Genomic DNA, 57,671 nt, shown 5'->3' on the forward strand with positions numbered 1-57,671 from the left:
AGGTCATCAAAGCTTTTCATGCTACCAGCCATTTGCTCAGCCAGTTTTTTAAGGTCAGATTGAGTAGTCATTGCTTATTCTCCGGTTAGTGGATTATAAGCAGTTACACAAAGTTTGGGAAACTCTCATCAATTTACCCCTCATTATACTTAACTTTCAAAACCGCAATTGCCTTCACAATCTGCTCGCGATTTTTGGCGGCTTTAAGCCACTTGGGTAAACGACTGGCTAGTGAGCTATTCATCCAAGTATCTACATTTGGATTACGTTGCCTGTGTTTGGCCGATACAAAGTCTTCCAAGTATTCTAAATGACGCCTATTGAACGCCCATAAACTCTCACCAACACAATCGGTTTGCAGCCATAAATTAGCGCCAAAATAACTGTCCGTTGGATTTTCTGCGTCCCAATAAAATGTTCTTTCTTCTACTATTTTCGCTAGATTATAGCCACAACTTGGACAACTTAACCTCACCTCGTCGTTGCCACCGTCATTATGTAAAGTAACAGCAGCTCTCGATTGACACTTTGGACAAACAACTAGCGTAGGGTCATCATTAGTAGGAGTGCTAATAGAAAATCTATCTTCATTATTTTCTTGAAATCGCTTTTCAGTCATAAAGTCTTATCCAAGTGCTAACACAGGCTTGAAAACCAATTAAATAAAAAGATGAATATAGTGCCTCGTTATTAATTGTACTAATTACTTCGAACAATGCAAAACGAGAACGAAACATGACTTCAATAGAAGAAAAACTAAATCAGGTTGAACGTATTTTTCATAAGTGGGACTTAGCTACATCTGTCTCGGTCAGTCGGCACCAACGCTATCAGGTGGTGAAGCGCAACGAGTCAAACTAGCCCGTGAGCTGGCCAAACGTGATACGGGACAGACGCTGTATATCTTGGATGAGCCTACCACTGGTCTGCATTTCCATGATATCGATAAACTGCTCAATATCTTGCATGCGCTGCGTGATAAAGGCAATACTATCGTGGTCATCGAGCATAATCTTGACGTTATCAAAACCGCGGATTGGGTGATCGATCTTGGCCCTGAAGGTGGTAAAGGTGGTGGTATGATTATCGCTGAAGGTACGCCTGAGGAAGTGGCTGAGAATAAAAACTCGCATACGGGTGAGTTCTTAAAACCGATGCTTGAGTTGCAAAAAGCTAGCTAGTTAGGTTATTGTTAAATAAATGTATTGAGGCTATCCTTTTGGGGGTGGCCTTTTTTTTGAGTGGAGTTTGAGTTTATCAAGCGTAGGGTGCATTCCATGCACTGATAACTAAATAGAACCTTCACCTTTAACACTAACCAAATTAATTTTTCAATAAATAAAAACCTAGGTAATTATAATCTAGCAAATATGTAAACTTGACATTTGTTGCTGAAATATTGCTAACAAGTTATACTCCTTATGTCATTGAAAAATGACCAAAGCTACTCATCTTTGCATAAAACTTCTTTAGAACATTATTTATGAAATTGAAATTATTACTCTTACTTATTTCAATTTTTTCTTTAGTTGCTTGTTTATCTTCTGATGAAAAAGCTGTTTATGGGGATAGCTTAACAATCACACATGAAGCACCAGCTCCTGACTCTTACTCAGTAGAAAAAAACAATATGTACAGTCTTGTGTAGAGACATCTGATAAGGACTTTTGTAGTTGTCAGTTTGATGTCATGGATCCAATACTTTCTAGTTCAGCAGGTAATAAATGGAGCACAAAAAAATATGGAAAAGAGAGATTTTGAAACGTATTTATCAGCTATTGAGTCAGCAGTAAGCCAATGCAGTTAATCTAATAAAGTATTTATTTTAGAGAAGAAAAAATATGGCTTTAATCAACTGCCCTGAATGCTCTAAAAGCATCAGCGATCAAAGTACTGCTTGCCCCAGTTGCGGCTTCCCTACTACTAGCGTTGTTCCTCATCCTTTACCACAAGCAGATTCTGATAATAATGATTCACTAGCAGGTAATCGTCAAAGACAGAAAAATAGCGGCTGTTTTGGTGCAACTATTTTCCTACTTATTATTATAGTTGCTATCGGCTATTGGCTTGTGAATGCTTATGATAGCTATACAGAAAAAGCTAGACCATACAGTGAAGAGCAGTCAGAGCCTGATGACGAACCACCAAAAGTCCAAGAATCAGTATTTGATTCTCCATTGACACAGATACCAATGTTACTTTCCGGTTCAAGTGAAGATGGCCGTTATTTCCTTATTTCTCAATTTACATCTTATGGCATTGAAAACGTTAAGTATGCACGCAGAGGGAATGAAAGCGACTCTTTTGGGGAGATGCAAATTGACTGCAAAAACGATAAGATCAGAAAAACCTCATCAGATAATCTTGAGGCCTTAATCTCAGCAGATCTTGGAGGTTGGTATACGCCAACACCAGATTGGACAGATCAAGATATTGTTAATTTCATATGCCCAATCAAAAGAGTAGTGTCAAAAAAGATAGAACATCATGAAGTAGTTGAGAAAGTAGTAACGCTAGAAGCTCCCAATAACGAAGTAGTTGAAAGAGCAACATTGGAGCAATTCAAGCCAGAGCCAGTGATATCAGTAGAAGCAAGACCGAGGGAAGTTTTATTATCGAATCCCCCTTCAGGTAGTGAGAAAGAATATAAAGTACGGGAAACACCAATAAAAACAAAAGAACCTTACAACGAAAAAGTAGTTAATAAAGCAGCGGACGATAAAAAAGAGAGGGACATAGCACGCAGAAAAAGTGATGATCGAGCAATATGTGAACAAGCTATAAAAGTAAACAGTGCTTACCTAGGGAAGGACGATCCGGAATATAGTCAGTGGAAGGCAATTAAGCGTGCCAACTGTATGCAAGATAAACTATATGAGTGAAATTAGTGGATACAAATCGGTGTTATTTGTGAGTAATGTATCAAAATGAGCCCATAAGCGAATTAGACAAAACAGATACAGTGAGTTTTGACTATGGGAATAAGCCATCAATTATCTGAATATAGGAATAAATATGGCAATTATTGATTGTCCTGAATGCACACATAAAATTAGCGACCAAAGCGTTTCTTGTACTAACTGTGGATTACCAACTTCTAAAATGAAGTTTTCGATTAAATGTCCTGAATGCTCTGAGTCTATTAGTAATCAAAGCGCGTCTTGTACTAATTGTGGCTTTCCGATTGTGAAACCTGCACCGTTTAAAGCTGTCCCACCTCCTTTACCAACTCAAAATCATACTACTATCGTACAGGTGAATAGTAGTAGAAAAAGCAAAGGTGTTGCAATATTGCTAGCTTTATTCTTAGGAGGTTTTGGCATACATAAATTTTATTTGAATCAGGTTTTTTGGGGTATTTTATATTTATTATTTTGTTGGACATTTATACCAGCAATAATTTCTCTTTTCGAAATAATAATACTATTGTTTATGAGCGAATCTGAGTTCAATAGACGTTTTGGATAGGTAGCCCTTAAGTTGGGCGGAGCTTGATATATTAACTTAGATTATTGGTTGTATTGGTAAGGATAAATAAGTAGCGGTAAATCTGTTTTGTTATAGCTTTTGCCTCGTGAAGAAGCTGTAGGTCTGAACCACTAAATACCTAAAGATGTGTTATTTTCTATCGATTGGGGCGGTTAAAGGTTTTTACTGTTGAACATATTTGTTGGGGGTCGCAAGCTCCGCCAAACCTACGAATTGTCTAAGCTTATTCAAAATCTCCTACTTTTATCTTCTGCACTCATAATTTCACCTACCTAAAAAAACACTGCAAATTATGCTATCGTAACCTTGGTTTATTATGACCTTGATAAGTCGCTCACCACCCTAATAATAGAGCTACCCAGTATTAACAGACATTGCATCAACAGACATCAAATAAAGAGACTTAACCATGACCAAACATTATGATTATATCGCCATTGGTGGCGGTAGCGGCGGTATTGCCTCAATCAACCGTGCGGCAAGCTATGGCAAAAAGTGCGCGATTATCGAAGCCGAGCAATTAGGCGGCACTTGTGTCAATTGGGGCTGCGTGCCCAAAAAGGTAATGTGGTATGGCGCGCATGTTGCTGAGACTATTCATAAGTTCGCGCCAGACTATGGTTTTGACGTTGAGGTCAAAGGCTTTGACTTTCAAAAGTTAGTGCAAAGTCGCCAACAATATATCGAGAATATCCACCGCGCTTATGATAATAACCTCGCCAAAAACGGTGTTGAAGTGATAAAAGGCTTTGCTAAGTTTGTCGATACCAATACCGTCGAGGTTAATGGCGAACATATTACCGCTGACCATATCTTAATCGCTACAGGTGGTCATCCTATCAAGCCCAATATCAAAGGCGCAGAGCATGGTATCGACTCTGATGGGTTTTTTAAATTAAACCATTTACCAAAGCGCGTAGCTATCGTTGGTGCAGGCTATATCGCGGTTGAGATTGCAGGCGTGCTCAATAGTCTCGGTTCTGAAGTGCATCTCTATGTACGCAAACACTCACCACTACGTACCTTTGACCATACCATTATCGAGACTTTATTGATCGAGATGGAGCAAGCGGGCATTCATTTGCATACCAATAGTGTAATAGACGAGGTTAATAAAAATACCGATGATAGCCTGAGCTTATCTATCAATGATGATAGCGAAGGCCATATCGACACCGTTGATTGCTTGATTTGGGCAATAGGTCGTGCGCCCTCTATCGATAATATTAACCTGCAAGTCACTGGCGTTGCGACGACTGATGACGATAAAATCAAAGTCGATAAGTTCCAAAATACTAACGTTGATGGTATTTATGCGGTCGGTGATATTATTGAGGACAGCGTTGATTTGACCCCAGTCGCGGTTGCCGCAGGTCGTCGATTATCGGAGCGCCTATTCAATGACAAACCTGATGAGCATCTAAGCTACGATTTGATACCGACGGTTATTTTTACCCATCCTCCTATCGGTACTATTGGCTTGTCTGAGATTGAGGCTGTCAATCAATTTGGTAAAGAGGCTATTAAATGCTATAGCTCAAGCTTTACCGATATGTTTAGTGCAGTGACCCAGCATCGACAAAAGTGCACGATGAAGTTAGTATGCTTAGGTGAGGATGAAAAGGTGATTGGCCTACATGGTATTGGCTTTGGCGTCGATGAGATGATTCAAGGCTTTGCCGTGGCGATAAAAATGGGCGCAACGAAGGCGGACTTTGATAATACTGTCGCTATTCATCCAACGGGTTCAGAAGAGTTTGTGACTATGCGTTAAAGGCTATGCGTTAACAGCTATGCATCAGGCGCAGGAATTGTGCTTGATGCTGGGGGCGTAGCTTGTGATATCTAATTTATCGAACAGATAATTAAAAATTTATTACTTTCTATAGATTGGAGCCGTTAAAAGTTTCCATTGTCTAATATCACTATTGGGGGTCACAGGCTGCGCCCAGCCTACTTATTAACTATTATATTTTTGAAATTTGGGGAGGGCTCACAAGCTTGGTCCAACCCATAAACTATTATATTTTCGCAATAACCATTTAAAAAGTATTTTAGCCCTAATTGTAGCTATTGATAACCACAACCCCTCTCTAACCCTTCTAAATAACACTGCTATCAGATCACGGTCTACAGATCCAATAGCCATTTATTATTTGCCTTATAAACTTTGAAATTGCCCTGATTGATACTAGTATGACCGTTCATAGTTTGGGTAATATCAGCGCTACACAGATAAGCATCAACGCTATCAGTAGCTACGCAATCGATATTATCTACACTATCAAGAGTGGGCATGGCCTTTTCAATAACGCTGTTAAAAGCCTCGTGATCTTGCTCATTACCAGCTAAAGTCGTTGTCTTATCAGCCATAGTATCGGTTTGTTTATAGTGCTTTTTAACTAAGCCTTTAACCGTGCGATTAGAAGGATCATCAGAGCAAGCCGTTAGGAATGCTATCAATACAGTGCTAATGGCTAAGATTTTAAAGCTATTCATAACTGTCTCAATTTAAGGTAAACATAAACTTTAACTTCCTTATTTAACGGTCACATTAGTATACTGGGCCAGACTATCGAGACTTCCCTGTACGCTTATCGGTCGTGACTTTAATAACTTGCTGCTGTGAGGCAGCTTTACAGTAATGCCTTGCTTGTTAACTTGATAGAGGACGGGTTTATTAGTGAAGCTCAGAGTTTTTTGCTTAGTATCATAAATAAACGGCCCATCATAATACAGCTCAACTCTGCCCTCTTTATTAGCAAACACATAGTACAGTTGCTCGCTGTCTCCAACAAAATAGCTAGCCAAGACCATTATCTTTTCGTTGTCTAAATGAAACGTATAGATATAAGGCGATTTGCCGTCTGTTTTAGGATCATACACAGCTAAAGCTTGATAGTTATCTACCCGCATTTTGCCATTAACTCTTGTGCTTTGAGTAATAAAAAGCAAACCTTTCGCTTGGTATTCTTCCTCCACAATGCGTATGGCCACGGGTTTATTATTAATTACTTTATAAGTTGAATACTTATGCCATGCTGCGCCACTCTTGGTCATAGTACTTAAAGTCTGCCTATCATAATCGATATCAAAAAATCCACAGTTACCCTGCGCCAGCTCAGTGAATTCTTCACTATGCACGAAGCTATGGCCTTTTTTTAGATAGACTTGATAAGAAGGACCGCCATAACAACCGTAGCGGCCATCCTTTAGGGCTAAGTCGTTTTTATTATCAAAATTAAAGTCATCATAGATCAGCACGCTACTGTCACCGTAGGGAATATTGACAATATTCGCACTGAGTTTTCCGCCCAGCTGCAATGATGCACTGTCCTGTAGTTCATAATCCATAGCAAGACTAGAAGGCTGAGCTATTAGAGTTTTTTTAGTTTTAGCGTCTATGATTTCGATAATATAGTTTAATTCACTAAATTGTTTATCAGTATAGTCTTTAATGGTGGCGTAGTAGTCGTCAGAGAAATCTTCAATCTGGTACTGGTTTGACGCCTGAGCCAAAGCGGAGTATGGCAAGGAGAGAATAGGCAAAGCCAGAAGCGTTATAGCCGCTTGAAAGATTTGATTAGATACGACTTTAGGCAAGGCATTGAATGTTTTAACCTTAGACATAACCTACTCCTTATTGGCTAGCCGCTACTAGCAAAATAGTTATTACTGCATAATCAATAAGGTAGCATAAAATAGCTCATTGACTAACTATTAAACATTGGTGTTAAGTCCTAAATATTAATGTTAAGCCCTAAACATTGGCATTAATTATTAAGCACAAAAAAAGGCTAGCACTTACGCAGCCTTTTTCCATTATCATCGTCCTACCAGCTATTTCGATTGCTATTGGGTTAGTACCCAAGTGCCGTTAACATCATTGACCTTGAACACGCCACTATCAGTACGGCTAGTGCCGCCGATAGTTTGGGTAACGTCAGCCGTGCACAAATAAGCATTATCACCATCGGTATTGTCACAGCTCACGTTTTCTACCTTTTCGAGGGTCGGCATCATCCCCTCCATCATGCCACTCATAGCTTTTGCCGTCTCGTCATCATCAGCTTGTGCCATCGCATCATTCATCAGGCTATTGGCTTTATCATACTGAGTTTGAATAAGTTCTTCCACGTCGCTTTCAGAAGGCTTATTAGAGCAAGCGATAAGTATCGGGGTCAACAGCAATACAGCACCTAGCTTTATTAAATAATTCATAACTACCTCAGCGATTAATTAATGATTAATAAGCAAAATTTTATAGACCTTTAGGCCATCTTAAACAATATTTAAACTATACCTAATTAGCTATTAAAAATCAGCAACATTTATTAATATTTCTTTACTGCTCTTATGACTGAAAAATAACCACTAAGGCTAACAGTAGAATTACGATACTGCTATGATGCTCGTAATGAAATTGGTTGCGAGATGACTGTGTGGCAAGTATATTTATTTATTGTTCCTATTGGCTTAGGTATTATGACTTTGGTAGGCAGCCTAATGTGCTTATTTGCTTACCTGATGTCCGATGATAATGCCACGCGCTTACCGGCTTTTACTTGGTTTAAGCGCTTACTTATTGTGGCATTCATACTGATAAGTATTGGGCTGTTTATGACTTTTAAGCATTTTTGGGGCTAGCTGGTGTTAAGTTTACACCGCTTTGCTTTGATTATGGTGTGCACTGACAAAAGCTGGTAGAACAGGATAGTTAAAGGGGCTGAGCTCAAGATTTTAAGCACTATTGCTTTGGGTTTAAAGATAACTTTAAAGCGCATTAGCCGCATCATAAGCTGTTTTTGTAGCATACGAGATATCAGCTACTGTACAACAATCTCCCACTTTTACTACCTCTATCCCCGCAGCGATTAACGCCTCTGCATCAAATAAAACCGGACGCGCGCCACTAGCGATTACTACGTAGTCGTGAGCAATATAGATATCATTACCATAATGATCTTCACAGCGTATCTCATCTGCAACAATATCCATTACTCTATGGTTAGTGTATATTTTTACCCCATACTGCTCATAGTTCGCAAGCATAGAGGGTAGGATGGTCACACTTATATGATCAGTAATTTTATCCGCTATCTCTACTATCGTTACTTGGCAACCCCGTTCAGCTAGATATTCAGCAGTCTCACAGCCGACTACCCCGCCACCAACTATGGTCACTCGACCAGATACTAGTTGCTCACCGGCCAACACTTTCCAAGAGTCATAAATATTATGGCCTTCTATACCAGCAATGGGTGGCATAAAGCTAATCGCCCCTACCGCTACTATCACCGCATCAGGCTTTAGGGCCATTATACTTTGAGTAGTCGCCGTTTCGCCTAAACGCAATGCCACCCCTTCTCTATGTACTGCCCGTATCAAGTCTTCTGTAGCCCGATGTAGCTCTGCTTTACGTGGTGGCACATCAGCGATATTTAACTGCCCACCTAACTGTGCTTGCTGTTCAAACAGTGTCACGCTATGGCCTTTATTAGCAGCGACCCTTGCCGCTTCAAGTCCAGCAGGCCCGCCGCCAATCACTACTATATTTTTCTTGACCTTTGCTGCAGTAATAACCCTACTCTCTTCAAAGCCATTCTCTGGATTGACAGTACAGATAACAAAAGATCTGTTCATAATAGAGTCAACGCAGAAATTGCAGCTGATACAACGCACAATATCTTTTTGCTGACCTAAGGCGGCCTTATTTGGCCATTCAGGGTCAGCCAGTAGCGCTCGGCCAATGCCAATCATATCGGCTTTACCAGTTTGCAGCATAGTTTCAGCCATGTCAGGATCAATGATGCGTCCTGAAGTACTCACAGGGATAGAAACAGCTTGTCTAATAGCGCCAGCGATATCTGCAAAGAAGCCATAAGGCTGCACACCCATTGGCGGTATAGTATCTGCCAAGTTGACGGTATGGTTAGCCTGACCTACGTGCAACATATTCACGCCTGCATCCTCAAGCCATTTTGCGAACTGCGGGGCATCGACTTCATCAACGCCGCCTTTGCCGCGCACAGGAGTGACTACTGATAACTTATAATCAATGATCATATTCGGCACAGCCTGTTTTAAGGCGCGAACTAGTAGCAAGGCAAAACGGGTGCGGTTTTTTAATGAGCCACCAAACTTATCGGTTCGGCTATTCATTTTGGTGCTACATAACACCCCTACTAGCCTATCGCCATGTACTTGAATAACGTCAATACCGGCCTGTTGCGCCCGCAGCGCACAAGCACACATCTTATCGATGATCGCCATTAAAGCCGTTTCACTCACCTCATTAACGAAGTGCTCCATGTCATAATGCAAGCGCTCACGTACCTCATTTTTTTGGCCATTAATAAACATCTCATTGATGGCATCGACATCGTATTCCGGATGAAATATCTGTACCCCAATTTTGGCGCCATAGCTATGAACACTATCAGCAAGCCGACGGAAACTGTCAATTTGACTATCATCAAACAGTTTTGGCGTGGGCGCAAAGCTACGAATGGGCGCAACGTCGCCTAGCACAATATACCCTACGCCCCCTTTGGCAAGACGAGTATAAAAAGCATAGCTTTGTGAGCTGATGCTCCCATTCTTAGCTTCATAACCAGTAGTAAGCGGTGGTAACATCAAACGATTTTTAAAAGTCACACCACCAATAGTAATAGGTTGTAGTATTTTCATTATTCTTCTCTTCTGCAATAGCCTATAAATAAACTTATTTTACTTTTGTAATAATACAAACACCTAATACAAGGTGCTTGTTAGTTAGGATTTACTGTCTCTAGTAAACCAACTGATGCGTCTAGCCTTGATTAGCCTTAGTGAGAGTGGTTGCTAAGACTAATCAGCACTATTGATTACTAGTGCTAATTAGAGCTAAAAACCTAGGACAAAACCCTATTTAATCAAAGCTCTGCTAAAGGAAGACTTAGCTTTTCTAATTCTAATAGCTGTAAATCTTTGCGCTTTGGCTCGCCATTATTGCCGTCTTCTGGAAACGGCATAGAGACCCCTGTAAGCTTGTAGCCACGGCGCTCATAGTAAGCCAATAGTTCAGGACGATGACTCAATATACTCATAGTCAAACGGCTAGTCTGCGCAGCTGACTGACGCTTATTACCTTGTAAATGCCGACTAGCAAAAGTCTCTGCTGCTTGTAGTATCACGTTGCCAACTCCCTCACCTTGCAGCTCAGGATGGACGGCAAACATACCTATATAGGCATTATCGCCAGATGGTACGTTGCTATTAATATCCACAGCAATACAGCCTAGCAACTCGCCAGTCTCTTGCCCCTCTCGATCGCCAGTATTGGTTTTTGGGTAGACGAAAATATAATGCTTAGGGTCAGCAATGACCACAGCCAGCTCAGCCTTAGTAGTGCGAATACCAGCGACTAAATCTGCCTCATTAGTCCAGCCTTCTGCCTGCCGATAACAACGGTCAAGTAGCTGCTTAAGAGCGTCAAGGTCTTTTGACTGCGCTTGGCGTAAAAACACGGTATCTTTATTCATATGACGGTCACACTTTTTATAGATAAATGGTAAAAAAGACTGCCAGCGTAGAATGGCAGCCTTTATCGTAACTTTATCAGTGCCAAATAAGCGCTAAGATTTACTGTTGCTTAGCACTTAAACGCTTAAGCACTTAAACGCTTAAGCACTTAACACTAACGCGACAAAGCATGCGCTTGCTCGATAATATTGAAGCCGGCATTAATCTGTGCTCGTGTTGGCGCATGACCACGGCGTAATAGTTCACTAAAAGCCACTAACTCTTTATCACGGCCTAAAGTACTAGCAGCGCTGGCACGCGTATCCTCGCCTTTATCATCAAAATAATATTCGATATAGTTGAGCGTATCAGGCGAACCCAGCAATATATTATGATCAGGGGTAGCTGCATGACCACTATAGCGTAAGCTTTTGCCATACTGCATAGTCCAAAAGAAGGGAATTCGCTCATCTAAAGAAGGTACAGTATCGTCTCCTAAGATAGCCGCTGCGGTAACTAAACCATGTTGCAATGCTACCCGCCAATGCTCAATACGCATACGTCCCATCTGTCCAGATGCCTTGGCAATATCGCCTAGCGCATAGACCCCATCACGTAGCTGCAAATGACTATCGACTTGCACACCATCGGGGTCATTGACCTCTTTAAGCAAGTCAGTAAGCGGCGATACACCTGTACCTAAAATTATAATATCTGCGTCTAACTTAGTGCCATTTGCCAGAGTAACGCCACTAACCTGCTGACCGTTGCCATTGATTTCATTAACCGTAGCATCTAGTACAAAGTTAATGCCATTGTCTTCATGCAATTTAATTAAAGCGTTGCTCACTGTTTCGGAGATGATAGTCTCCATTACTCGTGCGCTCTGACCGATCACCGTAATAGAGGCCGTATTGCCCGCTTGCGACAAGGCTGCGGCTACTTCCATCCCGATAAAGCCAGTACCGACGATCACTACGTGCTGATCTTGACTAGCCTCTTTGATAGTTTTGGCATCATCCATGCTGCGTAAAGTATAGACTCCTTCTAACTGGGCGCCTGTAATAGGAGGAACGATAGGCTTAGCACCGGTTGCTACTACTAAGAAATCAGCCGTTATATTATATTCAGCATGGTGCTCATCTTTAATAATAACCGTACGCTCATTAGCGATAACGGCACTGACCGTTTGCTTTAGGCGTAATTCTATATTGTTTTTCTCTGCCCAATCCGCGCCGCCAAGTAGTAGCTTTTCTTCAGGCAGGTTACCTGCTAAAAAGGCTTTAGATAACAGCGGACGATTATACGGTGCTTTGTCCTCTTGGCTTAGTAAGGTGATTTTGCCACCATAACCTGTATTACGTAATTGATGGGCAGTCATAAAGCCTGCTGCCCCGCCACCAACGACAACCGTATGCGTGCCAGTGAGCTGATCATTTTTAACAGCCCTATCTATTTTGGCGGCAGTATTAACGATCAGATTATCCCCATCATCCGTCAACTGATACTGGGTGAGCCCTTCAGTAGCTACTGGCTCTAACAAAGTGCCGTCACGACTATCAAAAGTCGCATGATGCCAAGGGCAGACTACCCGATTGCCACACCGTAGACCTGTGCCTAAATCTGCCCCAGCATGCGGACACTTGCCATCGAACGCCTGAAAGGTAGTGTCATCGCGGGTGATTAAAATGATACTATCATCCGCTTGCTTATATGACTTCATACCGCCATCTTCAATATCGGCTTTATTAATAGTGACTGTGGTAATAGTGGCCTGAGACATAAGTTATCCTTAACGGTGGCGATTGCTACCTGATGGGTTATGATTGATTGCTATTGATTAGATGGTAAAATATCGACTAGCCTTACTATAAAATAAATATTTCACTCAGCAGCAACTTATTAAACATTATGTTATGCGTTGATAATATGTTATTCATTGATCGCATGTTATGCATTGATAGTAACAAGACCCCTTAGCATTCGATGTGTATTTGTATATCTGCCACGTTGCAAAACGTAACTTCTGCATTCAACGACTTAGTTCCACTATAGAAAACCTACTTTTTAAGCCTTCTATTTGCTTATAGGCTGCTTTGCCCTTAACCCTATCATAGACGATCATTTTATGACTTCTCAAGATCCTAATATTATTGAGCCTGTATCTACTCCTATTACTAGTAATCAGCCTTCTGATTCACAACATTTTGACCGCTCAAGCTCAAATGACTTAAGTTCAAATGATTTGAGCTTAGCCATTGCAAACTTCGACAGCTTAAGTTTAGAGGTTGCGACATTGGTAGATACGGCGCTACTAGCGCAACCAACATTGCCACCTATTAAACTAGCGTACTATAAATCGTCTAATGAAGACTTTATAGTCAATGAAATAATGGCTGTAGACTTTAGCGATGAAGGCGAGCACTTGTGGCTACATATCCAAAAATCAGGCATGAATACCGCCTATATTGCCAAACTACTAGCTGAGTGGGCAGACATCCCCTTACGCGACGTCGGCTATTCAGGACTAAAAGATCGGCATGCACTAACAACACAATGGTTCAGCTTACGCATTCCCAAAAAGCAGTTGCCAGCAACCGATTTTGCCCCAAGCGACTTAGGTGATAATGAGACGGTAGAAATTATTGACCAACGTTGGCATAACAAAAAACTCAACCGTGGCGCACATCGGGCTAATGAGTTTGTTATTACCCTGCGTGATATAGAATTCGCTAATGATCTACAAGTGACGGCTAACCATCAACTTGTCGAGCAGCAGCTAAAAACCATAATGAGTACTGGCGTGCCCAACTATTTCGGTCCACAGCGCTTCGGGCGTCATGCCAGTAATATCAGAGAGGCGCTTAGACTGTTTGCTCAGCCTATTGAAAAAGACAAGCCCAGCGGCAAAAAGAGTAAACGTAAACGTGTGCCACGCGAGCAACATACTATGGCACTATCTGCAGCGCGCAGTGTTATTTTTAATGAAATTTTGAACGCCCGAGTGGTTGATGGCAGCTGGAACACGGGACTGGCAGGAGAAGTATTCAATCTTGACGGCTCAGGGTCGATCTTTAGTAGTGAGCAATTGGACGATACTTTACAAGCACGTCTCGATAGCGGAGATATTCATCCGACCGCAGTAATGTGGGGTGTAAATAACGATAAAGTGGCAGGCCCAGCGGCTCAGTTAGAGACTGAGGTAGTACAGAAAAGCGCTTTATTGACTGTGCTGGCTACAGGTCTAGAGCATCATGAGATCAAAGCACAGCGTCGAGCTTTGCGGCTGCCAATAGAAGCATTGTCATGGCAGTGGCTAGATGAGCAATCACTAGTATTGCGCTTTAGCCTAACTACCGGTAGCTTTGCTACTAGTGTATTGGCCAGCTTGACTCAAGTATTAAAGACAGCTTAGGGCCTAGTTTACATAAACGCTTAGCTGCTGTTTCAGTGACTGTTTCAGTAGCTGTTTCAGTAGCTGTTTCAATATCTAGGTCGGGTATTTAAGTACCATAAATCGACTCAGCTACAGGGGGCTCTAAAAGTCCTTCTGCTTGCAAATTATTGGCACTCACTACTTGATTACGGCCACGATCTTTAGCTTTATATAAAGCTTTATCAGCGGTACTAATTAAGTGTTGACAGAGATCTGCAGGCAGCTTTACTTTTGCAAGAGCTAATGCTGCCTTTGATTGACTATGTTCGGCTGATCTAAGAAAGCTCAACTTACTCTTGCCAAGTTTTCGCCTTGCTGCTGGGATGTTGCGATTCGCACATTCTTCTTTAATAAGTCTCAATTTATTATGAGTCAAAGTATAAAGACCAAGGCTAACTGTAACCATCAAGTCAATGTCCTTAGTAACTCGTATAATATGCTGAGCGATATTTACACGCAGTTGCTCAGCGATTGCTAGCGCTTCATCATGAGAAGTATCCGGCAAAGCCATCAAAAACTCTTCACCACCATAACGGCTAATAATGGCTCGATCCGGTACAGTAGTAGAAAAAATATGCGCCACTTCACGCAGCGTTTGGTCTCCCACTTCATGCCCATAACTATCATTAATATTTTTGAAAAAATCTAAATCCAATAACACCACACTATAATCTTTTTCCGAACACTGCATAAGTGTTTGCTGCATCTGTTTAAGACCATGGCGGCGATTATTCAATAAAGTCAATTCGTCTTGGTTAGCGTGTTGCAAGATTTCGTTTTTACTATTGTCTAATACTACTAATAAGGTTCGAAAGGCATAAACTATAAAAATAGCTTTGGGCAATGCCAGATATATATGAGTTAAGCGCCAGAAAAAAGCTGATGAGAGCTGTACTTCATTGACGCTATTCCAGCCTAGTGCATCATTTTTGAAGATTGAGGCCGCAATAGCGTTCTCGATAGCCATGACCTCATTATAAGTAAGATAACTATAAGCATCGAACACAGGGTAAGTTATGGTGAGCTGACGTAGATTGGGTAAATTAATGCCGAAATAAGGAGTAGCAATTGCCAATAAAATCAACACTACTTGTAACAAAAACACGCGCCAGACATACAGACGTTTCATTAGCATCATACCCAGCATCGAGCCACCAACTAGTGACACGCCAGCATATAAACTGCTATAGCCCATCATCACTATGACGGTAGCTATATAGAGGGTATAAGGTAAGATAAGACCGATTTGCCATCTATTTAAAGCATTATCGTCATTTTTGATACCAGATAAGCGTCCTATCATCCACCAAAAAAACAACCCTGAGAGGGTGATACCTAGCCACAACGGATACAAAAAATGGATATCAACGTAACCACTAAGTTCGTCTTGTCGTATCCATACCATCAGACACCATAGCCAATGTAAAGCTACCTCCATCGTTATAAATAATGCTAATAGCGATGCTCGGTCTGCGGCTGGCAAATCAAAGATAATGTGAGTGAGTTTTTTATAGCTTGGTTTATAAATCGAAACTGCCATCAATAACTGCCGCATAAAAATAAATGAGGTTAAACAACTTTATATTGGCAAGCTTTAAATCAATTAGCAATACCTCACTCATAAAGGGCGCTAATTAAAGATGGACGGTCGATATTGCTATCAGAACTGCTGATTAACCTGTAAAAACATGGGCTTTTTCGATGCACACACTAACATTAACGTCGAATAATAAGTTAGGCTAAACTGGCAAAGGCCTGCCAGATGCCTTGCTGATCAGCATTGACAGTAGGTACGTCACCGATGCGTCGCCAAGGCATATTACTACCATGAAAATCGCTGCCAACAGAAACCGCCAACTTATGCTCAGCAATACTCCGATCTACCATTCTACGGGTACTTAATGGCTCACTGTCAGCCGGCAGCTCACAGCCATCGCCGCCAAGCGCAGCAAATTCTTCAATAAGCTTACGTACTCGAGTTGCCGATAGTTGATAGCGAGTCGCATGGGCCAATACTGCCTTGCCACCACAAGCTTGAATCAATTCAATCCCCTTTTGCATACTCAGGGCTTCAATGGCAACATAAGCTGGCTTGTTATCAGCTAAGTATTTATCAAAAGCTTTTTGTACCGTTTTAACTTCGCCACGCTCGAACAATACTTGTCCAATATGAGCGCGCCCAACTGCTTTAGCGTTGCCGCCAGCTTTAGTCAGAATCTGTTGCCAAAGCTCGTCATAATCAATACCTAACAGTGCGCTAAGTTTTTCAGTAATACGTTGACCACGAGTAGCACGACTGTCTTGTAGTTGTTGTAGAGTGGCATGCATACGCGCGCGATCCGAAAAATCCAAGCCTAGCACGTGGATAATTTTGTTGGTTGATTTGTTCTTACCATAACCACCACTTAGCGTATGCTCACAACTGATCTCTACGCCGTTAATAAGCTGCATACCATGAGAATCGGCGGCTACGCGTGCCTCATCAATGCCTAACAAGGTGTCATGATCGGTTAATGCCAGCACCGTAACCCCAGCGGCGTGGGCCCGTTCTATTACCTCTGTAGGCGCATAAGTACCATCGGAGCAGGTACTATGACAATGTAAATCGACTTTCATGGTTTTGGCCTTATCCTAGCTTTAGATGTTTTAGAGCTAGAGAAATTAGAGGGATAAATAGTCGTTACTTTAAATAAAATAACAGTTCTAAATAAAACTAACGATTCAGAATAAGTTGTGCTAACTCATTCGCTTATGCTTATTATAGCGGTATATTATAATAGATAACGAATATAGACTGTGTTTGCTTTTTTTTAGCCCAGTAGAGGTGTAAACTATCCTCTACGTTTTTGTAGGATATTCCACCTGATATGAAAGCCTTATTAGACTTCATTCCGCTGATTGCTTTTTTTATAGCTGCTCGTACTCACGGTATTTTGGCAGCCGCGGGCGCTTTACTTGTTGCCACCCTGATCATCTATGCTATCCACTTTATCCGTCAAAAAGGTAAATTTGAGAAGCAACAATGGGTAGTTTTATTACTGACTATTGTCTTTTGTGGCGGGACCTTATTACTACGTGATGATATTTACTTACGTTGGAAGTCCCCTATTATCAATGGTATCTTCGCTTTAACCTTAGTAGTCAGTGTGGCTATCAATAAACCGTTGATGCAATTGGCTATGAAGGATGTCTTCAGTCTCTCAATGAGGGGTTGGAAAAAGCTAACTTTGGTATGGGCAGTATTCTTCGCTATGATGGCGGTACTACATTATATCACGGCATTTACTATGTCAGATGAGGCTTGGATTAACTTTAAAACTTATGGCTGGATTCCGATTATGCTAGTGTTTGTAATCGCTCAGTTTGCTGTTTTAAAGAATCATCTCAATCCAGCATTGACTGATAAAACCGCTAAATAAGTTACTAAATCCATATAGTTTTTCCTATTATTTAAGCCTTATTGAGGAGTCCTAATGCCCTTATTTGCGATCATTGGTCATGATGTTGCTAACAGTGCTGAGCAACGCAAACTTACTCGTGACGAGCATTTAGCACGCCTACAAACTCTCGATAGTGAGCAACGTCTACTCGTTGCTGGGCCTACTCCTATTGCACACCACCAAAGCGGCGATACAATACAGATGTCTGGCAGTATTGTCATCGCTGACTTTGTATCCCTTGAGGCGGCACAAGCTTGGGCAAGTGCTGAGCCTTACTTACGTGATGGTGTATATAGCCATGTCGATATTAAACCTTTTATCCACGTTTTACCTAAACCTATATAAAAGGTCCGCCATCGTGAGTGCATTGTTTACCTCAAAATACTCAACACCTACTAATAAGCTAGTGTCCGTTATTTATCAGCGCTCTAGTTATCAATTTATAGCTGTTTGGCTGAGCTTATTTATAGCTTTTTCAGCGCAAGCATTACCAGTAGCAGCTGGTGCTCCTTCAGCTCAGCCTGCTATAGCTACTGATATAGCTACTGAGGCTAATACCGACCAGCCGACAGCTGAAGCTGCGACTATAGATAACACTTTAGCCGCGCAATTAAAGCCGTCAAATCAGGCACTTTCTGCTGCCAATCAAAAGTTGCTTAGCCAAAATGCGCAATTACAAAGACAAGTCAATGACCTGCAAACGCAGACTAATGTCTTAGTATATGAGAGTAAAGGCCAGCTGTTTTTATACGGTGCTTTTACTGTACTAATAAGTCTCTTAGTAGGTATCTTTGTCTCTTGGTTAGTGTTTGTGCGGCGGGAACGTTGGTAGTAGTATGCTAGTAGCTGGTTTTTTATTAGTGCTGGTTTTTTATAAAAATTGTGCTAACTATTTTCATAATACTAACTATTTTTATAATGCTAATCCTCTAAAACAAATACTCTAAGACCTCTAGCTGTGAATGACGCTACTCTTATAACTGATGGTGTTTATGACCAATAATGCTAATGACCATTCCAATGCCACTAACAGTGCCAGTAACAGTGCCAGTAAAAATGCCAGTAAAAATGTCGCCAAAACAGACTCCATAGTACTTAGCGCTCCGAACCCTTCAATAAATGAGCAAGTTATTACCCCTGCAAAAATCGAATGGCAAAGGGACGATAGCGGCAATAAAGTGCCAGTATCAGGGGAGTTCGGTGATGTCTACTTCTCTCATGCCGATGGCTTAGCAGAGTCGCGCTATGTATTTATCAATGGTAATCAACTGACTGAACGTTTGGCAAATCTAACTGGGCAGCAGAGCTTTACTATCGTTGAGTTGGGTTTTGGTACTGCCCTTAATCTATTAGCAGTATGGCAGTTATGGCGACAACTGCGTATCACTCAGCCACAGTTAGCTGACGCTCGCTTGCATTTTATTACTACTGAAATGCACCCCTTATCCCTCGATGACTTAACTAAGATACTGAGCTTATGGGCACAGCGTGCGCCTGAACTCGCTGATCTCATCGAGCAGCTACTAGCGACTTATCCAATGCTTGTTGCTGGCGCGCATCGGCTGACCTTCCCTGCTGATAACTTAACCGTCGATATCTGGCTGGGTGATGCAGCCACTAGCTTAGCCAAATTACAGAATCGCACTGCTAGTAATCGAGCGGCGCACGTCGATGCTTGGCTATTAGATGGTTTTGCCCCTTCTTGCAATGAGTCATTATGGGCCGATGCGGTGTTTGCGCAAATACAGCGCTTGTCACAGCTGGGTACTAGTGTCGCTACTTATAGCTGTGCTGGGGTAGTCAAACGTGGTCTACAAAATAACGGTTTTGCCCTAAAAAAGATCAAAGGCTTTGGCCGTAAAAATGAGATGCTTACGGCGGTGATGACGGCAGAATCGTTATCAGCGAATGGCGCTAGCGGCAAGATAATGTCGTCTACTTTAGAGCAAAGTACAACAACTGCTATAGAGTCAACTGTAGAAAAAACCAACGGCCATCAAACTGCCTTGGGTAACCCTTATCATAGTTTAGTCATTGGTTCTGGAGTTTCTGGCTTATCAACAGCATGGTCATTAGCCAATCGTGGTATTAAAGTGACTTTACTAGATAAAACAGCTCCATTAGCAGGAGCCTCCGGCAATCCACGTGCCCTACTAGCTCCTAAAATGACTCCTATCCATCATGTTGATGAGCATCTGCATACTCTGGGCTATCTGTACAGCTGTCGTTTTTATCAGCAGCTCAATGAGCAAGCCGTTCAATCCAGTACAGCCTTAGTATTAGAGCCAACGGGCGCGCTCGATTTGCTAATCAAAGCCAATGTCAACGTTGAACAAATCTCAGCATATCCTCCTAAGATGGCTACTACCTTGTCAGTCGCACAAGCGCAAGATGCTACAAACTTAGGGCTGCAAGCACTAGCCGAAAACTTATATCTACCACAGTCAGGCTTAGTCAATCCGCAAGCGCTAAAAACCTTGATACTTAACCATCCGTTGATTACCTATCAGCAATTAACGGTGACTGCTATTAATGAAACTGCCCTGCAGGTTTGTATTACGGGTCATAGTGCTGATACAGACTATTGCAAAAATGCATGTAGTGACGCTGCTGAAAAGACTATTAAAAAAACTATCACCGCAGATAATGTGATCATTTGTGCTGCTTTTGAAAGTCATGAATTAGATAGGCGTGTTTTTGATTGTCGTAAAATTCGCGGGCAATTATCTTGGTTTACCCCGACAGCAGCACAATGGGCAAAGCTACCTAAACTGCCGCTTAAATATAGCGGTTATTGTGCCCCATTTACGCCGCAAAGGGGCGATAGCAGCATCAATAATGTGGATGAAGGACGCCAGCAACTATTATTAGGTGCCAGCTTTGTACGTAATGATATATCTACAGAGATACGGGCTGCTGAACACCAAGTCAGTCGTGATAAACTAATAGCGGCTATCCCTGAGTTAGCAGCAGTAATACCTACGGATACTAGTGGCTGGCAAGCTCGTGCTGGGGTACGCACTCAAACCCCTGACTATCACCCGATACTAGGTCAGTTAGGGTCAGGGCAAAGTCGTATTTGGACCTTAAGTGCGATGGGGGCCAAAGGCTATGCTTATGCCCCACTGTGCGCCGAAATATTAGCAGATATCATGCTGGGTAACTTCGTTCCTGTATCTGCTGCTATGCTCGCCAGACTATCACCACAGCGTAGCCTGTTGCGGACGCCGTTGGTTTAGTGGTAGCGAAATATAAAACAGATCGGCTAAAGTTGCTATAACATAGCCACTCTATCGAGCAAAAAACCCAGTTATCCAAATGATTATTGACCACAGTCCCCATACTAGCGCTATCAGCACAATCATCCCCAAAAAATCAGGTATGTGCAGATAAAGCCAAGCCACAATAGGATTGCGCCAAAAGCGACTGTGCTGCTGCTTATCTTCTAACTGCTGATGCAAAAACGGCCGATCCATATGAATAGTATCCGTAATACCGTACTCTTCATGAATATGCTTATGGACGATGCTAAGCGTTTTACGGCTAGGTCGAATAAAAATATCCAATAATGTGCCGACTCCAGGCACGATACCCACCACCATATCAATCAAGGCTAAACGTACTGCTGGAGACATCTTACTAGCAGGAACACCCAATTGCCGACCCAACATAAAGGCATAGCTAGTTAATGCTAATCCTGCTATATCGCCAGCTAATGGTATCGTCGATAACGCAGCATCTGCGCCAACGCCTTGCTTAGTAAAAGGCACTCGTACTAGCGAATCCATAGTATTAGCGAATTTTGCCAATTTACGCTCAGTGGCAATCACTTGCTCACGAGTCAGCCTCTGCTCTGCAAGCCTTAGCTGATAGTCGATTTTAGGTGCTGTACTAGGAGTAGATTTAGTTAGATTTGCAGCTAAACCTTTAGTTTTTAGTAACTTTGACCGCTTAGATTCGGGCGGTAAATTTGAGTTATCCATTAAAGCTCGTCCATATACAAGAGGCTGCTATCAGCAAGAACAAGTAACGTCCAACCCAAATATTAGCCAAAAAGGCTTGGAAACAAGCAGCGGCTTGCCGACTGGCGCAAGCGCTATTTTGTTTAGCGAACATCATCGCTACTAATGCTAAGCCAAATACGGGAATAAACCCTAAATGGGTCACTGAGAAATAATGCCACAAAACTATGCCCATTAATAATAAAAACAGAGTTTGCAGTAGCGAGATAATAACTACGTCATAACGTCCAAATAAAATAGCCGTTGATTTGATTCCGATTTTTAGATCATCTTCGCGGTCAGCCATCGCATACTGCGTATCATAAGCCACAGTCCAGCACATATAAGCTAAGAATAACAGCCAACACCAAATATCAGGAGCGCCGACTATCGCCACATAAGCCATAGGTATCGCCCAGCCAAAGGCCGCTGCTAAGAACAGTTGCGGTAACTGGGTAAAGCGCTTCATAAAAGGATAAATAAAAGCCAATACCACGGCGCCAAGAGACCAGTAAAACACTTGCACCGGTAAAAAGAATAGTAAGCTGGCACTCAATGCTACTAATACTAAGAACGCTGCAATAGCCTCTTTACCAGATAAGCGCCCATCAGCCAACGGCCGGCCTTTAGTACGAGTGACGAAACCGTCGACTTTACGATCAGCAAAGTCATTAATAGCACAACCTGCCGCTCGCATCAAAATTGCTCCTAGGGCAAAAATGATAAACACTTTTAAGCTTGGTAAACCTGCCGTTACGCCAGTACTAGAGCCTTGCTGTTGCGCTTGGCTCATTGCTGCAAGCAACACGCCCCACAAAGTTGGCCATAACAATAGCTCAATGCCCACAGGTTTATCAAAGCGCGTCAGCTGCATGTAGGCATGAAGTTTGTCTTTGAAAGTTAAGGCTGGCCGCTTAGATATCATTAGTTAATGGTCTCTATTTTTATAGTATTTATTTTTGCTGCCATAATTGATTGGCTTCTAGCAGAGATAATTCAGGATACTGTTTTCGTAACGCTTTAATCGAAGCTACTTTATCACTCTGTACTGGCTGCTGACGTAAATAAGACAAATACTCGGTTGGGTCGGTCACTTGCTTTAAGCGCTTTTCAAGCTGGCGAATGTGCCTACGCATAGCAATATGCATCAGTAGCAACCATGCACCTACTAGATAAACCACTATCATTGACATCGACAATCTCCCGTATCACTTAGCTTAAGCAGATAAGCTAAGGCAGCTAAAAACCTTTAAATGAAATAACCGTCAAAACGTAGTGCTTCGTTCTGCCAAGTCTCAGTCGGCTGCTGTTGAGCCAGTAACGCGGCCTGCTGCGGACGCTTGACGATAACTCGCCCAGCTTGCTGTTGATTATTACTCAAAAGCGATTGCGCACTTTGTAGTAACTGCTGCTCTTCAACTAGCGTTGGCGGCTGCGCTAAACCATGCAATGCTTGCATTTGCTTACCAACTTTAGCGCCTTTACCCGTCTTACTATCTTGATAGCTATCCATCGGAAACATAGGGTCTAAATAAATAACATCTACCTTCTGTTTAGTGGCGTCAGAGCTTATAGAATCCTCTGCTTGGATACGCTGTAGAGAGCTGAAATAGCTTAATGCATCAGTATTAATAATATGCAAACGTGACATCAGCTTTTGCCAATTGGGCTGGGTACTCATGCGCTGCTGTTCAGTCAATAATAACAGCGCCATTAAAGGCTGCTGCTCTAGCATAGTTACTTGTGCCCCAGTGCTAGCTAATATCAAACTATCATGTCCAAAGCCAGCTGTAGCATCAATAACTTTGCTACCAGCGCTAAGTTTAGCAGCTTGTAATAATAGCTCAGTTTTGCGCCCAGCACTGACCACGCGCCGTTGTAGCTTGTCCCATTCCGGCGCTACACTTAAACCAGCACTCAATAACGATAGCTGGTTTTTATGGTCTAATAATAGCAGCGCTGATGCCGATTCTGCACTTAGCTGTGCACGGCGCTTTTGAGTAAGCTTGTCAGTGACTAGCTCAGTAGTTAGCTCTAAAGATAAGTTGTGATGACTGATCAGCGCCTGCAATTGCTGAATTTGCGCTTGCTGGACTTCGTCAACGTAAACCAACTTGCAATGTTGAATGCTGATAGCCGTTGTAGATGTTTGCAAAGTGCTCATAACTGCTATCTCTCATGACTATTCATCAAGCTATTTATCAAGCTATTCAAATATTAATAAAATCGCTTGACGATCGGTTGTTGGCAAAGTCTATTGATAAATCTAATTGATATGACCTGCAAAGACTTAGCCTACAAAGATTTAGCCTGCAAACTGATAGCCGAATACCCAAGCCGCTACTAATACCACGATGCCAGTAATAATACGCAACCAAGCAAAAATCTTAAAGTCACGGCGGCTAACCCAAGCCACTAACCAGCGAATAGCCAATAGTGCGACTACAAAGGATACTAGCGTACCTATACCAAGTACCCACCAATCCTCGCTAGTGGACATCACCTCATGATGCTTGATTAAATCGAGCAACCCAGCACCAATAATAACTGGAATGCCTAAGAAGAAGGAAAACTCAGCTGAGGCTTTACGAGAGACGCCAAGCCATAGCGCTCCTACGATAGTAGCGCCAGAGCGTGAAGTACCTGGTATTAAGGCAAAACATTGAAATAAACCAATCATCAAGGCTGTCTTGAGACTGACATCTTCAGCTTCCTCAGCAATAATGACTTTCGGGCGGTTTTCAACATAAAAAATAAGTAAACCACCAATGATCAGCATGATAGCTACAGTGACAGGGTTGAATAAATAAAGCTTAATTTCATCGGCAAAAGTAAAACCAAGGATCATCACTGGAATAGTAGCGACTATCAAGCTAAGTCCGAGCTGGCGAGGGTTTTTTAGCACTTCAGACTTACCAGTAATTAATCCAGTAAGCGCTTGCCAGAGGCGTCCCCAGTAGTCATAAATAACTGCTAAAATAGCGCCTAATTGCACTACTACTATGAACAAATCAACTTTTTCTTTGGTCCAAAAACCCATGACATCAGCTGATAAAATCAGATAGCCAGTACTAGAGATGGGTAAAAACTCAGTGATACCTTCAACAATACCCATGATGACGGCTTGAATTAATAAAACTATATCCACTTTTATTATCCTAAAAACAGCACTACTAACTACTGGGTGCTGTCATGTTATCTGTTGATGACCTTTGTACCTTTAAGTGGTTCATTAGCCGTTATAAGAATACTGTTATAAAAATACTTAGGCTAATATTAATACTTTATTAGCTTAGTACTGACCTTTAGCTGCTAGTAAAGCTTTAAGCTTTACCTTGTTCTTTCAGCGTTTTCCAGGCTTGATTACGCAAATATTTTGGTAAAGCTTGCGACGCCTCGGTACCACCGCTCGCTACAAACTGGGCGATACCTAATTGCCCAATGATAGCCGCATCAGGATTGATATCGTCATAGCTAAGTTGTCCATCATAATGCTTGAGTAAGCTAGCACCATTGCCAACAATAGGTAAATTAAGTGGCGTTTGACTGTCATAATCTAGCAATTGCTCAGTATCCGCTGCATCGATAGATCCTGCATCGACAGGCGCTGGTTGCATAATACCGTCCCTTAGACAATAGTGACCAAAATACACTTGCTGCATCCGCGCATCAAGGGCGCTATACACTTGCGTTAGACCATGCTGTACATAAGCAGACTGCGCTATAGCTTGCAAGCTAGAGATAGCCACGCATGGTAAATCTTGGGCTACTGATAAGGCTTGTACCACAGCAGTATTGATACGAATACCACTAAAAGCACCGGGACCACGATTGAATATCAATGCTTGCACATCTGCCAATCGCAGCTGATTACCCTTTAGTGCCGCATCTATCATCGGCAATATTTGCTGGGTTTGCTGACGCTTACCCGTTTCAGTTTGGTTTGAAATCACTTTGCCGCTGCTGTCTAAAATAGCAATCGAACATTGATCAAAAACGGTATCCATGGCTAAAAACATGCTGACCTCAGTTGTACTTGCTGGCTTTACAAAACAGCGCCTATCATAGCATTTCAATTCAACAACTTTGATGACTTTCTGCACTTTCCACAATTTATCCATCGAAAAGTATTGTCGATTCCGAGGCATACGCTAAGTTAGTAAAACCTATTTATAAAAACCCCAAAGCTATAGCTAGCATTGAGGTTCTATACTGCGGTTATGATATGGCAATCGGGTTAAGCTAAAAGCGCTTTTTGAAGCCTTTTGGTGCTTGATTCTGCAGCTCTTGCATTTGCTTTTGCATATCCTCAGCGCTTGGCAAATTGTTAGGATCTAGTCCCATTTGCTTAGCCATTGCTGCTTGGTTAACATCTTTCATGCCGCCTGATTGACCGCCACCACCGCCAAATAACGGACCACCGCCACCTGCAGCGCCGCCGCCTCCACCCATTAACCCTTGCATAGATTTCATCATTTTACCGATGCCCTCAGGCTTGGAAATCATTTTCATCATTTTTGCCATTTGCTTGTGTTGCTTAAGCAGGCGGTTGACGTCTTGAATCTCGCGACCAGAACCTGCGGCAATACGACGTTTACGACTAGGGTTAATCTTATCGGGATTTTTGCGCTCAAATGGGGTCATTGAATTAATCAAAGCTTCCATTTCACGTACTTTTTCTTCAGGCTTAGCGTCTTCAACGGCTTTTTGCATATCAGAGCCGCCCATACCCGGCATCTTGTCAATGAAGCCTGCCATGCCGCCCATACTTTTCATTTGTTGAAACTGAGTCAGTAGATCCTCAAGGTCGAATTCACCACCCTTTTGCATCTTTTTAGCCATTTTTTCGGCTTTGTCACGGTCGATTTTTTGTTCAACTTCTTCAACTAGACTTAATACATCACCCATACCTAAGATACGTTGGGCAATACGTTCAGGATGGAACAACTCTAGCGCGTCTAGTTTTTCGCCGCGACCTAAGAATTTAATAGGCTTGCCAGTGATAGCCCGTACTGATAGCGCAGCGCCGCCCCGAGCATCGCCGTCAGTCTTAGTTAAGATCACCCCTGTCAAAGGCAAGGCATCATCGAATGCTTTGGCAGTATTTGCCGCATCCTGACCGGTCATGGCATCGACTACAAATAAAGTTTCAGAAGGATTGACCGCAGCGGTTAAGGCCTTGATCTCATTCATCATAGCTTCGTCAATAGCCAGACGACCGGCGGTATCAATAATCAAGATATCTTGATACTGAATTTTGGCCTCTTCAATAGCTCGTAGCGCAATATCAATAGGGTTTTCGTCGCTACTTGAATTGACGAATTTGGCATTAACTTGCCCAGCCACTTGCTCAAGCTGCTTGATCGCTGCTGGACGATAGACGTCAGCCGACACTAGCATAACTTTTTTCTTATGACGCTCTTGTAGGAACTTGGCCAGCTTACCAGCAGTAGTGGTTTTACCAGCACCTTGTAGACCTGCTAAGATATAGACTACTGGTGGTTTGCCAGTCATTTCTAACTGTTGATTGGCACTGCCCATCATTTCGGTCAGCTCATCGTGGACGATTTTTACAAAAGCTTGTCCAGGAGCTAACTCTTTTAACACTTCTGCGCCCAGTGCTTGCTCTTTGACTCGTTTAACAAAATCACGAGTCACAGGCAAAGCTACGTCAGCTTCGAGCAGCGCCATACGTACTTCACGTAAAGTGTCTTTGATATTGTCTTCGGTTAATTGACCACTGCCAGAGATGTTGCGTAAACTCGACGATAGGCGTTCGGTTAAGGTATCAAACATAAGTAATTCTCATTAGGTCATTAGTTAATATGTATTCTTTAAATCTGCGTTAGTTAATAGGGTTTTGCTTAGCTATATTGTGGTTAGCGGTATTTTAATTAGTATTCATCACCTGTTGCAAGCCACTGGTTTTAATTCACCCGTTTATTATTTAAGCGCTTATGCTAGAATTTCTCAATAGTAGATCAATATTGATCCTGCATCTTTAATAATGAATCAGCAATATTGACTAGGCTAAAATAATAATGGATATGATTCTCAACTGAAGGCTGTTTTATGATAAATTGTAGGCTTATTCTAATCATACCATTTTAGCATTAACTTGAGCGGCCCTGAGTAATAATAGCCACTAGGTTGCGCTGCTGATAATTAATGAGGCTTAGCTGTGTTACTTGCTTTTGTGATAGCCAGTATGGCTTATATCGCGGTCAGTATCTACATCGGTTGGGCACTGACAGCCAATATTACTATTAATAAAGGTCTCAGTTTGGGCCTATTGCTGCTGGGAATGCTTGCGCACGCCACCCTATTGTATCCTTATATATTCACTCTTTATGGGCTGAATTTTAATCTATTTAATGTGCTCAGTCTTATCAGCTTATTTTTCTTATTCTTTTATGTCCTGTTCTCATTGTATAGACCGATTGTCAGTTTAGGTATTTTGGCAGCGCCAACCGCCTTTATCGGCATGACCATAGGATTCATTGGTCGAGTGGCTTACCAGCCTTTAACTCATGTCAGTGTCGGTTTAGAAGCTCACATTATACTATCATTCGCCGCTTACTGTGTGCTACTGATGGCCACCGTACAAGCGCTATTTTTGCGACTGCAAATTGGTGAACTAAAACAACAGACTATTCATCGCTTTTGGGTCAATAAGCTCCCTTCTTTGCAGACTATGGAAGGATTATTATTTGACATGATCCTAGTAGGTTTTGTGCTACTTAGTATTGCGCTGGGACTTGGCTTCGTCTATGTAGAGGACTTATTTTCTCAACATATCGTGCATAAAACAGTATTTAGTGTACTGTCATGGTTATTATTTGGGGTACTGCTACTAGGTAATTGGCGTGCAGGGTGGCGTGGTAAGCGTGCTGCTAACATCACTATTTACGCCTTTATATTGTTAGCTATTGGTTTCGTTGGCAGTAAATTTGTTTTGGAGTTAGTGCTGTAATTAGTACTGTGATAAGCACTGTAACTAGTATGGCAACTAGTATGGTAATTAGAGGGTTTACATTAGCATATGATCTGCAACACTGCTTTGTTTCACTAGCAGCTATTTCCAATCTCTAGTGGTCACTATTCAACCCGCCTTAATGTCTTTTTTGATCACCGGCATCATTCTGGCCTCAGCCTTGCAATTTTATGCACTACCTTGGTTTTTTTATAACATTTATAGGGATAAATGTTATAATTTAGCCCGTAATAAGGTTGGCACCAATATTGCATTATGAATGCAACACTGGTTGTTTATAATGCTAACACTAGTATTAATAACCGTATCAGTATTTTGATTATCCAATTATTATACTCGTCTATTACCATAACGATTTGCAACTCTCATAACATGGCCTTCGACAATGAGTTCAGCACCTAGCGCCACCTCCCAAGGTTATGGCAAAAACAGACAATGGCTCGCCGAGCTTGAACTTAAGCTAGTACCAACAGCCAATAAAACCTATCTTAAGCAGCTGTCTTTTAGCGGGCCGCTGCGTATTCAACGTCCCTTTTACCCCGAAGGTGGTGTTTGTCATTTATACATCCTGCATCCACCCGGTGGCTTAGTATCTGGTGACCAATTAAAAATACAAGCTCACTGTGTAGCCGATAGCCAAAGCCTATTAACTACCCCTTCTGCAGGCAAAGTCTATGGGCGTGATAGTGATGGCGTCGCTCAAGGTCAGTCAGTCAAGTTAACTTTGCTGGACAATGCTGAATGTGAATGGTTGCCACAAGAGACTATCGTTTTTCGAGATGCCAATGCCCGCTTAGATACCCGGATTGAATTGTCTGCTAACGCACGGTTTATAGGTTGGGACTTGGTATGTTTAGGACGCCCAGCGGCTAAAGAAGTCTTCGATAAAGGCTCACTGAGCCAGCATATTTCCTTATGGCGTGATGGCCGTTTAGTACTTAATGAGCGCTTACAGCTAACTGCTGGTAGCAAAATGCAGCAGAGCCGAGTGGGGTTGGCAGATAACGTCGTATTTGGCACTTTGCTTGCCAGCGGCTTTACTCTACAACCAGGCTTTGATGCTAGCCCTCAGGCTGATTTAATCAAAGCATTACGCGCCTGCCTGTCTAAACAAGTTTTTACTATCACTCAGCGCCTCGGGGTACTTCTGGTACGCTATTTGGGCAATGATATGAACGAATGCCGTGATGGCATGTGGCAAGCTTGGGCGCTAATCCGACCTGTGCTACTCCAGCGCCCTGCTTGTATCCCCCGTATTTGGCTTACCTAATTTCACTGACTATATTTAGCCCATCTAAGGAACAACACCATGGAATTAAGCCCAAGAGAAAAAGATAAATTGCTGTTATTCACCGCCGGTTTAGTAGCTGAGCGTAGGCTAGCTCGCGGATTAAAGCTCAACTATCCTGAGTCGGTTGCTTATTTGTCAGCCGCTTTGTTAGAAGGAGCACGCGATGGCCGTACGGTAGCTGAGCTTATGGGTAGCGGTCGTAACTGGCTAACACGCGAGCAAGTAATGGACGGGGTGGCAGAATTAATACCAGAGATACAAGTTGAAGCTACTTTCCCCGATGGCACTAAGCTAGTTACCTTGCACAACCCTATTCAATAATACTTGCTCTGCTTGTTACCGACAGTATGCTAGAAAAACACATACTCATGGCACAAGGTCATAAATGCTTTTTTTAACCTAATCGTAGGTCTGATTAAATCCTATCTCCATTAATACTAAATCTTATTTAACACTAGGAACCGAGATGAAACCTGGAGAGCTACAGCTAGCCACTGGCGATATTGAATTGAATGCTGGTCGTGAAAAACGTACTTTGATAGTAGCTAATACTGGTGATAGACCAATACAGGTTGGCTCTCATTATCACTTTGCCGAAGTGAACCCAGCACTGCAATTAGATCGCGAGCTGGCCATGGGCTTCCGTCTAGACATTGCTGCTGGTACTGCCGTGCGTTTTGAGCCCGGTCAGCAGCGCAGCGTGACTTTAGTCGCCCTCGGAGGTTTGCGCCGAGTTTATGGATTTAGAGGCGATGTCATGGGCCCATTATCAACATTAGTAGGAGAAGACCATGTCTAAAATCAGTCGCAGCGCTTATGCAGAAATGTTTGGTCCTACTACTGGCGATAGAATTCGTCTAGCCGATACTCAACTATGGATTGAGATTGAGCACGATCATACTTGTTATGGTGACGAAGTTACTTTTGGCGGTGGTAAAGTTATACGTGATGGTATGGGTCAGAGCCAACTTGGTGATGCCGATACCGTCGACACTATCATTACTAATGTAGTGATTTTAGATCATTGGGGCATCGTCAAGGCTGATGTTGGCATCAAGAACGGTCGTATTAGCGCCATTGGTAAAGCGGGTAATCCTGATATTCAGGATGGCGTGACTATTAATATAGGCGCTTGTAGTGAAGTCATCGCTGGTGAAGGTAAAATCCTGACTGCAGGTGGTGTTGATACTCATATTCATTACATCTGTCCACAACAAATTGAAGAGGCCATCTGCTCAGGTATTACTACTATGGTTGGTGGCGGTACTGGGCCTGCAACAGGTAGTAAGGCCACGACTTGTACGCCTGGTGCTTGGCATATTGCCCGCATGCTTCAAGCAACTGATCAGCTACCGATGAACTTTGGCTTTATGGGCAAAGGTAGTGCTAGTTTACCAGGGCCGTTACGCGAGCAGTTAGATGCGGGCGCTATGGGACTGAAGATCCATGAAGATTGGGGCGCAACTCCAGCGCTGATTGATTGCTGTTTATCGGTCGCTGAAGAGTACGATGTACAAATAGCTATTCATACTGATACTTTGAATGAATCAGGGTTTGTCGATGATACTTTAGGGGCGTTTAAAGGCCGTACTATTCATACTTATCATACCGAAGGCGCAGGCGGTGGTCATGCACCGGATATTCTAAAGGCTTGTAGTCTTTCTAATGTGCTGCCCTCGTCTACTAATCCGACCCGACCTTACACTGTCAATACGGTAGACGAGCATTTAGATATGCTGATGGTCTGTCATCATTTAGACCCTAATATTCCTGAAGATGTGGCGTTTGCGGACTCTCGTATTCGTAAAGAAACCATTGCTGCCGAAGATATTTTGCAAGACTTAGGGGTTATCTCGATGATTTCCTCTGACAGCCAAGCGATGGGACGGGTTGGAGAAGTAGTGTGTCGTAGTTGGCAAACCGCTGATAAAATGTTCCAGCAGCGTGGTCTATTGCCAGAAGATGAAGCGCTTGGCTGCAATAACTTTCGTGCTAAACGCTATGTAGCTAAATATACTATTAACCCTGCTATTACTCATGGTATTTCCCATGTAGTGGGTTCAGTAGAAGTCGGTAAGCTTGCAGACTTAGTATTATGGGATCCGGCTTTTTTTGGTATTAAACCTGCGTTACTGTTAAAAGGCGGTAGCATTGCTTACGCACCAATGGGTGATATTAACGGCTCTATTCCTACCCCGCAGCCAGTACATTATCGTCCGATGTTTGGCGCGCTTGGTCGTGCAGCCTCTGCAAGCAGTGTAACTTTTGTCAGTAAAGCGTCGCTTGAGCGAGATTTAGTCACTCAATTAGGATTGACTAGAGAGCTAGTAGCTTGTGTCAATACTCGCAATATTCAAAAGAAAGATATGATTCATAACAGCGCCACTCCAAAGATAGAAGTTGATGCGCAAACTTATGAAGTACGCTGCGACGGCGAGCTGTTAAGTTGTGAGCCAGCTGAAGTATTACCACTAGCTCAATTGTATATGTTGTTTTAAGACGCCCCACCTACTATGGAGAAAGAAGTGTTAAAAATAACTCAATATTTAGCGGATAACCAACAACCAGCTGATGACTATATAACCTTAGCCTTTGAACAGCGCCAAAAAGGTCGCTTTAAAGCAGTGAGCGACCAAGGTATCGAGGTAGGAGTGTTTTTAGAGCGTGGTCAAGTACTAGCTCAGGATGATCGCTTGCAAGCAGAAGATGGTCGTGTCTTCGCAGTAGTCGCTCAACCGGAGTCAGTAGTGACCGCTTATGCCGATGATTGGCCAAGCTTTGCACGTGCTTGCTACCATTTAGGGAATCGACACGTGACTTTGCAGTTAGGCGATTGCTGGCTGCGCTTTCAACCAGATCACGTGTTAGAGCATTTGGCTGAACACTTAGGCTTGCGTTTAGAAGTAGGCGCCGCCCCTTTTCATCCTGAGGCTGGCGCTTATCATGGTCAACACAATCATGACAGCCATGAATCGGGCCATCATGAACATTGATAGTCCAACTAGTGTGCAAGCTGATGCTGTGCAAACTGGTGCTACGCAGATCGATGCTAGTCAATTACTGGCGCTGTTACACTTATCCAGCCCTGCCCTGCCTATAGGTGGTTTTGCTTACTCTAGTGGCTTAGAGTCGGCCATTGAGCTGGGCTGGGTGACTAATGAGGCCGAGCTTGAGAGTTGGCTTGATGGCATGTTACAAGCAATGGCCCATCTGGATATTCCAGTGCTATTGCACTTGTGCGCTGCTAGGATTAACAATGATGCTCAGCAAATAGTGTACTGGAATGATTTTTTGCGAGCCAATCGTGAAACTTATGAGTTACTATTTGAAGATGAACAGCAAGCGCTAGCGTTAGTACGCTTATTGCAAGGTCAACAGCTAGAAGTAGACTCTCTACCTGAAGAACCTGCTTTTATGAGCGTTTATAGCTTAGCTGCGCAGCATTTCGGTCTCAGCGCCGATTGGGCAGCAGTAGGGTATTTATGGAGTTGGCTTGAGAACCAGTTAACTGTAGCTAGCAAAACCATACCTTTAGGTCAGACAGCGGCACAGCGATTATTAGTGTTGCTAAAGCCAATATTATTAGCACACTTTGCAGTGGCGACTACTCTTACTGATGAGCAGCTTGGTTGGAGCCTACCTGGGCAAGTACATGCCAGCTGCTTACACGAGAGCCAATATTCGCGTTTATTTCGTAGCTAATAGCGCTGATACTGAACTAATTTAAAATCGACTGATATTGTCGCTAACGTACCTTAAAAATTCTTTTAAAATCACTGTATTTGGAGCAAATAATGACAACTCAATGTTTACGAGTCGGTGTAGGTGGTCCAGTAGGATCAGGCAAAACAGCTTTACTACGCCAGCTGTGCTTAGCGTTACGTAATCATTATGATTTAGCAGTAGTCACCAACGATATCTATACCAAAGAAGATGCTGAATTTTTATTACGTCATCAAGCTCTAAGCGAAGATCGTATCTTAGGTGTGGAAACTGGTGGTTGTCCGCATACGGCTATTCGCGAAGATGCTTCTATGAACTTAGCTGCCATCGACACCTTGCAAGAGCGTCATCCCAATTTAGAGTTAGTGTTTGTAGAGAGTGGTGGTGATAATCTATCGGCAACTTTTAGCCCAGAACTATCAGATCTGACTTTATATGTGATCGATGTCTGCGCTGGTGATAAAATCCCCCGTAAAGGGGGTCCTGGGATCACTAAGTCTGACTTGTTGATCATTAATAAAACCGATTTAGCCCCTATGGTCAATGCTTCGCTAGAAGTTATGGATAGAGATGCTAAGCGCATGCGTGGCGAGCGTCCTTTTGTATTTAGCAACTTAGTTCGCGGTGATGGAGTCGCTGAAATCATCAACTTTATTCAGCGCGAAGGTATGCTTAGACCCTTACCAGCTGACTTCTCAGTAGAAGTGACTAGTGTGGCCAGCAATGAACAATTGGCTTAGTAAAATACAAAACATGTTTGACCAGCAAAAATCACTCTAGGAATGAATTATGAACAGAAATAAAATCGGTCAAACCGTGCTACTAATGTTAGTTGCACTAGCACCTTCAGTAGCCTTGGCTCACCCCGGACATGATACTTCAGGCATGCTCGCAGGTATTACGCATCCTTTATTGGGCTGGGATCACTTATTAGCCATGGTGGCGGTAGGTATGTTAGCGGTGATGGGCCGTAGTAAACCGGCATGGCAACTGCCATTAGCGTTTGTGAGCTTTATGCTAATTGGCGCGCTATTCGGTATCAATGGCATGGCTATTCCAGCCGTTGAGAACGGTATTCTACTATCTTTAATAGTACTAGGTGGCCTACTAGCAGTTGGACGCAGCAGTTCGTTATTGCTGCTAACGGTATGCTGTGCACTGTTTGGTACTTTACATGGTAATGCACATGGTATTGAATTAGCTGCCGGTCATGGCGCAATCAGCTATATTGTGGGCTTTATGCTCTCTACTATCGCCCTACACACTATCGGTTACTTAGTGGCGAGCAAGTGGCAAATCATAGCTTTGAGAGTTACTGGTGTTGCTATCGCAAGCATCGGCTTAGTAGCTATGCTAGGGGCTATGGCTTAACGGCTAGCGGTCAAGTGTTAAGATAAGCGATCAATAAAAATACTCCGACTCTACGGAGTATTTTTTTATCTATTATTTGCTAATTTGATCGTTGTACTTTTTTAAGCTTGGGCTCGTTAATACCCAACCCTCCCTGCAAAGTTGATGGCTATTATGTTCAGAATTCCTGATATTTATTCAATAATATAAGTTCGAGTCGTTGTTTCATTATTAGGTGAGGTAACCGATACTTTCAAAGAGTCACCAGCTTCACACTCCTCTAACTTATAAGTATTAATCGTACCGGTGTTATCACTAGGCTTACCTGTACCAACTAAGTCAGCAACCTTTTCAAACCCTACAACCATTTCTACTGTACAGGTTAAACTTTCTTGTTCAACGGTTATATCGCCAGTTGGTGCTACAGTAAACGGTGATGTTTCACCATTACCTTGTGCATCGGTATCGACTGTAAAAGCAGTATCGCCTTTTTTAACCGTTATAGTATTATTAGAGTTCGCGCCAGTAACCTTTATAACAAAACCATTAGCAGGCGACTTAGCTGGAATAATTGTAGCAACAGGATTATTTTTTGTTTTATCAACAACTGTTCCTGAGATAGTAGTACCTGATGGCATAGGGTTTAAATCATAAAACCCACCACTATTAATGCGTACAATAACGGTTTTATCTGCGCTAGTTATAATCTGCGAGCTTGGCTGCAATAATGTAAAGCGAGCATTATTACCATTAGATAATAACTGGATTGACTCATTACGTACTACAGTAGACAGCCCTGTATTACAAGTCATTGGTTTATTAGGTGATACAAAGGTGCTGATGAAGTTTCTCTCAAAAGCTTGTTTTTTTAGTTCATCCAGTGAAGGAAACTTCAGGTTTATAAACTGTCTAATGTTATTTTCACATTGCCCGTTTGCTTGAGTAGTCAACGGATAAGTAAATTCGCCTATCTCAAAAGTACCATTTTCATTATCATCACGGAAAGTATCGCCAATGTTATGAACAAGGGTGTCAACTCCTTCATTCCAAGCATTATTTTGATCTTTATCAATATAGGTTTTTTCACCCTCTGCAATCGCTAAGATGGTAACTCGCCCATCACCTGGGCGCGGGTTCTGAGTAGAGAATTCAACGCTACATTCACCGTCAATAGTCCCACAGCTAGAGGGCAGTATCTTACCCCCTTCAGCAGTAAAACTAACTACGGTACCATCAGGCACTTTATTGCCATTACGGTCAACCATGCGCGCCGTCACAGAGGTTGTCTTACCATCTAGACTCCAGTCTAGTATATTGCTGCCCATAGACAAGCTAAGACCGTTTTGAGTGACTCGAGAGCTGTCAATAAAGATACCTTTTGATAAAGCATTGATACTGCGGTCCCTTATTAACGTAGCTTTGATCTCTACTGGACCTGGGGTCACTCCAGGATATATCTGTATAGAAACTTGACCTTTCTCATCTGTTGTAACTGGTATTTCATATCTATTACCTAATACGCCAAATGTTAAATCAAAAGGTGCTCTATTTAGGGTGAGTTTGACTGCTTGATTTGCTAGCGGAATGTTATCCGAATACACGGTAAACTCTACTATTCCAGTTGCTGATGAGCCGCTATATTTAGCGCCTAATCTAAAAGAGTCTGAGGTAAACACAATAGAGTTTGCCTCAGGTGTTTGAACCACTATGTTAGTAGACTGGACTGTGTTTCCCGTACTTGCTGAAATGTGTACATTACCACTACATAAAGTATTGTCGCTATTAATTGCCTTATAAACTACTTCAACCACTCCATCAGAATCTGAGCTCATTTGGGTCGGCAACTGACCACAACTGCTATTTAAATTAGTGAGTATACCACTCAAAGGATTGCCCGCTATATCACTAACCTTAAATGATACCGTTGTCTGTCCACCTGATGGTAATAGCGAAGTTCCCATCGTTAGTGCGCTGAGCGTCACATTAGTTGCTTGTACAAAAAAATCTAAATTATCAGCAGCAGTATCGCCTCTGTAACTTGCGTTCGCTGAAATAGTATAAGCGCCTGAAACTTTAGGTGCATTGGGTTTTAGGAAAATACGAGCTCTACCTTCACTATTTGTTAAAGTAGAACCAGAAGTTGTTTGCGATAAAACCACACCCTCAGCATCAACTGAAAAGCTAACCTTAGCACCTACAATTGGACTTTTGTTTGTATCTACCACTTCTATTTGGTAGTAAGCGCCATCGAGACTGACAGTAGTAATTGCGTTACCGTCAGCATTAAGCAACCTACTTTTATTAATATTAACCGCTTCGATAGCTTGCTGATCCTCACTATTATTATTGCCACCACCTGTCTGCCCACCACTCTCGCTATTATCAAACGGAAGAGCAACTGAATCTACGCTATCGCCACCACATCCTGCTACAGATAAGGCTGCTGCTAGTATTGTGAATTGAAATAACTTAGAAGTGCGCTGACTATAGGGCATATTTTCGAACTCCAAATTAGCAAAATTTTGCCAAAAAAATAAGGCAGATTGCCGAGTAATTTTATATAAACATCAGGTGATCAACTCACTGGCTTTAAAATAGTATTTGTTAATAAGTTGTATATATTTCTAACAACAACCCTACTGAATTTTTTATTTATTTACAACTAAAAGTTTACTCTTTGCATAAACAATCAATAACATCGCTCTATGGATACGAGGTATAATAAGCACTTAGTAGGTTAACGTTTACTATAAAATAATTTGAATTTTTATTGATTATATGGTATAAATGTCGCCTTTAAAATTTTCTGAATTGGTTACCTTGTCATTTGCCTTTAGATGGCAGAAAATCAGCTCAACCTTCATATAGTTTTGTTTGGTGCAATGTGCCTCTTGCTGTGTCCATGCCGCAAATTTGTGCAACTTGCCCAGACTGGTATGAGAATATCTCATACCTAATAGATTAGGAGTTCACCATGTCTAAAGTTTGTCAAGTGACTGGAAAGCGCCCTATGGTGGGTAATAATGTTTCGCACGCAAACAACAAAACCCGTCGTCGCTTCCTACCAAACCTGCATAACCATCGTTTTTGGGTAGAGTCTGAGAATCGTTTCATACGTCTACGTATATCTACTAAAGGTATGCGCATCGTTGATAAACTTGGTATTGATAAAGTGCTAGCAGATTTGCGTGCAAAAGGTCAAAAAGTTTAAGCCGAGCGCTTCACTATTCAAAGGAAAGTTGTTATGAGAGATAAAATTAAGTTGGTATCAACTGCCGGTACTGGTTACTACTACACCACTACTAAAAACAAACGCACTATGCCTGGCAAAATGGAAATGAAGAAATTCGATCCAAAAATTCGTCAGCACGTGTTGTTTAAAGAAGCAAAAATCAAATAGTAATCATTAATTAATGACTAATATTTGAGCCAATAAAAAAGGGTTTATCAATTGATAAACCCTTTTTTATTGGCTATGATTTTAACTGGACTAGTTAGCTATAATGGCTAGGCTCTTTGTCATAGACATGAGCATGCCAGTGACTCATTTGCTTTTGCATGATGACTTGAATAGCCGCATGGATCATGTGCTGACCTATAGCTTGCGTATCACTGCCTAATAGATCTTTTAATTTATCGGAAAAATCTATAGTCATTAAAGGTTCTTCATCTTTTTCAGTGTCGCGCAATAACAAAGTGCCATTTTCAGCTTCGACTAGCTCAAGAGTAGTCTCTTTGGCAAAGCCAGAAAATTGATCAGCACTATCGTTATCTAATTCTATCTCGTTATCAATATCGTATGGCATTCGGCCTCTTCCTCATTATCCCGTCTTATACTAGCTAACCTGACAATCACTCTAATCACCTGATAGCAATGCGGGTAAAATAGTTCTCAACCCATACAATGGACGCTTTTGCCTTAAATTTCAAGAGCAACCAACTAAGCGTTGTACGAGTTTTAGGATTAACTTGGCAAAATAAGGTTCTTACAGCAATTACTTTAATGCCAATAGCGCAGTTTGCCTATAGTAAATAGTAAAGCGACAAACATACCCATGTAGTAAGTCATTTTTAACTGAAAAGTAGGATCGCGATATTTCATAGGTAGTGCTACTACAGTAGTCGCTAAAGGTAATATCAGCAGCATCAACAGCCAGTTCTCAATAACATTAAGCCAGCCTTGTAGGCCCGTACCGTTACGCAGCGACGCTAGCCCTAACAGAAGACAAGCAACAATAAGACTAGTAAATAAGACGTTAGGCAACTCTTTGGGATAAATGATATTAGCGATACGGGTTGGCATGATTTGCATACGGATGTCCAGTCATAATAAGACTCATGACTTATTTATAAAATTAATAAAATAAGAGTGCCTATTCAATAATGAATTATTGCTTAAGCCTTCTGTGTAATGGCCACTATTTTATAACGGCTACTATTATCTAACAGCTACTGCAGGCTGTTAACTATAAGTGCCCATCAACCATAATAACGAAATACAAGAAGTTAAGTATCCTAAACTTATCGCATTCCAGCCTTGAATATTAGTACCTTTGATTTTGTTAAAAATACGGGATCCAATCCAAAAAAGTAAGGGAATACCGATAATAAACGCTGGTACTAAAGTTGCCGCATGACGCAGAACTTCTGCTGTATCATGACCGGCTATCAGACGGGCGCCATAACCCGCTAAGCTGAGTATTAAGGCAAGTACTGCCATACCAATAGTAATACCCTTAGGGACGATGCTAGGCGCCTTAGGGTGCTGATCTAAATTAGGTCGCTCAGCTTGAGGCGTGACAGTATTATGAGCATGGTCAGCTGCTGCTGAACGGGAAATTGCATTCTGTGTGTCCATGAATCACCTCTGTTGATATTACACTCAGTATATAGCTTTTTAATGGTGTTAAATACTGATAAAGCAAGTCACCGCTATTACCGCCTCTTAGTTAAAGCTACTGAACTAAAGCTTATAAATTGAAAATATTAAATTAAAACTTATAATGGAAAGTACCTAATGACAGCTATTAGCCGTTATTGACTGCCGCCAGCTCTGCACGCATGGCGCTGATGGCTACCGCATAATCATCTTGATTAAAAATAGCCGAACCTGCGACGAACATGTCAGCCCCTGCCTCAGCGATAGCACGAATGTTATTAGCTTTGATACCACCGTCTACTTCAAGTCTAATGTCGCGACCACTAGCATCAATAAGCTGACGCACGTCACGCACCTTATTCAAGGTACTCTCAATAAAGGACTGACCACCAAAGCCTGGATTAACGCTCATCAATAAAATCTGATCAACTTTATCCATAACATAGTCTAAATAATGTAATGGTGTGGCAGGATTCAATACTAAACCACATTTTGCGCCACCATCTTTGATCAACTGTAGTGACCGATCAATATGAGCACTAGCTTCTGGGTGAAAAGTAATGACGCTCGCCCCTGCTTCTAAGAACTGTTCAATCATACCATCGACAGGCGACACCATTAAATGCACATCAATCGGTGCATCAATACCGTAATTGCGTAAAGCGCTACAAATCATACTGCCGAAAGTCAAGTTGGGCACATAATGATTGTCCATGACATCGAAGTGAATAACATCAGCGCCCGCTTTTAATACCTTATCGACTTCCTCACCTAAACGGGCAAAGTCAGCAGATAAGATCGAAGGAGCGATTAAGTATTGCTTAGCAGGGGAAATCATAATGAGCTACCTAGTTACCGTGATTTATTAAATATGGTTTATTATAAGCCATTTATTAACCGTAGTTTTTTAGCAATTACCTATTCAACGATGCTATTTAAAATTTACTTTTAAAAGCTAGCGGTTAATCGCTACTTGCCAACTAACATATCGGCTAAAAATACTGTGCAGATTTTAGCGCTGCTTGTATTGGGTTTTACAATAAGCTCGGCCCACTTCAAAGCCTCGCTTGGCTTGATGCTTCGTAGCGCGCCCAGTTACTCGCTCTCGCCATAAGCGAAAAGAAGACGGCTTTAACTCTTGACGCATCAGTTTGATTACTGCATCTTCGTTTAAGCCATAGCTATGCTCGATGGCTGAAAATGGGGTTCTATCTTCCCAAGCCATTTCTATTATTCGTGAGAGATGCGACTCATCAAGATTTTCGATATCTATCGCAGTGACTGGTTCTGCTGTTGCCTCATTTACAATAGTAGATCTTGTAGCCCCAGTCTCGCTAAGGTGCTGCCTCTGTTGCAACGCCTTATGCATATCAGCTTGCATGACTGCCAGTGCAGACTCAGTGTCGTGGTGCTCAGAAGACGGCTGTTGCAAGACGATCTCATCTATTGATAAATCTTGCGCGTCAGTGATAATGTCATCGGTCATAAATAGCTCCCTTTTGAGTATTTATTTAACTAATAATATCTTTATTGGCAATGAACAATCGATTATCTATTGTTAGGCAAGTCTGCCGCCTTACAATGATGATGAATATGATCATCCATAACGCTTTGAATAAAGTAGTAACTATGATCATGTCCAGCCTGATAACGTAGGGTTAAGGGCTGTTGAGCTTTTTCACAAGCTTGCTGCAATTTAGTAGGTTGCAATTGGCCTTGCGCCAAAAAGTCATCAGCAGCGCCTTGATCCACCAAAATAGTTGAGTATTGCTGACCGACAGTTTCGATAGTATGAGAGGCATCAAACTGCTGCCAAAGCGCTTTATCTTCACCAAAATATTCTGTGAAAGCCGCTTGTCCCCATGCTGACTCACTGGCGGCACAAACTGGTGACAACGCTGATACACTGACAAACTTGCTAGGGAATTTAAAGCCTAATAATAGAGCGCCGTGACCACCCATAGAGTGACCCATGATACCGATACTACTGATAGCGAATTCTGCACGCAGCAAATCATAGAGCTCATCAACGATATAACTTTGCATATTGAAGTTTTCTGACCAAGGCGCACAACTAGCATCGACATAGTAGCTAGCTCCTTGTCCGACAAAATAACGCTCATCGTTAGGGACTTCATTTTCGGCACTAGTATTTTCAGCATTAGTATCAGGCGAGCTACGTGGTGAAGTATCAGGAGCAATGAATATTACCCCCAGCTCGCTGCATTTCTTTTGAAAATGCGCTTTATGAGTAACATTATCCGCATTACAGGTTAATCCTGAAAGATACATAATCGCTGGGCAGCGTTGGCCTGTTAAAGCTTCATCAGGAAGATAAATACTAAAAGTCATCAAGGTTTTGGTAGCGGATGACTGATGGCTATAATAGTGTTGCTCGCCATCAAAACAGCGATTAGCACTCTGTTTGGTCAACTGAGTATTAGCAGGTAAGCTATGAGCATAATAATTATTCATCATTAAAATTCCCTCTGGTAGTCCTCGAGTGGTTGTCATTGATTGCTAGTCGCTGATTGGTAATCATTGATTAGTAGTCATCGAGTAGAAACTTGCTGCTGGTTAGCATAGATACTTAATAGGCGCTTGCTGATTATTAAGATAGCCATTTAACACTAGCCAGATTAGCAGCGATAGGGTGTTATTATACGAACTTTACTAAAGCTATCCGTTGGTTTTCTATAGCTGTTTGTTAGGGGCGAGTTGCTCCGGAGGCAATAGCAGGCGAGATAGCAAAAGATTTGTCATCGATAGCGCCATTATCAGCACTAATACTAGACACCGAAGGGCGAGATTTATCGAACAATACTTGTTCAAAAGCTGGTAACGCTGTTTGCATCAAACTACCGATAACCATTTGTGGCTCGGAAGGCTCAAAGCCCATAAATTTTTCACGCTCACTAACCCGTAAGCTAGCATCTTTAAAGGCCGCCTCAAAGCTAGTATTCTCACGCAAACTCTCAGCAAAAAACGCTTGACCAAAATAAGTCATCTCAGCACTGTTAGTACAACCAAATGACATTTTATCAGCGGCTGAAGCGGTAATAACTACCGTCGTTGGTGAAGTCAGATCATCAATGAATGACCCTGAATAACAAGCAGAGACCACGATTACTCTCCAGCGAATACCGGAAGCATCCAGAGCCTCTCGTAGCCAAGCAGCATCTAAATTATCCATCTCTAATGGAGGGTTAGATAACTGCACAATATCCTGATCGCCATGAGAAGATAAAGTCAAGAATAATACATCTTCATCAGCATTCATCTGCTGACCTATTCTCTTTAGCCCCTGCAATATGCTAGTTTTGCTAGCAATTGGCTCATCAAGCCAGCTATAACTATTATTAATCAAAGACAGCGAGCGACCGCTAGTGCCGAAACGTATATCGAAGAGCTCACGCACTTTGTTGATTTCAGAGCGAAAGACGTTTTGTTCGGAGAAGCCGGCGACACCCATGAAGTACCAATCACTCGCACCTGGCACACTAGAATCGATACCATTAAGGGCTTGTTGTAACAAGCGCGGCTGCTCATAAAGGGCCGCCTCTTCTAATACTGGCTGCACTGGAATCTGCTTAAAGATAGGCTGGTCGGCCACGTTATTTTGCCAGATAGTCAATAGGGCAACAGCCCCTAGCAATACAATAATACGTTCCCACCAAGGCATACGTAGACGACGAGCAAATATCCATAACAGCGCTAGTGTTTGCCAGAGGAATAATATTAAAAACAATATAGGTAAAAAAGAATAACTCCAATCTGGCAACCAGCCTTGACTACCAATAAACTGCACGATACTTTGTAATAGCGCTGATAGAGTATCAGCCACCAACCATAGCACTACTGGCACGAACAACATACCTTGATTGCTGGTACGCCGTGCAAGGATGATGCCGCCTAATAGGATAATAGTCGGCCAAATCAAATAGCTGACTAGTCCTTGCTCATTAAAAACACTGCCATTCTCAGCGGCTAACCATGAGAACAGCACGTTGCTGCCTAAGGCTAATGAGGCAAACACCGCAAACTGCATAAAAGTCGGCTTTACCCAAGAAAAGGCACGAGTCGACCCTACTAACATCCAAAGCGTGGCGATTATATTAGCAGCGAAATTAAGCGAAAAGCGCTGAAGAGAAATGGTTTTTAGCGATGAAATTGACAAAGACTTTGACCTCTAAGCAGTCAAGAAAAATAAAGAGATGGCGAATACTGAATATTATAACTGAATTGAGTAATTTGTCCTGTCAATCTAACACAGATGTAACAGATTGTGAGTTAAGACTACAATAATAATTTGTAAAATGGCACAAAAAAGAGGCCTTAATACTAAGACCTCTCCATTAACGCAACTGCACTACTTTAACCGCACAACTCTTAGTAAATAACAGCGAGCAATGACTAAATAACTAGTAAGAATTAACGCATCAAAAGCTCATTAACTCGTTTAAGATAAGCGGCTGGATCTTCTAACTGTCCACCATCAGCCAATAACGCTTGATCAAAGATCACTTGCGCTAGCTTATCAAAGTCAGCGTCAACGTGCTCGCTAGACTCAAGCTTTTTGATCAATGGATGATCAGGATTGACTTCAAGCGTTGGCTTGCTCTCTGGCACTTCTTGACCCATTTGCTTGAGCATCTGAATCATCTGCGGTGACAGCTCGCCTTCACCTACTACTAAACAGGCTGGACTATCTACTAAGCGAGTAGAAACTTTAACGTCTTTAGCACGTTCGCCTAGCGCTTTTTTTAACTTATCAATAACCGGTTTTAGAGTCTCTTGTGCCTTTTGCGCTTCAGCCTTTTCTTCTTCATCTTGCAGATCGCCTAAATCAACCGCCCCTTTGGCGATGTTTTGTAGCGGCGTCTCATCAAACGAGGTCAAGAAGTTCATTGCCCACTCATCAACCCGACTAGTCATCAAAATAACTTCGATGTTTTTCTTTTTAAACAGCTCAAGTTGCGGGCTATTTTTAGCCGCTGCTAGACTATCAGCCGTTATATAATAGATGGCTTTTTGACCCTCTTTCATTCGGCCTTTGTAGTCTTCAAAGCTAGTGGTTACGCTGTCTTGAGTACTAGTTGAATAACGGAGCAACTTGGCAATGCGTTCTTGATTGCCCATGTCCTCGCCAAGACCTTCTTTGATAACGTCACCGAACTCAGTATAGAACTGGGCGAACTTCTCTTGCTTTTCACTGTCTTCACTATTAGCCAAACTTGCCAACGTAGTAAGGATACGACGCGCGTTACCATCACGGATTGACTTCACATCGCGTGACTCTTGTAGTAATTCACGGCTGACGTTCAGCGGCAAATCTGCTGAATCAATTACCCCTTTTACAAAGCGCAGATACATCGGTAGCAGCTGCTCGGCATCATCCATAATAAACACGCGCTTCACATACAGCTTAAGACCATGTTGCTGCTCACGAGTATATAAATCTACTGGTGCGGTCTTAGGAATATATAACAGCTGAGTATACTGGACACGGCCTTCAACACGGTTATGAGTCCAAGTTAATGGCGCATCCATGTCATAAGTGATGTTTTTATAGAAGTCGACATACTCTTCATCTTCGATTTCTGCTGCTGAGCGAGTCCATAAAGCGCTGGCTTTGTTGATAGTTTCCCAATCATCAGTAAGTACCATCTCACCACCAGCTGGGGTGTCACTCTCCTCTTCGCTATCGACTACATCTTCTTGCCAAACTTCTTTGCGCATCTGAATTGGTAGACTGATATGATCAGAGTACTTATTGACCAAACTCTTAATTTTGCTACGGTCTAAATAACTGTCTTCACCCTCAGAATACTCTGGTTTGAGGTGCAAAGTAATAGTAGTACCGCGGGTCGCTTTGTTGATAGGCTCAACAGTGAACATGCCCGTACCATCAGATATCCAGCGTACGCCTTTGTCAGCAGAATCGCCCGCTTTGCGTGATTCAACACTGATAGTATCAGCGACGATAAAACCTGAATAAAAGCCAACCCCAAACTGACCAATTAACTGGCCTTCTTGTTTTTGTGATTCAGACAGTTTGTCTAAAAACGCTTTAGTACCTGATTTAGCAATAGTTCCTAAGTTCTCAATAGCGTCAGCTTCATTCATACCAATACCGTTATCGATAAGGGTAATAGTCTTCGCCTCTTCATCGATCGCAATACGAATACGCAACTCACCATCATCTTCATACAGACTATCATCGTTAGTAGCTTCAAAACGCAATTTATCACAAGCGTCAGAGGCGTTAGAGACCAGCTCACGGACGAAGATATCGGCATTAGAATACAGAGAATGAGTGACTAAATGTAGTAATTGTGCCACTTCAGCTTCAAAGCTATGTTTTTTTAATTCTGGGCTCTGACTGGTGGTATTTGCCTGATCAGTGCTCGCTTGATCAGTGCTTTGGCTATCCATTTCTTTTCCATCAATATTTTGGTTATCAGCTTGTTCACTCATAAAAACTCCTTTAATTTTGATTAGAACTTATTATTAAATTAAGCCCACTGCTAATAATAGCTGAGCTTAACTTTAAATACCGCTAGACTGTTTATAAAGTAGGGGCACGGCAGAATATTTCAAGCCACGCCGCTCATTTAATAGGTTTTTTGCTGATTTGTGGAGTTTTTACCCCTATCAAGCAGCTTTTATTTTTATTAAGCGGCTGGTATTGCACTGCTTAGAATAAACGGCCTGCAGGCAAATTAGACTGGTAACGGACGGATAGTGAGAATTTGTTCGCTACGGCCAAAGGGGCCATGAACATCATGAAGCACAGCACTAGTGATACCGATACCGTCAGTGCCGTACTGCTGCACGGCCTCAATACCTAGCCAGCGGCCTTTAGGCAGACGATGCATATGAATTTGTAAATCAGTATTAGGAAACATCCAGGCTGAGTCGTTCAATCCTAGACCTGCTCTAGGCACTACGCCATTAGCAGTATCGACCATACCTAAAATATGCACTAAGTCAGAAGTCGTCACTCCCGCTATCATCTCTACATTATTGGTCATCCATACCATGCCACGGCCCGGTCGACGCTCTGGCTCTGAAACTAAGCGCAAGGTTTTGATAAAGCCACCCGGCCATTTGTGCATCTCCTGCCACTCTGCTAGCTCATCAGGCTGATGCAACGCCTGCTGATCCTCAAGACCTGCAATACTACTAGTGTCTTGGGTTATCAGTCGCCAAGCACGCGCAATGATGCAATCGCGACCACGGCTGCTTAATACCGCTTCTATTAGCTCAATAGTCCTACCAGGACGAATGCAGCGTGTAGTGATAGTCGAGTCATCTAAAGGGATTTGACCCAATATATCAAGGCTAATACGGGCAATACGCATATTAGCTTGGACGGCAAACTCACTAAGCTCATGGGTGAGCAATCCCGTTGCCGATGACATGTGCTGATCGTCCGGATTCCAAGTACCTTGAGTATGATCAGTAGGATGGTAGTGAGCTAGACTGCTGCCATCTGCTTGCCACTCACGATTAATAAGATGATAATACGCGCTCATAATAGGCCTATATTTTATTTTGTTTTATATTCAGTTTTACTCACTAAGCTGCTGTTTTCTTGACTTGAGAATGTCACGACTCTTAGCGATAAGAAATAATAAAAAAATCATAAGTACAATCAATACAGCAGAGAACACACTTTTTTCTCTGATAAAATATAAGCTATTTAGGCCCAATAAAAATAGCACTAGTACAATAACCAATAAGTTTATTTTCAGTTGCTTGTTAATGTCATCAATACTAGCTTCTGCCAACACAAATTTAGATTTTCGCTTTTCCATATTATTTTCTCTTTGACAGCCTATCTCAAAAAGCATTTATCTTGCTTACTTAGCTACTTGCCCTTACTTACCGACTTCAGTTACCGGAATACGTAAAGCTTTAGGTAAGCTGAAAATCACATTTTCTTCTATACCTGCCAGCTCATGCGGTAGTTCACCACCCCAGTCCTGCAACTGTTGTAGTACCTCTTGAATCAATACCTCTGGGGCAGAAGCACCCGCTGTGACCCCAACTTTTTGAATGCCATCGAACCACTCAGACTTGATTTCATTAGCGTTATCGATCAGATAAGCTTTACAACCCATGCGTTCCGCTAGTTCACGCAGACGATTTGAGTTCGATGAATTCGGCGAGCCTACTACTAATACCACTTCACAGCGACTGGCTAAGTCTTTTACTGCATCTTGACGATTTTGGGTGGCGTAGCAAATATCATCTTTGCGTGGGCCTTGGATATTAGGAAATTTATCACGTAGAGCATCAATGACACGAGCGGTGTCATCCATAGACAGAGTCGTTTGGGTGACAAAGGCTAAACGATCGGCATCTTGCACCATCAGATTTTGCACATCGCTTTCGTTCTCGACTAAATGAATCTGTCCCCCATGACCACGGTTAAAGCGCCCCATAGTACCTTCTACTTCAGGGTGTCCAGCATGACCAATCAGTACTGCATCCATGCCGTCCTGAGCGAACTTAGCCACTTCGATATGTACTTTTGTTACTAGAGGACAAGTAGCATCGAATACTGTGAGATCACGGCGTTTAGCCTCATCCTCAACGGCTTTAGAGACCCCATGAGCTGAGAAAATAACGATAGAACCATCAGGTACTTCATGCAGCTCTTCAACGAATACCGCACCACGATTGGCTAAGTCCGAAACGACAAACTTGTTATGGACCACTTCATGGCGCACATAAATGGGCGGCTCAAAACGTGTTAACGCTTGATTAACAATTGCAATAGCGCGATCAACACCAGCACAAAACCCACGTGGATTGGCAAGATAAATTTGCATAAGGTGGCCTATCGTTAGATAATTTAGATAAAAAAGTAATGAATCAAAATAATGTCCCTACTTTAGCATAATTTACTTTTATTACCTTTTAAAATACTATCGTCTCAGTCGTCTTTAAACGGTATTGAGCTAGCAATAGATTACCACCGAGCTACAACCATGTAATGAGTACTAAAGGCCACTTAGTTAACCGCATTATTACAACCCCCTTTCTAAGCCTAAGCTTGATTATTCATAATATTTATTATTCCCTATCTTTTACCACTAGGACACTTTTGTATGACAGGTTCATTGTTTATTATTACTGCCGCTTCTGGCACTGGCAAGACCTCACTAGTCAAGCAGCTGTTAGCCACTACCAATGACCTAACAGTTAGTGTCTCACACACTACTCGTGCCCCGCGGCCAGGCGAGATTGATGGTCAACATTATCACTTTACTGACGTTGATACTTTTACTACTGCTATTGCTGAAAATAACTTTTTAGAGCACGCTGAAGTTTTTGGCAACTACTACGGCACCTCTGAGCAAAGCGTTCGCGCTCAGCTACAAGCAGGTGTTGACGTCATTTTGGAGATTGACTGGCAAGGGGCATTACAAGTTAAAAAAGTATTCCCTGATGCCAGAATGATTTTTATTCTGCCACCGAGTCTTGCTACTTTGCGCCAACGTCTCTCCACTCGCGGCCAAGACAGTATCGAAGTGATAGAACAACGCCTTAGCGGCGCAGTCACTGAGATGCAGCAGCATATCCATTTTGATTTTGTCATTATCAATGATAATTTTGAGGTGGCACTGACTGAACTCAAGGCTATAATTGTCGCCGACAGACAGACGCTCAAACGTCAACAGCGCCGTCATCAGCGTACTATTACTACTTTACTTGCTAATAGTACTGAAGATAGCTTGGACAGCGATGATGGAGTGGCAAAATAGCAATGACTGTCAGTTTAGCTTGCCATCAAATATTAACTAAAAAGCTATTACGTCCTTGAGTGAAAAATGCTATAATGATTGGTTGTTTCAACTATAAATTTTTATATTTGTTTTTTTATAATTTAAACAAAATATTTATTACTACGTTTATCATAAAGCGTCAATCATTCAGCGCTGATAAAAAAACATGAGGTAGCTATCTATGGCACGAGTAACGATTGAAGATTGTTTGGATAATGTTGATAACCGCTTTGAGTTGGTTTTAGTTGCTAGCAAACGCGCGCGTCAACTGGCTAAAGGTATTGCTGAGCCGATGGTTAGTGTTGATAATGACAAACCTACTGTATTAGCGCTACGCGAGATTGCTGCTGGTAAAATCACTCGTGATATTCTTAATCAGCCTGAGCATAATTTTGCAACTAGCTCTTTAGACTTAGCTTTGTCAGGTGATCATAGTTTCTAAGATTTAAAACTTGTTCAATAATAATGACTTGAACTACTTAGAGCTCATTATGAAGGTACCAATCAAAAACCACAGTCTAATACTGTGGTTTTTGCCGTTTATGTATAGTTACTTGGTTTTTTGCTTACTGTGCTTAGTATATATTTAGCTTAAAGATGGTTATGGTCGCCTTTTAGTTGCTGTTAAACAACTATATGAGAAAAATAGCGAAAACCACTGTTCATAAGGCGCTAAACAATACCTTGTAATTTTTATCAAGTCTCTAAGCTTAACAGTTGACATTTACTGTAATTTAATATTAATTAGAGGGTGATTATGGGTTCTGTATACCTAGTCATTAAAACCATAATTGCCACGAAACTATAATCAACTCTGCCCTTCCATTTTGATGTGATAAACCCTAACTATCTATCATATAAGCCAAAAACAATAGGATAGCCACTTTATGAGCCAAACTTTACCTAAACTCAGTCATTACATGGTTGATGAAGCTCAATATAGTCTGCTGCGTTCCGTCAGTTATCTGACAGCTGATGAACGTCGTGATGTAATTGACGCTTGCGGGTTTGGTGATGTCGCCCATATAAAAGATAAACGTAAATCCGGTGAGCCTTATATCACTCATCCTATAGCCGTTGCTGAGATATTGGCAGGCTTTCGCTTAGATCGCGATACTATCATCGCCGCTATTTTGCATGACACAGTAGAAGATACTGAAGTTAGCGACGATGAGCTTGAGCAACGTTATGGTAAAGTTGTCGCTCGTCTGGTCGACGGGGTGACTAAGTTAAAGTCCTCTAGCCATAATAAGCAACAAAACAAAGCAGCAACCTTTCATAAAATACTGACAGCGACGCTCAACGATCCTAGAGTCCTGATTATAAAGCTTGCTGATCGCTTGCATAATATGTCTACCCTTGATGCCGTTCGTCCCGAAAAGCAACGGGCTACTGCTCAGGAAACTTTAGATTTTTATGTGCCTTTTGCTCGCCTTATGGGCATTAATGATATTGCTGATTATATCGAAGTGCTCTGTTATCGCAATCTTGATTCGGAAATGTATAACAAGCTATCGGATAAGCTTTTACAGTATGGGCTTGGCCGTAACTTTCAAAAAGAAGCCATCCATCGCTATTTAATTATAGTACTTAGTAGTTTAGGGCTTACTGGACACGTGAAGATACTAGATAATCGGGTCACTATGTATCGACAATTCTTCCGTAATCGTGGTGAAATCAACTCTTTATTACGTCAGTATTCTTTTGAGATTGTATTAGATACTATCGAAGCTTGTGACAAGTTAGCTTATTATTTAATCAAAAAATATCAAATCTCTGATGATAACATTGAAGACAATATTCGTCGTCCACTGCCGGGTGGCAATCAGTCGCTTACCCTCATCTACGAGCGTGATAATGACTGTATTAAAGCCACTATTATGACCAAAAAGATGCAGTATGCTTCAAGGCTTGGGGTTATCGGTGCTGAGCACGCTTCTGATATTAGCCAGTCCGTCATTCAAGCCTCACTGCGCAATATGAAGGATTTGATTAATGAGGACTCGTTGGATGATAACAGTCCTGATTTTTCAGCAGCGGTTTCTACTATTAATGAGCTGATGGATTACCTACATTCGAGTAAGATCCTCTGCTACAGTCCGCAAGGTCGGGCTTATGAATTGCCTCAAGGGGCGACTGCACTTGATTTTGCTTATGCGGTAGGCCCTATGGTTGGTAACGTGGCAGTAGGTGCCAACATCGATGGCAAACATGCCAAGTTAGGTACCATAGTTACTAATGGTCAAACGGTTGAGATAGAAGTTGATAAGAATTCTGAGCCTAAAGCTGAATGGCTAGGGTTTGTGTCAACTAATAAGGCTCGTCAGCAGATATTACGCTGGTTTAAAGACTTGTCAGCAGAAGATAAACTACGTCATGGTCAACAAGCACTAGATCGGGCCTTAAAAACTTATCAAAAAAGTCTTGAGGATCTAAGCGATAGTGATTGGAAAAACTTACTTGAATGGCGTGGGTTGGCCGAAAAAAGCGAGCTATTTGAGCAGATCAGTTGTGGGACTTTGTTGCCACAGCTGGTAGTATCTCGTCTGTTCAATGATGATCTCAGTAGCATGCATACTGAAGATAGTAATGAGCCAGTGGTACAACCACAACAGCTAATTGCCAATGCTGCCGGAGTCGAGCTTGACTTTGCCAATTGCTGCCATCCGATTTATGGCGATCCTATCGTCGGTCATTTATCCCGACATGGCTTAGTAGCCCATCGACACAAGTGCTTTTCGCTAGATGAAATTCGTAAAGATAACCCCTATCAAGTTATTCAATTGCGTTGGCGCGACGACAAGGCGGTTAAGCAAAGTGAGTCTGAAGAATATGCGGGCAAAATACGTTTCCCCGCCTTCTTGAAGCTATCGACCGTACTAAACGACGAGCAAATTAGCGCCGTGATTTATCATCTGCGTCAGCTTAATATCGGTGTAGAAACGATTGATGTCCGTAACAGCGATACTATTTTGCAAATCGTGGTGCGTAGTCGCAGTCACTTGGCGCAAGGTATCCGCGAATTGCGCTCATTGTTAGGTTTTCCTAATATTATGCGCCTATATCAGTTATAATTTTTAGGCGAAGTTTTATGTCTAACTACTTAGGCTAAGTTAAAGCTAGGCTTAATTGTAAAAAAGCAGAAAAAGCCTTTAGCAGTACTGTACTTATAAACAACACTCAAACCAATAAAGCTGACTAATTACAATCCATTAAGTTAGCATGGTCTAAAAAATATGACTTGTTATTGTTAAGCGCCTAGCAAGTCCGAAATTCCTCACTAGCAATTTATGCTATCAATATACAACAAGGATATATTATGAGCCGTCAAACCATTCAAACGGACAAAGCCCCTGCCGCTGTTGGTACTTACTCACAAGCTATCAAAGTCGACAACACTGTCTATATCTCAGGACAGCTCGGTTTTGATCCGCAAACTATGGAGCTAAAAAACGGCTTTGAGGCACAAGCTAAGCAAGTTTTTGAGAATATCAAAGCGATTTGTGAAGCAGCTGGTGGCACTATCAACGACGTGGTCAAATTCAATGTCTCTTTGACTGACCTGAATGATTTCGCTGCTTTAAACGAAGTGTTTATGGCCAATTTAAGTGAGCCTTATCCTGCCCGTGCAGCCGTTCAAGTTGCAGCCCTTCCTAAAGGTGGCGTGGTCGAGATTGAGTCTATTATGTATATTGCATAAGTCAGAGCTCAAATACAGTCAAGATACAGCAAGTAATAACTAGGCCCAAAGTGCTGTTGTAAAAAACGGCTATTTGGGCTTAGTGGCTATTTAGCGATTATTTTTTTTTAATTTTATAAGGCTGAGAGCATTTTCATGTTGCTACAAGTGGCTCTACCAGTTCCTCTCTATCGGGTATTTGACTATAGCTCAGCAGACAGTAGCATGGCCCATGCTCAAGCTTTACCTGCTATCGGCAGCCGTGTAGAAGTACCTTTTGGACGACAAACCTTAATCGGTGTGGTCATCAATTATATTGCTAAAGATCAAAGTTCAGTTCCCCCAAACAAGCTAAAACCTATCACTCGCTGTTTAGATGATGAACCGATTCTAAACGAGCAAATGCTGGCTCTAGCCTATTGGCTGGCACGCTATTATCATTATCCTTTAGGCGATACCTTATCAGTGATGCTACCGAGTTTGATCAGACAAGGTAAGCCGCTAGATCTACTCATCACCCATTGGCGCATACTTGCTAATATCAATGACGATGATTTTCATGCCAATGCAAAAAAACAAAAGCAACAGTTCGATATGCTCAAATTGCATGGTAAGCGTGGCGCTAGTGAAGAGGTATTATTACTAGAGGGCATGCAACGCGCTTTTTTAAAAACCCTAGAAGAAAAAAACCTTGTAGAGCGTTATATCGAAACTAAAGCCGCCCCGCCAGCAGTCAGCTTAGCCAAGATGCCCTTGGATTTAAACCAGGAACAGCAGCAAGCAGTTACCGCTATAGTCGAAGCTCATAAAGCCAACACTTATACTGGGTTTTTACTCAACGGTATTACGGGTAGCGGTAAAACTGAAGTCTATTTGCAGGCTATGCAAGCCGTGTTAGAAGCCGGTAAGCAAGTACTGATCTTAGTGCCAGAGATTGGCCTTACCCCCCAAACACGAGCCCGTTTTGCCAGTCGTTTTGCCGCTCAAATCATATTATTACATTCAGGGATGAGCAATACTTATCGTATGCAGGGCTGGCAGGACTGCCGTACTGGTCATGCACAGATTATCATCGGTACTCGCTCAGCTGTGCTTTATCCTTTTGCTAATTTGGGGCTAATAGTCGTTGATGAAGCCCATGATGTTTCCTATAAGCAGCAAGATACTTTACGCTACCATGCCGCTGACGTGGCTCTATACCGTGGTTTTCAAGCCAAAATCCCAGTGGTACTAGGCACAGCAACCCCTACTCTTGAACACCTAAAGCTCATCGATGAGCATAAACTCATTGAGTATCAGTTGCGCACTCGTCCTGGCAATGCTAAGCCTGCTACTATGCAGCTGATCGACGCACGCCTGCAAAGCACTCATCAACAAGCTCAAGATGATGGCGCCCGTTATGATACCGGTTTAACTGATGTACTGATTGGCGCTATCAAACAAACTTTAGAAGCTGGCGATCAAGTATTAATATTTTTAAACCGCCGTGGTTACGCCCCTGTATTATTGTGTGAGGCTTGTGGTTGGCAAGCGGACTGTCCACGCTGCGATGCCCATCTGACTGTCCATTATAATAGCTCATCGCAAAGCAGCTCCTATAACAGTAGCTATTTAAAGTGTCACCATTGTGATTGGCAAGCTTATATTCCAACGACTTGTCCTGATTGCGCCAGTCAAAACTTAGATGCTCGAGGTATGGGTACTACAAGACTGAGCGAAAACCTACATGCTATTTTTGCCAATCCACAAACCAGTAAGCAGCTATATCCTATTATTCAGATTGACCGTGATACTACGCGCCGTAAAGACAGCTGGGAGAATATTTACCAGCGTATCAATCAGGGCAAGCCTGCCATTTTAGTTGGCACTCAGATGGTCGCTAAAGGTCATCACTTCCCTAACGTCACGCTGGTTTGTTTGCCTAATGCCGATCGAGGATTTTTGTCCGCAGATTTTCGCTCACCTGAACATACCGCTCAACTGATGATTCAAGTCGCTGGGCGTGCTGGGCGGGGTGACAAAGCTGGCCGTGTGCTGATTCAAACCCTACAACCTGAAAATGAGCTATTGCTAAAGCTAGTCAAAGATGGCTACTTATCATTCGCACGCCAGCTGCTACAAGAGCGTAAAATGATGGGATTGCCGCCTTATAGCCATGCGGCGCTTATTCGCTGTGAGGGCAAGACGCTAGTGGCTACCATACAGGCGCTCAAGGATGCTATTGCTAACTTGCCTGCCAACCATAAACTGGCAGTACTAGGCCCTATTGATGCTCCAATGAGCAAAAAGAACAGCTTATATCACTCGCAATTATTACTGTTAGCCAAAGATCGCCAGCAGTTGCATCAAGTATTGAACTTATGGTGGCAGCCCGTACTAGCACTACCTAGTACTAAATATCTTAAGCTCACTTTAGATATCGATCCGGTCGGTTGGTAGCTTATAGCTTGCTTATCCGTTATCCGTTATCCGTTATCCGTTATCCGTTATCCGTTATCCGTTATCCGTTATCCATTATAGGCTGCACTCTCTATCAGCGCTGACTGCAGTAAATCACATCAGTCTTTACTTGCTTATTACAGCTTAGTAATAATAAATATGCTAAATTTCTACTGGTTAGGCTCTGCTTTATCAGTATAAAGTTAAGAGCTATTAAGAAATATTGAGAGTTATTATGAGTTCCAAACCTTCTCATCCTGCTAGTGATAGCCATGACCACAGCCATAATGCTGGACATCAACACGATCACAACGATCATGGCGATCATGGCGATCACGGCGATCATGATAATTTAGCAGCAAATAAACCATCAGTACAAGATACTAAAGGCTATCAACGTACTTTATTGATCAGCTTTGTCATCATTACTGGCTATATGTTTATTGAAGCCATAGGCGGCTGGATGACTGGCAGTTTGGCGCTATTATCTGACGCCGGTCATATGCTCAGCGACGCTATTGCTCTTGGTGCTACGCTGATGGCTTTCAAAATAGGCGAAAAAGCAGCTACTCGGCAAAAAACTTTTGGCTATAAACGCTTCGAAATTTTAGTCGCTGGGGTCAACGGCGCTACCCTAATTATCATTGCCTTACTCATATTTTACGAAGCCATTAAGCGTTTTAACTCACCACCAGAGATTGCCACTCAAGGTATGCTTATCATAGCTACTATCGGTATGCTGGTAAACGTTCTAGTCGCTTGGCTGATGCATCGGGGCAATAACAGTGAGGACAGTCATGGACATAGCCATAGTTCAAGCTCTAATAATTTAGACTCCAGTCTCACCGATCCTTCAGCAGCACCCGACTCGCAAGCTCCAGCAAAAAAACCTGCCAATCTCAATATGCAAAGCGCTTATTTGCATGTATTGAGCGACTTGATGGGTTCAGTAGCCGCTATCATTGCTGCCCTATTAATGATGAGCTTTGGCTGGGTGTGGGCCGATGCTGCAGCGTCAGTTATCGTTGCTATATTAATCATAATCAGTGGCTATCGAGTAGTACGTGACTCAGTACATATCTTGATGGAAGGGACACCCAAAGGTATTTCCATAGAGACTGTAGAGCAGCGTTTACTTGATCATCCACAAGTTACTAAGATGCATGATTTACATGTCTGGAGTATTACTAGTGGCTTAAATGCCTTGTCCTGCCATGTGGTAGTCGATGACGAAATGAGCATTCGTGAAGCCAGCCTATTAATAGCTGAGCTTGAACAACGCTTGTTAGATCTAGGCATTAACCATGCAACGATTCAGGTGGAGAGTCTAAGCCATCCGCAAGCGCACAGTGATGGGTTAATCTGTGATATAGCAGAACGTCCAACAAGCGCTAATAGCGGTCATATGGGCCACTCACATTAGTTTCAACTTATAAGTATAAAATTATGATCTCACTTATTAAGCAACAGCCAACCTTACTACTTTTCTTCCATGGTCTTGACTCCAGCTGTGAGACTAATAAGTTTACTTGTATAGAGCACACACCAAAATACTGTCTAACCGTTAATTATCGTCAAGGATTCCAACTAGCGCTGGATACTTATGAAGATCTTTTGCAACAGAAAATGGCTGAGTATCCGCAGATAGTG

Annotated in this window: 56 protein-coding genes and 1 pseudogene (1 of these 57 running past the window's edge); 29 read left to right on the forward strand and 28 right to left on the reverse strand. The window is 42.2% G+C overall.

Annotation, left to right across the window (positions count from 1 at the left end; genetic code table 11):
- Window positions 1–133: 133 nt before the first annotated feature.
- Entirely contained in the window at window positions 134–619 is a 486-nt protein-coding gene (locus tag KZA12_RS10595) for a hypothetical protein (protein ID WP_218690212.1), read from the reverse strand.
- A 166-nt stretch (window positions 620–785) separates the two neighbouring features.
- Between KZA12_RS10595 and KZA12_RS10600 the strand changes: the two are divergent.
- The 5 genes and pseudogenes from KZA12_RS10600 to gorA all read left to right on the forward strand — a co-directional run.
- A pseudogene (locus tag KZA12_RS10600) lies at window positions 786–1,181 on the forward strand (ATP-binding cassette domain-containing protein); the annotation flags it as partial.
- 302 nt (window positions 1,182–1,483) lie between these two features.
- Window positions 1,484–1,648, forward strand: coding sequence for a hypothetical protein (locus KZA12_RS10605; RefSeq protein ID WP_218690213.1), 165 nt, complete (start codon window positions 1,484–1,486; stop codon window positions 1,646–1,648).
- Between the two features lie 193 nt (window positions 1,649–1,841).
- Window positions 1,842–2,882 carry a hypothetical protein gene (locus KZA12_RS10610; RefSeq protein ID WP_218690214.1) on the forward strand — a complete coding sequence of 347 codons (1,041 nt, stop codon included), beginning with the start codon at window positions 1,842–1,844 and terminating at the stop codon, window positions 2,880–2,882.
- Between the two features lie 133 nt (window positions 2,883–3,015).
- A complete protein-coding gene (locus KZA12_RS10615) occupies window positions 3,016–3,468 on the forward strand; it encodes a TM2 domain-containing protein (protein ID WP_256932939.1) in 453 nt (150 codons plus the stop codon).
- Window positions 3,469–3,898: 430 nt separating this feature from the next.
- A complete protein-coding gene (gorA, locus tag KZA12_RS10620; protein WP_218690215.1) occupies window positions 3,899–5,263 on the forward strand; it encodes a glutathione-disulfide reductase in 1,365 nt (454 codons plus the stop codon).
- Window positions 5,264–5,619: 356 nt separating this feature from the next.
- Here gorA and KZA12_RS10625 read toward each other — a convergent pair whose 3' ends face one another.
- From KZA12_RS10625 to KZA12_RS10635, 3 genes are all read right to left on the reverse strand, one after another.
- Window positions 5,620–5,988 (reverse strand): hypothetical protein, encoded by a 369-nt coding sequence (locus KZA12_RS10625; protein WP_218690216.1) that lies wholly within the window; start codon window positions 5,986–5,988, stop codon window positions 5,620–5,622.
- Between the two features lie 39 nt (window positions 5,989–6,027).
- Complete coding sequence (locus KZA12_RS10630; protein WP_218690217.1) at window positions 6,028–7,119, reverse strand: hypothetical protein; 1,092 nt, start codon at window positions 7,117–7,119, stop codon at window positions 6,028–6,030.
- A gap of 222 nt (window positions 7,120–7,341) precedes the next feature.
- Entirely contained in the window at window positions 7,342–7,710 is a 369-nt protein-coding gene (locus tag KZA12_RS10635) for a hypothetical protein (protein ID WP_218690218.1), read from the reverse strand.
- Window positions 7,711–7,923: 213 nt separating this feature from the next.
- Between KZA12_RS10635 and KZA12_RS10640 the strand changes: the two genes are divergently transcribed.
- Window positions 7,924–8,136, forward strand: coding sequence for a hypothetical protein (locus tag KZA12_RS10640; RefSeq protein WP_218690219.1), 213 nt, complete (start codon window positions 7,924–7,926; stop codon window positions 8,134–8,136).
- Between the two features lie 126 nt (window positions 8,137–8,262).
- Here KZA12_RS10640 and bilR read toward each other — a convergent pair whose 3' ends face one another.
- The 3 genes from bilR to KZA12_RS10655 form a co-directional block, all read right to left on the reverse strand.
- Window positions 8,263–10,179, reverse strand: coding sequence for a bilirubin reductase, long form (bilR, locus tag KZA12_RS10645; protein WP_218690220.1), 1,917 nt, complete (start codon window positions 10,177–10,179; stop codon window positions 8,263–8,265).
- A 224-nt stretch (window positions 10,180–10,403) separates the two neighbouring features.
- A complete protein-coding gene (locus KZA12_RS10650; protein WP_218690221.1) occupies window positions 10,404–11,012 on the reverse strand; it encodes a GNAT family N-acetyltransferase in 609 nt (202 codons plus the stop codon).
- A 155-nt stretch (window positions 11,013–11,167) separates the two neighbouring features.
- Window positions 11,168–12,775 (reverse strand): FAD-dependent oxidoreductase, encoded by a 1,608-nt coding sequence (locus KZA12_RS10655; RefSeq protein WP_218690222.1) that lies wholly within the window; start codon window positions 12,773–12,775, stop codon window positions 11,168–11,170.
- Between the two features lie 345 nt (window positions 12,776–13,120).
- Here KZA12_RS10655 and truD point away from each other — a divergent pair, with 345 nt between their 5' ends.
- Window positions 13,121–14,407: a tRNA pseudouridine(13) synthase TruD gene (gene truD, locus KZA12_RS10660; RefSeq protein WP_218690223.1), complete on the forward strand. Its 1,287-nt coding sequence runs from the start codon at window positions 13,121–13,123 to the stop codon at window positions 14,405–14,407.
- 88 nt (window positions 14,408–14,495) lie between these two features.
- Here truD and KZA12_RS10665 read toward each other — a convergent pair whose 3' ends face one another.
- Window positions 14,496–15,968 carry a diguanylate cyclase gene (locus KZA12_RS10665; protein ID WP_218690224.1) on the reverse strand — a complete coding sequence of 491 codons (1,473 nt, stop codon included), beginning with the start codon at window positions 15,966–15,968 and terminating at the stop codon, window positions 14,496–14,498.
- Window positions 15,969–16,162: 194 nt separating this feature from the next.
- Window positions 16,163–17,044 (reverse strand): PHP domain-containing protein, encoded by an 882-nt coding sequence (locus KZA12_RS10670; RefSeq protein ID WP_218690225.1) that lies wholly within the window; start codon window positions 17,042–17,044, stop codon window positions 16,163–16,165.
- A gap of 251 nt (window positions 17,045–17,295) precedes the next feature.
- Between KZA12_RS10670 and ispZ the strand changes: the two genes are divergently transcribed.
- The 4 genes from ispZ (at window position 17,296) to mnmC (ending at window position 21,107) form a co-directional block, all read left to right on the forward strand.
- On the forward strand, window positions 17,296–17,847 hold the full coding sequence (gene ispZ, locus KZA12_RS10675; protein ID WP_201623830.1) for a septation protein IspZ: 552 nt from the start codon (window positions 17,296–17,298) through the stop codon (window positions 17,845–17,847).
- A gap of 54 nt (window positions 17,848–17,901) precedes the next feature.
- Window positions 17,902–18,213, forward strand: coding sequence for a YciI family protein (locus tag KZA12_RS10680; protein ID WP_201623832.1), 312 nt, complete (start codon window positions 17,902–17,904; stop codon window positions 18,211–18,213).
- Between the two features lie 13 nt (window positions 18,214–18,226).
- Entirely contained in the window at window positions 18,227–18,700 is a 474-nt protein-coding gene (locus KZA12_RS14925; RefSeq protein ID WP_373416613.1) for a hypothetical protein, read from the forward strand.
- 160 nt (window positions 18,701–18,860) lie between these two features.
- Complete coding sequence (gene mnmC / locus KZA12_RS10690) at window positions 18,861–21,107, forward strand: FAD-dependent 5-carboxymethylaminomethyl-2-thiouridine(34) oxidoreductase MnmC (protein WP_218690226.1); 2,247 nt, start codon at window positions 18,861–18,863, stop codon at window positions 21,105–21,107.
- Window positions 21,108–21,158: 51 nt separating this feature from the next.
- On the opposite strand, the gene KZA12_RS10695 is transcribed toward mnmC, so the two are convergent.
- The 7 genes from KZA12_RS10695 to ffh form a co-directional block, all read right to left on the reverse strand.
- Window positions 21,159–21,851 (reverse strand): DUF4112 domain-containing protein, encoded by a 693-nt coding sequence (locus KZA12_RS10695; protein ID WP_218690227.1) that lies wholly within the window; start codon window positions 21,849–21,851, stop codon window positions 21,159–21,161.
- Entirely contained in the window at window positions 21,844–22,794 is a 951-nt protein-coding gene (ubiA, locus tag KZA12_RS10700; protein ID WP_218690228.1) for a 4-hydroxybenzoate octaprenyltransferase, read from the reverse strand. The genes KZA12_RS10695 and ubiA overlap by 8 nt, the downstream gene beginning before the upstream one ends.
- 28 nt (window positions 22,795–22,822) lie before the next feature.
- Window positions 22,823–23,062 (reverse strand): hypothetical protein, encoded by a 240-nt coding sequence (locus KZA12_RS10705; protein ID WP_218690229.1) that lies wholly within the window; start codon window positions 23,060–23,062, stop codon window positions 22,823–22,825.
- Between the two features lie 56 nt (window positions 23,063–23,118).
- Window positions 23,119–24,033: a class I SAM-dependent methyltransferase gene (locus KZA12_RS10710; RefSeq protein WP_218690230.1), complete on the reverse strand. Its 915-nt coding sequence runs from the start codon at window positions 24,031–24,033 to the stop codon at window positions 23,119–23,121.
- 141 nt (window positions 24,034–24,174) lie between these two features.
- Window positions 24,175–25,017, reverse strand: coding sequence for an undecaprenyl-diphosphate phosphatase (locus KZA12_RS10715; protein ID WP_201623844.1), 843 nt, complete (start codon window positions 25,015–25,017; stop codon window positions 24,175–24,177).
- A 175-nt stretch (window positions 25,018–25,192) separates the two neighbouring features.
- On the reverse strand, window positions 25,193–25,888 hold the full coding sequence (gene tsaB / locus KZA12_RS10720) for a tRNA (adenosine(37)-N6)-threonylcarbamoyltransferase complex dimerization subunit type 1 TsaB (protein WP_218690231.1): 696 nt from the start codon (window positions 25,886–25,888) through the stop codon (window positions 25,193–25,195).
- 223 nt (window positions 25,889–26,111) lie between these two features.
- Window positions 26,112–27,665: a signal recognition particle protein gene (gene ffh, locus KZA12_RS10725; RefSeq protein ID WP_218690232.1), complete on the reverse strand. Its 1,554-nt coding sequence runs from the start codon at window positions 27,663–27,665 to the stop codon at window positions 26,112–26,114.
- Window positions 27,666–28,050: 385 nt separating this feature from the next.
- Between ffh and KZA12_RS10730 the strand changes: the two genes are divergently transcribed.
- The 9 genes from KZA12_RS10730 to KZA12_RS10770 all read left to right on the forward strand — a co-directional run bounded on the left by KZA12_RS10730 (window position 28,051) and on the right by KZA12_RS10770 (window position 35,248).
- Window positions 28,051–28,842, forward strand: a complete 792-nt coding sequence (locus KZA12_RS10730) for an inner membrane protein YpjD (protein WP_201623849.1) — start codon at window positions 28,051–28,053, stop codon at window positions 28,840–28,842.
- A gap of 406 nt (window positions 28,843–29,248) precedes the next feature.
- The gene (locus tag KZA12_RS10735; RefSeq protein WP_201623851.1) at window positions 29,249–30,133 is read left to right on the forward strand and encodes an urease accessory protein UreD; all 885 of its coding nucleotides are present in this window, start codon (window positions 29,249–29,251) and stop codon (window positions 30,131–30,133) included.
- Window positions 30,134–30,172: 39 nt separating this feature from the next.
- Window positions 30,173–30,475: an urease subunit gamma gene (locus tag KZA12_RS10740; RefSeq protein ID WP_201623853.1), complete on the forward strand. Its 303-nt coding sequence runs from the start codon at window positions 30,173–30,175 to the stop codon at window positions 30,473–30,475.
- Window positions 30,476–30,620: 145 nt separating this feature from the next.
- The gene (locus KZA12_RS10745) at window positions 30,621–30,953 is read left to right on the forward strand and encodes an urease subunit beta (RefSeq protein WP_201623855.1); all 333 of its coding nucleotides are present in this window, start codon (window positions 30,621–30,623) and stop codon (window positions 30,951–30,953) included.
- On the forward strand, window positions 30,946–32,652 hold the full coding sequence (gene ureC, locus KZA12_RS10750) for an urease subunit alpha (protein ID WP_218690233.1): 1,707 nt from the start codon (window positions 30,946–30,948) through the stop codon (window positions 32,650–32,652). The genes KZA12_RS10745 and ureC overlap by 8 nt, the downstream gene beginning before the upstream one ends.
- Window positions 32,653–32,679: 27 nt before the next feature.
- Window positions 32,680–33,147 (forward strand): urease accessory protein UreE, encoded by a 468-nt coding sequence (gene ureE / locus KZA12_RS10755; RefSeq protein WP_218690234.1) that lies wholly within the window; start codon window positions 32,680–32,682, stop codon window positions 33,145–33,147.
- The gene (locus KZA12_RS10760; protein ID WP_256932941.1) at window positions 33,098–33,856 is read left to right on the forward strand and encodes an urease accessory protein UreF; all 759 of its coding nucleotides are present in this window, start codon (window positions 33,098–33,100) and stop codon (window positions 33,854–33,856) included. Before ureE ends, KZA12_RS10760 begins: the two co-directional genes overlap by 50 nt.
- Before the next feature lie 92 nt (window positions 33,857–33,948).
- A complete protein-coding gene (gene ureG, locus KZA12_RS10765; protein ID WP_201623861.1) occupies window positions 33,949–34,617 on the forward strand; it encodes an urease accessory protein UreG in 669 nt (222 codons plus the stop codon).
- A 49-nt stretch (window positions 34,618–34,666) separates the two neighbouring features.
- Complete coding sequence (locus KZA12_RS10770; protein WP_201623863.1) at window positions 34,667–35,248, forward strand: HupE/UreJ family protein; 582 nt, start codon at window positions 34,667–34,669, stop codon at window positions 35,246–35,248.
- 173 nt (window positions 35,249–35,421) lie between these two features.
- Here KZA12_RS10770 and KZA12_RS10775 read toward each other — a convergent pair whose 3' ends face one another.
- Window positions 35,422–37,722 carry a hypothetical protein gene (locus KZA12_RS10775; RefSeq protein WP_218690235.1) on the reverse strand — a complete coding sequence of 767 codons (2,301 nt, stop codon included), beginning with the start codon at window positions 37,720–37,722 and terminating at the stop codon, window positions 35,422–35,424.
- Between the two features lie 479 nt (window positions 37,723–38,201).
- On the opposite strand from KZA12_RS10775, the gene rpmB reads away from it, so the two are divergent.
- Together rpmB and rpmG are read left to right on the forward strand one after the other, a co-directional pair.
- Window positions 38,202–38,438 (forward strand): 50S ribosomal protein L28, encoded by a 237-nt coding sequence (gene rpmB / locus KZA12_RS10780; RefSeq protein WP_201623866.1) that lies wholly within the window; start codon window positions 38,202–38,204, stop codon window positions 38,436–38,438.
- Between the two features lie 33 nt (window positions 38,439–38,471).
- A complete protein-coding gene (gene rpmG / locus KZA12_RS10785; RefSeq protein ID WP_062533708.1) occupies window positions 38,472–38,627 on the forward strand; it encodes a 50S ribosomal protein L33 in 156 nt (51 codons plus the stop codon).
- A 94-nt stretch (window positions 38,628–38,721) separates the two neighbouring features.
- On the opposite strand, the gene KZA12_RS10790 is transcribed toward rpmG, so the two are convergent.
- The 11 genes from KZA12_RS10790 to ispH all read right to left on the reverse strand — a co-directional run bounded on the left by KZA12_RS10790 (window position 38,722) and on the right by ispH (window position 48,946).
- Window positions 38,722–39,033 carry a hypothetical protein gene (locus KZA12_RS10790; RefSeq protein ID WP_201623868.1) on the reverse strand — a complete coding sequence of 104 codons (312 nt, stop codon included), beginning with the start codon at window positions 39,031–39,033 and terminating at the stop codon, window positions 38,722–38,724.
- 194 nt (window positions 39,034–39,227) lie between these two features.
- On the reverse strand, window positions 39,228–39,539 hold the full coding sequence (locus tag KZA12_RS10795) for a hypothetical protein (RefSeq protein WP_201623869.1): 312 nt from the start codon (window positions 39,537–39,539) through the stop codon (window positions 39,228–39,230).
- A 150-nt stretch (window positions 39,540–39,689) separates the two neighbouring features.
- Window positions 39,690–40,085 (reverse strand): hypothetical protein, encoded by a 396-nt coding sequence (locus KZA12_RS10800; RefSeq protein ID WP_227677308.1) that lies wholly within the window; start codon window positions 40,083–40,085, stop codon window positions 39,690–39,692.
- Between the two features lie 169 nt (window positions 40,086–40,254).
- Window positions 40,255–40,944, reverse strand: a complete 690-nt coding sequence (rpe, locus tag KZA12_RS10805; protein WP_201623871.1) for a ribulose-phosphate 3-epimerase — start codon at window positions 40,942–40,944, stop codon at window positions 40,255–40,257.
- Between the two features lie 174 nt (window positions 40,945–41,118).
- On the reverse strand, window positions 41,119–41,379 hold the full coding sequence (locus KZA12_RS15070; protein WP_373416615.1) for a TIGR03643 family protein: 261 nt from the start codon (window positions 41,377–41,379) through the stop codon (window positions 41,119–41,121).
- Window positions 41,380–41,654: 275 nt separating this feature from the next.
- Window positions 41,655–42,581, reverse strand: coding sequence for an S-formylglutathione hydrolase (gene fghA / locus KZA12_RS10815; protein WP_218690279.1), 927 nt, complete (start codon window positions 42,579–42,581; stop codon window positions 41,655–41,657).
- 232 nt (window positions 42,582–42,813) lie between these two features.
- Entirely contained in the window at window positions 42,814–44,283 is a 1,470-nt protein-coding gene (locus KZA12_RS10820) for a C13 family peptidase (RefSeq protein WP_201623873.1), read from the reverse strand.
- Window positions 44,284–44,537: 254 nt separating this feature from the next.
- Window positions 44,538–46,541 carry a molecular chaperone HtpG gene (gene htpG / locus KZA12_RS10825; RefSeq protein ID WP_218690280.1) on the reverse strand — a complete coding sequence of 668 codons (2,004 nt, stop codon included), beginning with the start codon at window positions 46,539–46,541 and terminating at the stop codon, window positions 44,538–44,540.
- Between the two features lie 287 nt (window positions 46,542–46,828).
- Complete coding sequence (locus KZA12_RS10830) at window positions 46,829–47,644, reverse strand: thioesterase family protein (protein ID WP_218690236.1); 816 nt, start codon at window positions 47,642–47,644, stop codon at window positions 46,829–46,831.
- 36 nt (window positions 47,645–47,680) lie between these two features.
- The gene (locus tag KZA12_RS10835) at window positions 47,681–47,926 is read right to left on the reverse strand and encodes a hypothetical protein (RefSeq protein ID WP_201623877.1); all 246 of its coding nucleotides are present in this window, start codon (window positions 47,924–47,926) and stop codon (window positions 47,681–47,683) included.
- 63 nt (window positions 47,927–47,989) lie between these two features.
- Window positions 47,990–48,946 (reverse strand): 4-hydroxy-3-methylbut-2-enyl diphosphate reductase, encoded by a 957-nt coding sequence (ispH, locus tag KZA12_RS10840; RefSeq protein ID WP_218690237.1) that lies wholly within the window; start codon window positions 48,944–48,946, stop codon window positions 47,990–47,992.
- A gap of 279 nt (window positions 48,947–49,225) precedes the next feature.
- On the opposite strand from ispH, the gene gmk reads away from it, so the two are divergent.
- From gmk to KZA12_RS10875, 7 genes are all read left to right on the forward strand, one after another.
- On the forward strand, window positions 49,226–49,882 hold the full coding sequence (gene gmk, locus KZA12_RS10845) for a guanylate kinase (RefSeq protein WP_218690238.1): 657 nt from the start codon (window positions 49,226–49,228) through the stop codon (window positions 49,880–49,882).
- Window positions 49,883–50,084: 202 nt separating this feature from the next.
- On the forward strand, window positions 50,085–50,345 hold the full coding sequence (gene rpoZ, locus KZA12_RS10850) for a DNA-directed RNA polymerase subunit omega (protein WP_201623883.1): 261 nt from the start codon (window positions 50,085–50,087) through the stop codon (window positions 50,343–50,345).
- Between the two features lie 445 nt (window positions 50,346–50,790).
- Entirely contained in the window at window positions 50,791–52,977 is a 2,187-nt protein-coding gene (locus tag KZA12_RS10855; protein WP_201623530.1) for a bifunctional (p)ppGpp synthetase/guanosine-3',5'-bis(diphosphate) 3'-pyrophosphohydrolase, read from the forward strand.
- A gap of 245 nt (window positions 52,978–53,222) precedes the next feature.
- Entirely contained in the window at window positions 53,223–53,603 is a 381-nt protein-coding gene (locus KZA12_RS10860) for a RidA family protein (RefSeq protein WP_216582036.1), read from the forward strand.
- A 135-nt stretch (window positions 53,604–53,738) separates the two neighbouring features.
- Window positions 53,739–56,021, forward strand: a complete 2,283-nt coding sequence (locus KZA12_RS10865; RefSeq protein ID WP_218690239.1) for a primosomal protein N' — start codon at window positions 53,739–53,741, stop codon at window positions 56,019–56,021.
- A 235-nt stretch (window positions 56,022–56,256) separates the two neighbouring features.
- The gene (locus KZA12_RS10870) at window positions 56,257–57,444 is read left to right on the forward strand and encodes a cation diffusion facilitator family transporter (RefSeq protein ID WP_218690240.1); all 1,188 of its coding nucleotides are present in this window, start codon (window positions 56,257–56,259) and stop codon (window positions 57,442–57,444) included.
- 23 nt (window positions 57,445–57,467) lie between these two features.
- On the forward strand, window positions 57,468–57,671 hold the start of the coding sequence (locus KZA12_RS10875; RefSeq protein ID WP_218690241.1) for a YqiA/YcfP family alpha/beta fold hydrolase. The gene runs 330 nt beyond the window's last position; 204 of the gene's 534 nt are visible here — the first part of the coding sequence; it begins with the start codon at window positions 57,468–57,470; its stop codon lies beyond the right edge, outside the window.

The sequence above is a fragment of the Psychrobacter sp. BF1 genome (assembly GCF_019279065.1).
In the GTDB taxonomy this organism is placed as follows: domain Bacteria; phylum Pseudomonadota; class Gammaproteobacteria; order Pseudomonadales; family Moraxellaceae; genus Psychrobacter; species Psychrobacter urativorans.

Bases quoted from the DNA above. Each gene is read 5' to 3' on its own strand.
- KZA12_RS10595 (WP_218690212.1), bottom strand. From the start codon at position 619: ATGACTGAAAAGCGATTTCAAGAAAATAATGAAGATAGATTTTCTATT.
- KZA12_RS10605 (WP_218690213.1), top strand. From the start codon at position 1,484: ATGAAATTGAAATTATTACTCTTACTTATTTCAATTTTTTCTTTAGTT.
- KZA12_RS10610 (WP_218690214.1), top strand. From the start codon at position 1,842: ATGGCTTTAATCAACTGCCCTGAATGCTCTAAAAGCATCAGCGATCAA.
- KZA12_RS10615 (WP_256932939.1), top strand. From the start codon at position 3,016: ATGGCAATTATTGATTGTCCTGAATGCACACATAAAATTAGCGACCAA.
- gorA (WP_218690215.1), top strand. From the start codon at position 3,899: ATGACCAAACATTATGATTATATCGCCATTGGTGGCGGTAGCGGCGGT.
- KZA12_RS10625 (WP_218690216.1), bottom strand. From the start codon at position 5,988: ATGAATAGCTTTAAAATCTTAGCCATTAGCACTGTATTGATAGCATTC.
- KZA12_RS10630 (WP_218690217.1), bottom strand. From the start codon at position 7,119: ATGTCTAAGGTTAAAACATTCAATGCCTTGCCTAAAGTCGTATCTAAT.
- KZA12_RS10635 (WP_218690218.1), bottom strand. From the start codon at position 7,710: ATGAATTATTTAATAAAGCTAGGTGCTGTATTGCTGTTGACCCCGATA.
- KZA12_RS10640 (WP_218690219.1), top strand. From the start codon at position 7,924: ATGACTGTGTGGCAAGTATATTTATTTATTGTTCCTATTGGCTTAGGT.
- bilR (WP_218690220.1), bottom strand. From the start codon at position 10,179: ATGAAAATACTACAACCTATTACTATTGGTGGTGTGACTTTTAAAAAT.
- KZA12_RS10650 (WP_218690221.1), bottom strand. From the start codon at position 11,012: ATGAATAAAGATACCGTGTTTTTACGCCAAGCGCAGTCAAAAGACCTT.
- KZA12_RS10655 (WP_218690222.1), bottom strand. From the start codon at position 12,775: ATGTCTCAGGCCACTATTACCACAGTCACTATTAATAAAGCCGATATT.
- truD (WP_218690223.1), top strand. From the start codon at position 13,121: ATGACTTCTCAAGATCCTAATATTATTGAGCCTGTATCTACTCCTATT.
- KZA12_RS10665 (WP_218690224.1), bottom strand. From the start codon at position 15,968: ATGGCAGTTTCGATTTATAAACCAAGCTATAAAAAACTCACTCACATT.
- KZA12_RS10670 (WP_218690225.1), bottom strand. From the start codon at position 17,044: ATGAAAGTCGATTTACATTGTCATAGTACCTGCTCCGATGGTACTTAT.
- ispZ (WP_201623830.1), top strand. From the start codon at position 17,296: ATGAAAGCCTTATTAGACTTCATTCCGCTGATTGCTTTTTTTATAGCT.
- KZA12_RS10680 (WP_201623832.1), top strand. From the start codon at position 17,902: ATGCCCTTATTTGCGATCATTGGTCATGATGTTGCTAACAGTGCTGAG.
- mnmC (WP_218690226.1), top strand. From the start codon at position 18,861: ATGACCAATAATGCTAATGACCATTCCAATGCCACTAACAGTGCCAGT.
- KZA12_RS10695 (WP_218690227.1), bottom strand. From the start codon at position 21,851: ATGGATAACTCAAATTTACCGCCCGAATCTAAGCGGTCAAAGTTACTA.
- ubiA (WP_218690228.1), bottom strand. From the start codon at position 22,794: ATGATATCTAAGCGGCCAGCCTTAACTTTCAAAGACAAACTTCATGCC.
- KZA12_RS10705 (WP_218690229.1), bottom strand. From the start codon at position 23,062: ATGTCAATGATAGTGGTTTATCTAGTAGGTGCATGGTTGCTACTGATG.
- KZA12_RS10710 (WP_218690230.1), bottom strand. From the start codon at position 24,033: ATGAGCACTTTGCAAACATCTACAACGGCTATCAGCATTCAACATTGC.
- tsaB (WP_218690231.1), bottom strand. From the start codon at position 25,888: ATGTTTTTAGCCATGGATACCGTTTTTGATCAATGTTCGATTGCTATT.
- ffh (WP_218690232.1), bottom strand. From the start codon at position 27,665: ATGTTTGATACCTTAACCGAACGCCTATCGTCGAGTTTACGCAACATC.
- KZA12_RS10735 (WP_201623851.1), top strand. From the start codon at position 29,249: ATGAGTTCAGCACCTAGCGCCACCTCCCAAGGTTATGGCAAAAACAGA.
- KZA12_RS10740 (WP_201623853.1), top strand. From the start codon at position 30,173: ATGGAATTAAGCCCAAGAGAAAAAGATAAATTGCTGTTATTCACCGCC.
- KZA12_RS10745 (WP_201623855.1), top strand. From the start codon at position 30,621: ATGAAACCTGGAGAGCTACAGCTAGCCACTGGCGATATTGAATTGAAT.
- ureC (WP_218690233.1), top strand. From the start codon at position 30,946: ATGTCTAAAATCAGTCGCAGCGCTTATGCAGAAATGTTTGGTCCTACT.
- KZA12_RS10760 (WP_256932941.1), top strand. From the start codon at position 33,098: ATGGTCAACACAATCATGACAGCCATGAATCGGGCCATCATGAACATT.
- ureG (WP_201623861.1), top strand. From the start codon at position 33,949: ATGACAACTCAATGTTTACGAGTCGGTGTAGGTGGTCCAGTAGGATCA.
- KZA12_RS10770 (WP_201623863.1), top strand. From the start codon at position 34,667: ATGAACAGAAATAAAATCGGTCAAACCGTGCTACTAATGTTAGTTGCA.
- KZA12_RS10775 (WP_218690235.1), bottom strand. From the start codon at position 37,722: ATGCCCTATAGTCAGCGCACTTCTAAGTTATTTCAATTCACAATACTA.
- rpmB (WP_201623866.1), top strand. From the start codon at position 38,202: ATGTCTAAAGTTTGTCAAGTGACTGGAAAGCGCCCTATGGTGGGTAAT.
- rpmG (WP_062533708.1), top strand. From the start codon at position 38,472: ATGAGAGATAAAATTAAGTTGGTATCAACTGCCGGTACTGGTTACTAC.
- KZA12_RS10790 (WP_201623868.1), bottom strand. From the start codon at position 39,033: ATGCCATACGATATTGATAACGAGATAGAATTAGATAACGATAGTGCT.
- KZA12_RS10795 (WP_201623869.1), bottom strand. From the start codon at position 39,539: ATGCAAATCATGCCAACCCGTATCGCTAATATCATTTATCCCAAAGAG.
- KZA12_RS10800 (WP_227677308.1), bottom strand. From the start codon at position 40,085: ATGGACACACAGAATGCAATTTCCCGTTCAGCAGCAGCTGACCATGCT.
- rpe (WP_201623871.1), bottom strand. From the start codon at position 40,944: ATGATTTCCCCTGCTAAGCAATACTTAATCGCTCCTTCGATCTTATCT.
- fghA (WP_218690279.1), bottom strand. From the start codon at position 42,581: ATGAATAATTATTATGCTCATAGCTTACCTGCTAATACTCAGTTGACC.
- htpG (WP_218690280.1), bottom strand. From the start codon at position 46,541: ATGGATAGCCAAAGCACTGATCAAGCGAGCACTGATCAGGCAAATACC.
- KZA12_RS10830 (WP_218690236.1), bottom strand. From the start codon at position 47,644: ATGAGCGCGTATTATCATCTTATTAATCGTGAGTGGCAAGCAGATGGC.
- KZA12_RS10835 (WP_201623877.1), bottom strand. From the start codon at position 47,926: ATGGAAAAGCGAAAATCTAAATTTGTGTTGGCAGAAGCTAGTATTGAT.
- ispH (WP_218690237.1), bottom strand. From the start codon at position 48,946: ATGCAAATTTATCTTGCCAATCCACGTGGGTTTTGTGCTGGTGTTGAT.
- gmk (WP_218690238.1), top strand. From the start codon at position 49,226: ATGACAGGTTCATTGTTTATTATTACTGCCGCTTCTGGCACTGGCAAG.
- rpoZ (WP_201623883.1), top strand. From the start codon at position 50,085: ATGGCACGAGTAACGATTGAAGATTGTTTGGATAATGTTGATAACCGC.
- KZA12_RS10855 (WP_201623530.1), top strand. From the start codon at position 50,791: ATGAGCCAAACTTTACCTAAACTCAGTCATTACATGGTTGATGAAGCT.
- KZA12_RS10860 (WP_216582036.1), top strand. From the start codon at position 53,223: ATGAGCCGTCAAACCATTCAAACGGACAAAGCCCCTGCCGCTGTTGGT.
- KZA12_RS10865 (WP_218690239.1), top strand. From the start codon at position 53,739: ATGTTGCTACAAGTGGCTCTACCAGTTCCTCTCTATCGGGTATTTGAC.
- KZA12_RS10870 (WP_218690240.1), top strand. From the start codon at position 56,257: ATGAGTTCCAAACCTTCTCATCCTGCTAGTGATAGCCATGACCACAGC.